Origin of the sequence: Lentibacillus salicampi, from assembly GCF_004565465.1 — a bacterium.
In the GTDB taxonomy this organism is placed as follows: domain Bacteria; phylum Bacillota; class Bacilli; order Bacillales; family Amphibacillaceae; genus Lentibacillus; species Lentibacillus salicampi.
The window spans coordinates 57,672-115,342 of record NZ_SRHY01000006.1; the positions used below are offsets into that span (position 1 = coordinate 57,672).

Consider the following 57,671-nt stretch of genomic DNA (forward strand, 5'->3'; position numbering starts at 1 on the left):
TTTAATAATATACAGGGCATCAGCAAATGGTGTCAACCAACTAATCTTTTCACGTTTTCTTTGCGACTTTTTCACCAAATGGTAAGATATATGTAGGATGATATGAAAGGAACTGTTTCCACATGCAGGACATTTATTACGTGAAGGATCTGGAGCAATTAAAAATATTAAGCGATCCGTTGAGGGTTCAAATTTTATGGGAGCTGGATCATGGCGCCCAAACTGGAAAAATGCTGTCCGTCAAACTGCAATTACCCGCGTCTAAAATGCGTTATCACCTGACAGCTCTGGAAAAAGCTGGCCTGGTTGAAATCGAACGCACGGAAGTCTTGAATGGAATCGTGCAAAAATTTTACCAACCGATTGCCAAGGAAATTTCACTTGAGAACGTTTCGCCACTGATTAACAAGCATGAGAACCCGTTCAGCGGCAATACACGAACGGAAAATGCTATCGAAGGCTTGAGGCGGACCCAGGAGATGTTAAAACGGGATCAAGATACCCTGAATTCGGATGCGCTGACCCAGCAATTTATCACGGCCTCCTTAACAAAAGAGGATGTGAGTACCGTTAATGAAAAACTGACGGAACTTGCTTCATTTATCAAAGCACGCGACCACAAGACAGATGCCGCTCAAACGTATCACGTTAATATCACCGGATTCCCGTCTGAAACCGAGTAACGGATAACTATTCCCGATACCCTAACCATTCACCTGCCGGGACGCTTCCATATAATAGGTTTTTTTTGACGAGTTCATGACCATCACGACCAAAACAAGACTGATGATAAACGTCAAGAGTGAAGCGCTGATAATGGTGTATCTAAGTGGAATTACATCACCCGTGAACCCGATTAACAGAATAAACACAATCTGAAATAAACTTTGGACGGTACCGAAAACACCGTACACCCTGCCGATCATATCCCCAGGGACGTTATTTTGGAAAAATGTCATAAACCCTGAATTGGAAAATGAATTAAAGAAACCGATTATGATGAAGCCGACAGCAACCGACCAGAACGAAAAAGAAAAGGCATAGATCAGATATCCAATGGCTGTAAACAGGAAACCCATACCGATTAGAAATCGTAATGACAGTTTTTTCGACAGAGCTGATAAAATAAAAGCGCCTGCAATGGAGCCGACTCCCGTAATACTGACCAGCAGCCCGTAGTCACTTTCAGACAGCCCCAGCGTCGATTGAATAAACACAACCTCCTGCGCATCCATGCCAATGGAGAGAACCATCAACATATAAACCAATCCAACGATCATGATGATATAAGGGGCATTTTTGCTAAATTGATACACGGTCTTCCAGTCATTTTTAAAGGTTTCAAAATGAAATGCAGACGTCCGTTCCACCGTATAATTTGGCAGAAATACCATAATCCCGGCAGACACGATAAATGAGACAGCCGTCAGCCAAATTACAGCACCTGCCGAAATCATCACCAACAGTGCACCAGCAATCGCCGGCCCGACAACAAAGGCACCTGACATAATCAGACTGGCATACGAGTTATACGCCTTCCGATCCTCCCTTGGAATTAGTTTAGTGATATACGTGACGGAAGCCGGATCAAAAAAAGCCTTTGCCACCGAGAGCAGAAATAAACAGACGTAAATCGCCGTAATGGAAGACATTAGCGGGATGAGTGCCATCAGACAGGCTCTAATCAAAACGGTCAGCATCATGATTTTCTTTTGATTCAGGCGGTCGATTAAAGTCCCAGCCCAAAACTTGGTCAAAAGTGAAGCCAGTGGCCCCATAATCCATAGCCCTGCTACTGCTGCCGCTGAATGTGTCAATTGGAGTATCAAAACATTTATCGCTATCAGGTAGATAAAATTTCCAAGACGTGAGATGCCGACCCCTGCTAAAAGAAACAGCGGCAACTTCCATTTCCCGATGATGGCCTTCCAGGACTGTTGCAATGCGAACACCTCTCCCTATTCATCTTGCTTATATACATATTAATTATTTACTTCGTATTAATTTATTAATATGATTATAGCATTTGATATCCGGCGAGGCAACTTTTTTTGAAAATGTGTTTGACACTCGGTACAAAAATAAGCCTAGGGCGCTTCCCAGGCTCATTGAATGTCTGCTTGTAATTCCATCGCTACGTTACCTTTGACAGCACGAGAGATCATGCAGTCTGATTCAGCTTTTTCAACCAATTTTCGCAGCTTTTTGTAGTCTTTTTCTTCAGCACTGTCCTGTAGTGCTACATAAGGTTTATGAATGATTTTTTCATACGTGAAGACACCGTTTGTCACATCGACAATTCCTTCTGAGTCAAGGGCCATCTCCTTCAGCGGAAGGTCTGCCCGCTCTATCATGGCCGCGAGTGTTATCAGATAACACGTTGCCGCTGCACCCAGTAACATTTCATCCGGATTTGTTCCCATACCGGGCCCGTCCATTTCCGGCGGTATCGAAATTGTTGTCTGCAGATTCCCGGCTTCAATGGTACCACTGCTGTTCCTGCCACCCGGCCAGTCTGCTTTTAAATGAAAATGATGCTGTGTCATTCAATCACCTCGTTTAAAATATCATCTATTCTATCATCAAGAATAACACCAGCATTCTCCAGCACCAAGCCAAAAAACCGACTGCTCCCAATCTAACGTTACTTTAGAGGTGTAAACGAGCCCTTCACAAACAATATCGCAGTGAGAAATCCCCGCTATAATTTCATTGCTATTTCAGGGCTTATCAATATGTCGTTTAAATTTCGCATAGTAAAACACACGCGTTTTCACAGACATAGAAATAAATATTTCTGACTTGCGAATCTATCGCCTTTTCATATGTGAATTATTGTGAAAAACGTAACTGTTTTAATTTCTATGAATTTTTATGTTAAAATATTATTAAACGTAATTCAAAGACCTTAAAGCTTTATACTTAAACTAACGGCCCATTTAACTAAATAATAGTGATCTAATAAAATTGCAAAAACCAAAAAGACCTACTATCCAAATGATAGGAGGTCTATAATAAATTCAAATTATTTTTTCTTATGGTTGATAAATAAACCGAATCGGAGTACTAGATGGTATTACAACAGCTTCTTTAGTTAAACTTCCTGTCGGTTCACCATTAGCGTGTAATATAGCAAAATATATATTTTGGCCATTGTTATATGCTGTTTCAAGCTTGTTATCGCCCATACCACTCAATGTTGCCGCTATGGAGCTTGTAGCACCAGGTATAGCAAAAGGTTTAATAAAAGCTGCTAATCCAGATATAATAGAAAACCAACCTACTGCTTTTTTTCTCTGATCTAGCATTTCTCCAAGCTGATAATTTGTAAGAGAACCAGCTTCAGCAATTGGTTTACCTACGTTAATTATTGTAGCTTGGGGTTGAAAATCTTCTTGTTTTTCTTCATCATTATCATTAGAAGAAGCAAAAGAAACAGGAACAAGCAAAGTGCTAGACATAAGCATTACGGTCAAGATTGACACGATAATCTTTCTTTTCACAATTAGCCTCCTAGTATTTTAGCCTTTTAACCTTATAAGCAAAAGGTGACATAATATAATAAAAAGTCAAATAATTTGAAAGGATGGAAATTGTGAAGCCTTCTATAAAATCATTTAAAAGATATTTAATCGGAAATGTAATACTTGCTACACTGTTAACAATAGTATCCTATCTTAATTATCAAAGTAATGATTACTCAATATTCTCTGTAGTAAATTTTACTCTTGTAATTGGAATTGTTATGTTGATTGCTTCCATAATTTCATATATTTCAATAAAGATATATGAAAAAAAACGAAAAAAACATAATGAAAAAAAAATAGAGATAAAAAAGCGATATATAAAGTTCAACACCCGATCCTGAAGAATCGGCCAGACTTTTAAACAAACAGACGTTTTATTGTTTTGTTTTAGACAACACAATGAAAAGGAGGATATTCAATGCCAGAAAACTACCCCTATTATTACAGAACTTGGTTTGCCGTATTGATGTTAATTTTATTTTTCCCGGCAGGATTTATTCTTATGTGGAAAGGCAATAAGTTTGGAAGATCGTGTCGGATTATTATATCTGCTTTTGGACTACTATCATTGTATCCTTTTTTACTGCGGATTAAGAAATTAATAGCGTCTCAGAAAATTAATAAAAGTTGGAGAAGTCGATGAGGGTATTAGTTGAAGAAAAAAGCTTAGAGGTAAAATTTCTCTAAGCTTTTGGGCTCTTCACCAAAATCTAAGGTTGATATTAATGAATAAATATGATAATAAGACTAGCTAGCGGAGGAAAAACACGGAGACTCCTGCGGGAAAGCGCAGTGGGAAGACCCCGCAGGAAAAAAGCGAACTTATTTTTTCCGAGGAGGCTGAGCTCGGGGCCCGCGGAAAGCGTAGTGTTTTTCCGCAGCGGAAATTATAATCCAGGTTAGTTTGTCAACCATAGATTTTGGTGTTGATCCAGCTTATTTAATGTGATTTATAATACGAAATGTGGTCTGGAGTAAACCCGCCTGCGTCTATTCAGCAGGGTCACCTATCGCTACTGCCTATCCACGATTTCCTTCAGCACTCTGGCCTGGTTATGGTCCTCGTCTTTAGCCGAAAATAATAGTGTCAGTTTTTTATCATGTTCTTTGGTCAATTTTTTCAGCTTCTGCAGTTCTTCCTGCTGGTCGCCTTCCTTAAGCTCTTCTTTATACTTCTGCTTAAATTCATCGTATTTATCGGGATCGTGACCGAACCATTTGCGTAATTCATTGGACGGACCGATTTCCTTGAGCCAATGGTCGAGTTGTGCCTTGTCTTTTGCCATGCCTCTTGGCCATACCCGATCAACCAAAACCCGGACGCCATCATCTTGTTCCGCTTCTTCATAAATCCGCTTCAAATGTACTGGCATCTGTTTACCACTCCCTCAACGTAATCATTTGCCGGTTATCACATGCTTTCATGCTGTGGGGTCTTCTCGGCAACCTTATCGGACGCGAACCAGCCAGTGACGGCAATCGTTACCAGAACAACATAGAAAATAATTTTCCATGTGGTTGAATGTGGGAAGGCATGCGGAATCAGACCGATCTCATCATGGGCAAGCACGATCATCGAAAGCTTCACACCAACCCAGCCGACAATAGCGAATGCCGCAACTTCTAAACCTGGCCGCTTATTTAACAGTTCCACAAAAATGTTGGCAGCAAACCGCATAATAATCAGCCCGATCATCCCACCGGCAAACACAACGGTGAATTGAGCCCCATCAAGGCTCCCGATTGCCGGCCACGCTGTTTCCGGTAACGCCACCGCCAAGGCAACAGCGGCTAAGATCGAGTCCACAGCAAAAGCCAGGTCCGCAAACTCCACTTTCAAAACGGTCATCCAGAAGCCGCTGCCAGCCTTTTTCGGCTTTTGTTTCGCGTCCTCTTCTTTGTTTGAAAATTTGTCGTATAAATTTTTACCCGAAATACCTAACAGATAGAGCGCTCCTAAGGCTTGTACCTGCCAGAAATCGACCAGAAATGAAATGACAAACAACGACCCAAACCGCAAGACAAACGCACCGGCCAATCCATAAAAGAGCGCCTTTTTACGCTTTTCTTCCGGAAGGTGTTTCACCATGATGGCAAGTACCAGTGCATTATCGGCAGCCAGCAGACCCTCAAGACCGATCAGTATGACAAGCACCCACAAATATTCTACTAACAATTGTGCTTCCACAATAATCTCTCCCTCGTGAAAAATGGTCCCACCGACAGGTCAGGACCATGAAAAAAGACCCTTACCAGCAGTGGTAAAGGTCTCGCTAACAACTTCTGTTGCCAATTAAGCCGGAGATTGTCCATCTCGTAATGACGACGTTAATTGTACAGCTACTCCCCTTCAGGAATCGAATTCTTATTAACTTCATTAAACAGCTTATAACGGAAAAAGTCAAGTTAAAGAGGAAAAACCAACTTTAAAAACTAAACAGAGTCAGCACGGCTGATGGCATTTTCCATATCGGTTTTCAATTTACTCAGCTGTTGTCTGCCAGTCTGTTCATCCGGTTCACGAACACCAAAATAACATTTGATCTTCGGTTCGGTGCCTGACGGACGCAGGCAAACCCAGCTGTCATCAGCCAGAATATATTTTACCACATTTTCCTTTGGCAGTCCGATCGGTTCTGTCCGGTCACTGTGAACAGCTTTCCGTTCACCTGCCAGATAATCCTCGACATACGCTACCTGCAGGCCGCCGATCTCTGTTAATGGCTCGTTCCGTGTCCGCGCCATGATGGCAGCAATTTTCTCCGAGCCCTCTTTTCCTTTTAACGTCAGTGATGACATATCTTCCAGGTAATAGCCATACGTTTCATAAAGCAGATGAAGGGCATCAAACAGGGTCTTCCCTTGTTTTTTCCAATAATACGCCATCTCACAGGCAAGGACTGCTGCCTGAACAGCATCTTTATCACGTACGAAATCACTGATCAAATAGCCGTAGCTTTCCTCATAACCAAACACGAATGTTTCATCCGTTGCGTCAAATTGCCGGATTTTTTCACCGATATATTTAAAGCCTGTTAAGGTATCGATCGTTTTAACACCATTGGCATCCGCAATTTTCCGGCCCAATTCGGACGTCACGATGGTTTTTATCATCCGGGCATTCTTCAATAAAACCGGATCGCTATGTGATAAAATATAATCAAGCATCAAGGCGCCCAGCTGATTGCCTGTCAAGACTGCATATTCGCCGGCTGCATCCTGGGCCGCTACCCCGAGCCGATCAGCATCAGGGTCTGTTCCGATTAAAACATCAGCATGTGTCTGTTTACCCAATGCAATCGCCATCGTAAATGCCTGATGCTCTTCCGGATTGGGGGATTCAACTGTGGAAAACTCCGGGTCCGTCACTGCCTGCTCTTCCACCACATCCACCTGATTAAATGTCAGCTGATCCAATCCTTTCAATACCAGATCATGGGCTGTCCCGTGCAGCGGGGTGAACACGATTTGCAGCTCTTTAGCCTTTTGCTGTTCGGCGGCGTCCAGTTTTGATATTCCTGCCAGCTGCTCCAAATAAGCATAATCAACCGTCAGTCCGATCCAGTTGAGCCAGCCCTGTTCTTCGAGTTTGTCCTGTTCCAGATACGGGACCAGCAATTCGTCTTCTGTCTCCCCGATATAGCCAATGATATCACTTGCCTCGTCTGGTGTGATTTGCCCACCATCTTCATTGTATACTTTGAAACCATTGTATTCCGGCGGGTTATGGCTAGCCGTTATCATGACACCAGCAGCCGTTCCCAAATAACGGACAGCAAACGAAAGCAATGGTGTCGGGTGCAATGTCTCAAACACATAAGCTTTAATCCCGTGTGCTCCAAGCACTTTTGCCGTTTCCAGCGCGAATTCTTGTGACATATATCTTGAATCATACGAAATCGCAACACCTCGTTCACCGGCATCCCCGGCGTGAGCCTGCAAATAATTAGCAAGCCCGTCAACAGCCTTCCTGACTGTGTAAATATTCATCCGGTTGGTCCCCGGTCCGAGCACGCCACGCATCCCCCCGGTGCCAAAGGTCAATTCCGTATAAAATGCATCTTCCAGCGTTTTTTTATCAATCATCCCGTCCAGTTCCTGCTTTAATGCGGGATCAAGCTGTTCAAACGAACGCCATTTCTCATAAACCATTTCCCAGTGACTCATGACGACCTCACCCTTCCGACTACAATCTATTACAGGAATTTTATCATACTTTTGATCTGCATTCTATTCTTCTATGTTTACAGGTTTGGCATATAGGAAAAGATAGAAGAATATACTTTCTATTACACGCCGGAGCGGTTAAAATAGATTTAAGCGAATTTCAATAGGAAAGTTGTGATCACACGTGATGCAAAAACGCTGGTTCCAGACGCTGATTGTTCTTATTCTTGTTTTCCTGCTGGTTTTACTCGTATCGGCCACCGACTGGATTTTCGAACCGATCTTTCAATATGTTGGTGCCGTCGCATTTCCGATCATCGGTGCAGGTGTTCTTTTTTACATAACGCGGCCGTTGATGCATTTATTGGAAAAACTGAAAATGCATCGAATCGTTGCCATCCTTGGTGTATTTGTAGTTCTGATAGCCGCTCTGTTCATCATTGCCAGATATATTGTGCCGATTTTGGAAAATCAATTCTCTATGCTGGTCAATAATATACCCGGATGGATTTCAACTGCAGAGAATATTATCGACTACTGGCAGGAAAATCAAAACGTCATCCCGGATGAAGTGAATGAGACCATTAACGAGACTATCAGCAATATTAGAGCCAACGTGCAAACATATATTGAGACGGTCATGTCGTTTATTTTCGGGTTTATTGGCGAATTTATCAGCCTCATGTTTGCACTGATACTGATTCCATTTTTCCTGTTTTTTATGCTGAAAGACGGAGAAAAATTTATCCCGTTCATTACCCAGTTTTTTGAAAAAAAGAAGGCAGACAATATCCGTTCGCTTTTATATAAAATCGATGACAGCCTCACATCCTATATCCAAGGTCAGATGATTGTTGCGCTTTGTATCGGGGTACTTTTGTACATTGGCTATTCGATTATCGGTCTGGACTATGCCATGACACTGGCCATCTTCGGTGCGATCATTTGTGTCATCCCGTTTATCGGACCATATTTAGCTGTCACACCAGCGATTATTGTCGGCTTCTTCCAGGATCCGCTTATGCCGTTGTGGGTCGCGATTGTGATGATTGTGGCTCAGCAGATTGAAGGCAACCTCGTCTCGCCAAACGTAATGGGCAAGGCACTGCACCTGCACCCTTTAACGGTTATTACGATCGTTTTGGCTGCCGGGAGTATCGGCGGTTTTCTAGGTATGTTGTTTGCTATCCCGGTCTATGCGGTGGTCAAAACGATTATCAGCCACTTTTACCACACCTATCAGGATGCACAAAAAGATGAAGAAGATGCGCTGATCTAACAGCGAGCAAAATGGGGCAAGCGGTGATGGCCGGGGTCGTCACCTCTTGTTGTCGGCCAGTTTATATACAACCGATGTGCCAACTTCATAATACCCTATTTTTTTATAAATATTGTTTGAGGTGGGATTGGCCGCATCGGTAAACAGACAGCAAAATTGAAATCCCTCCTGCAGCAATCTTTCCGATAACTTCGCCACAGCAGCGGTCGCGTAGCCTTTCCCTTTGTGTTCATCTGGTGTAAAAACAGCATTGATGGTTGTGCCGTTTTTGGTCTGCCGTGACTGGTTCACCATTGAAACGGCGTTATCATCAACTTTCCAAAGATATAATGACCGTTTTTCAATAAAGACTTCGGCCACATGTCCTGCACGTTCTGCTGACATCGGCTCGTTGGCTTGTTCACCAAATTGCATGAGCCAATTTTTCATTAGTTGATGGTCATTTGGAGTGGCTTCTGTTAAATTCCCCCCTGCATACGAAATAGCATTCACGCGGTCGAGCTGATAAATCAGCTGCTTCATATGTACAGCTGATGTTGAGCCGCGCAGATGCTCCAATTCTTTGATCATAATGTTTGCTTTATCAGGCGGCCCGATAACACCTGGAATATTTTCAGCCTTTTCATGGACGAAGCGTGCTATCTGCCGGATCGCATCATCACCGGTGTTGTCAACATCAGCAAGTATCCAGTTGTTTGGCGGCGTCTGCATGAACGCATAAACAGGTTTATCGTTCAGTTCGACAAGTCCCAGGCAGGCGTTGCTGTGTTTTACAGAATCATCCTGTTCAAGGCGATTCATGATTCCAAGCATCAGATTGTTACATGCCTCTTTTTTAAGCAATAAAGGCTCAACTTTTTGTTTGTAACGGTTAAGCGACGTTTCGAATCTGATTCGCATATGTCTCCCCCTTTATTGATTGCTATTATTTTAACGCATTTGCTTGTTTTGTAAAGGGGCTTTCGGCTACACTGTAATATGGGAGTGATCGTCATGACAAAAGCGCAAATTGAAGCGGAAATAGCTGAGCTGAAATCGGATTATGTACGGATTCAGGGCGACGTGGAAAAAGCCACCTCATTCAGCGTCAATACATCGGCCGGCGAAAAAAAACTGATTGAAATTGAGGAGCGTCTGGCTGAATTGAATAAACAATTGGATGAGATAGAATGACATGGACCGGGTTGCCTGTATGGGCGGCCCTTTTTTTATTGTAATGGGTGTGGAATGATACCTTTGCATTTGGGAACTTATTCTCGTTCTCGCGCTCATGTTTTGTTTTTCTTTGCCCATGTTTTACCATATGGGAACTTACTTTCATCCTCAGACTGATGGTTTCTCTCCGGTTGAAGTTTCCTTTTCCAGGTTGAACTCCACCTACAAAAAAGACTGCCCACACCGGACAGCCCTTTTTTTACGATTTACTTTTCCCATTTCCGTTATTGTTCCGCTGGTTCTCCAGGCGCTGCCGGATTTTTTTCTTTTCTTTAACCGGCGGCGTGAGACTGACAACCGTGTCACCAGGCTCTGGTGTTACCCGCAATTCCTCCGAATAATATTTCATCCTGCCTGATGGCTTCATAATATAGAGCAATACCGTGTCTTCATCTTTCTCATTTAAGTACTGCTTATACGGGTATTGATTGGTAATCGCAGTCTGCCGGAATATATAATGCTCTTTGGTCTTCTGGTTCAGATCGTCAAGGGATAAATCCTGTCTGAAAAGAATCCTCCCGCCGACCTTGTTAACGAGATCACCCATACCATTAAGATCGTGGCGATACGGACTCACTTTAAACACATTTGTCCTGCCATACTCCGGCATGAATGTCGTACAAACAAGGGCATTATAGGAATTATACTCGGTGGCAGCAATCATATATTCATAAGGAATCGTATCCAAATTGTATTCGGTCTGTTCCGATAACATTTCCCCATGATAGAACGGAATCCCTGCTTCACGAGCCTTCCGTAATCTTTCCCAGGATGAATCAACAATAATGACCGGTGCCTTTGCTTTTTGCAGTGATTTTGCCAGATTGACTGTAAAATTATTACTGCCGACAATTAATGTACCTGGTCTTCCTTCCATGGAAAGGTGCAGCTTTTTGGCCAGCCAGCCAATCGAAAATCCGTGGGCAACAACGGTCGTAAATACAAGTGCAAATGTAATCGTTGTGATGATGGTTGCGTCCGCATAGCCGCCTTCACTCAGTATTGAGGCAAAATAACCCGAAACCGTCAGGGCCACAATACCTCTTGGTGCAATCCAGCTGAGCAAAATCTTTTCATTCAGTGCCAAATCTGTTCTGATGGTCGACAAGAAAATAGACAATGGGCGGACGATGAACATCATTAACAGTACATACCCTATGATATTCGGGTCAAATACTTTCAACAGCGTTTCCACTTGCAATGAAGCCGTCAGCATAATGAAAATCGCCGAAATCAATAGAATTGAAATATTTTCTTTAAAATGGCGCATATCCTCAACAGAACTGATGCCCATGTTGGCGAGCGTCATCCCCATGGCAGTTACAGCCAAAAGTCCTGTTTCATGCACGATGACATCTGCAAAGGTAAACGAAGCAATGACAACAATAAACACAGCAGGTGATTTCAGGAAATCCGGAATATGACCTGTTTCAAACATCCAGCCAATGCCCCTGCCACATGCCCATCCCAATATAATCGCGAAAACTGATGCCGCAAAGAAGATGAGCAGTTGTGAACCATCCGGGTTGTTCGACGTCAAAAACGAGATGATTTCAAAAGCAAATACAGCCAGCAGCGCTCCAATCGGATCGACAATGATCCCTTCCCATTTAAGGATTTTTGCGGGGCGCGGTTTCAGTTTGGACTGCCGCAAAAGTGGCATGATCACAGTAGGCCCTGTCACAATAAACAAGCCGCCTATGACAAATGCAGCAGCCCAATTCAAGCCGGCGATATAGTGTGCTGTCAGTGACCCAAGGATCCACGCCAGAAATGCTCCCACTGTTGAAATACGAAAAACCGGACGTCCAAGACCGCGGATTTCCTTGAAACTCAAGTTCAAGCTGCCTTCAAAAAGGATGATAGCAACCGCGACCGATATAATCGGGCTATATAACTCTCCAAAGTCCTCCTCGGGGTTCATAATCCCAAATATTGGCCCAGCAAGCAATCCGGTGATGGACATGACCACTATTGCCGGCATCCGATAGCGCCAGGCAACCCATTGGGAACCAATCCCCAAAAGACCAACCAGCATAACTTCAAACAAAAGAGTTGGAACCATCATCGTCCCCCCTTAAGCGTATATTTTCCTGAAAACCCGATAATAACCGGATTTTCCGCACCAAAGCCTGCACAGGTAAATGCCGCGTGCATACTGTACAGTTCATAAGCTTGGCACAGATGGGAATTCTTTCAGTTAAGATAACGTTATTTTAAATGGCAAGCAGGTTTATGTAAACAATTTTATTTGAAAAAATGACTTCCCATTTCAATAAAACCATCAGAAAACGTCATCAGGCATCCTGAAATTGCGCACACGAGCGGTCATATCAAACAGGCATTAGCCCCCGATTTTGCTTGCCTCAATTGTCGAATATTTTTCAAAAACAGGACCACAGCAGCGTAAATTGCCGGTTATTATTTGGGGATTTTACCAGCTTATTTTCCGCCAAAATATGTTAGGATAGTAAGGGATAAAGGAGAATCGAACCATGTTAGAAAAAGCTGAACAAATCCTGCAGACATATTTTGGCTATGATACCTTTCGTGCTGGTCAAAAACAGACCATTCATAATATTACAGAGAAATATAACACACTAGCCGTGATGCCGACGGGCGGCGGCAAATCACTGTGTTATCAGATTCCCGGCATGGCTTTGGACGGTACCGCGATCATCATTTCACCGCTCATTTCGCTCATGAAAGACCAGGTTGATGCGCTGCATGCTTTGGGAATTCCGGCAACCTACATAAACAGTTCCCTTTCAGCCGGTGAACAACAGGCACGACTGCGGGATATTGAAGCGGGCAGCTACAAATTTGTCTATGTCGCACCAGAGCGCTTCGAGTCGTCCCTATTTATTTCCACGATGCGACACATCCGGATTGCTCTGGTGGCATTTGATGAGGCACACTGTATTTCTCAATGGGGGCACGACTTCAGGCCAAGCTATCGGTCCATTATCCCCAATTTACAACAGCTGCCCAACGTTCCCGTTACAGTCGCATTAACCGCGACAGCTACCGAAGAAGTAATGGCTGACATTCAAACGTTATTACATATTGAAAACCGGCATATTGTTAAGACCGGATTTGAACGGGAAAACCTCGCCTTTCATGTTGTCAAGGGAAAAGATAAGGCGACATACATCCGTTCGTTTATGAACGAACATCAGGATGAATCCGGCATTATTTACACGGCAACGCGAAAACAAGCTGATACCGTACATGAACAATTGACAAAACGTGGCATTTCAGCAGCCAAATACCATGCAGGGCTGTCTGAAAACGAACGCAAAGCGGCTCAGGCGGCGTTTACCCACGATGAAAAAACGGTCATGGTCGCCACAAATGCTTTCGGAATGGGCATCGATAAGTCCAACGTGCGATTTATTATTCACTACGCCATGCCGATGACGATTGAGGCATACTATCAGGAAGCGGGCAGGGCCGGCCGTGACGGGGAACATAGTGATTGCATCCTATTGTTCTCGGCGCAGGATGTTCAGCTGCAGAAATTTTTGATCGAACAGTCGTTGATGGATGAGAATGCCAAACAAAATGAATACCGCAAACTGCAGGCGATGATCAACTATTGCCATACGCACGGCTGCCTGACTTCCTTCATTCTTGATTACTTTAATGATCAGGAATCTGACGGAGGGACTTGCGGAGGCTGCAGCAATTGTCTAAACCGCCGGAACCGTATCGATATCACAGAAGAAGCTCAAATGATCCTGTCGTGCGTCAAACGGATGGGCGAACGCTTCGGAGTAAGCATGACGGCCAAGGTGTTGAAAGGATCGAAGGACAGCCGGCTGCGTCAATTCCAGCTGCATACGGTTTCGACGTATGGCATTCTGTCAGCCTATACGGAAAAACAACTCACGGAGCGGGTTCAATTTTTAGTTGCGGAACAAATGCTGGCAACTCGGGACGGCAAATTCCCGACTTTACAGCTGAATCAAAACTCGGTCGATGTACTGAAAGGCAGGCAAACTGTCTGGATGTACACAGCGCCAATTCCGGCAAATGAACCAACCGATTACCAGGAAGATTTGTTTCAGTCATTACGTGAACTGCGAAAAGAAATGGCCACTGAGCAAGGTGTTCCGCCATATGTCCTGTTCTCCGATGCCACGTTAAAAGAACTCAGCCGCTATGTCCCAGAAACGAAGGAGGACATGCTGGCTGTAAAGGGCGTTGGTAATAAGAAATACGACCAATACGGTGAAGCATTTCTTGCGGTTGTGCGTGACTGGCGCAGCAATCATCCGGATGCGGCAAGACCTGTTAAGATAGCAGGCACTTCCCCTGACCCCAAACGAGAAAAACAGGCAGACGACCGCCCGAGCTACATGATCAGTTATACGATGTTCCGGTCCGGCAAATCGATTCAAGAAATTGCACTCATGCGTGAATTAACCAATCAAACAGTTGAAGGGCATATTTTCAAGGCGTTTAAAGAAGGACATCCACTTGCATGGGAAATCTTTTTTAATCATGACGAAGAATCAGCAGTTTTGGCTGCACGGAGTGAATTGGACGAACCGAAGCTCAAGCCTTTGAAAGAGTCATTGGCGGATGCTTACAGTTATACGACGATTAAGGCTGTGCTGGTGAAAAATGGGTTGATGTGATATCTGTTCAGTCATATAGCAACCTATGAAATAAGTCGATGGAAAGAGTCAGGAAATAAACCTCCCCACTGAGTTGGACGCTCTGGGGAGGTTCAATACCATGTCTGGTTAATTTTGTGGTCATTTATTTAATACCTCCTAATAATTGAACTGCGAAATCCCTGAATAACACTATTTCCGTTTCCATTATATCACATATGATATCTTTATAATAAAGCTATTTATATCCAAACGAGAAATATTCACCCTTTTATGATCAGTTAACGGAAATTTTTTGAACATCCTTTTAAAGCAATGGCGTTGGCTTTCCCCTGCTATTTTTTACAGCATAATCATATAATCGATCCATTCCCATTCGAAAGTCGTTCCAGCTTGGATTTGTTTTCTTTTCATGGCTGGTCAAATAATAGTGAAACTTATATAGGAACCGCATTTCCTTTGAGTCAGCCATTTGCAATTTACTCAAGTAATATATGATTTCATATAGTTTGATCGTGATCAAAGACTCTAAACTGGTTTCCAGGGTGACTGCCTTATCTACTAATCTTAAGGCATTGGAGTCATGGGAGCAAAAGTAGATTAGTTCTTTTACATGAATGTGGGCAAGGGACTTAACCTCGCCGCGGTCGTCTCTATTATCTATTTCCGGTTCATAATTCGTTGAAGCCGCAATTTTTTGCTCAACACCATTACGCAACAAGTGCTCTTCACAAGTCAAGTCGTCGTCTTTCAGCAAAATAAGTACTTGCTGTTGTATTTTTTGTTTAATATAATTTGACAAATTGGGAGTAGTGACAACTTCTTCATAAACAGCCTGATGAATGGCCAAATAGGGAAATGTTTTAAAAAAAGGGTCCAGCCATATCCGTTTATAGAAATTAAAATCAAGACTTGCATTGGGCGTGACTTTAGATCGATCGGATGGAATAAGGAGGTTGGCATCAAGGGGAAGTATTTGACTGAAGTTATCTATCAGTGTGAATAACGCTTCGTTATGATTTTCCAGATCAACCTTCATCTTCTTCCTTCAGCTTCCTCATCAAATCTTCCATGCCACTATCATTTTCGTCTGCCAGCCCAAACTCCCCTATCGTTTTACCAAACAGTGATAAATCTTCTGCTAACTCATCGATTTCAACACCAGAACTCTCGAAATTTTGCAGCATATAATCCAATAAGCGTGCATTGGCTCCTACCTTGTGTGTCTGCTTATTCAGTAACATGAACAAATCTTGATCGAAGCTCATCGCAATTTTATAGTACACACTTGTCTCATTCCTTGCGCTTTGTGACCATAGAGCTTGAAACACAATTTCATCTTTTATGGCACCCACTTCAACCAGGCGGTGAACAATCGCCTTATAAGGCAGTTTATAATCCAGGTGCAGCTTTGCGATAAAGCGTAAAGAAGCGGGTAACTCCCAATTGTCCATGTTTAAGTCATAGTTGTTTTTTATATATATTTCCTCTTTAAGGGACTTGTCAGGCAGCAGGAAAGAGGCGGCAAATTGATTCGCCCTGTGTTCTCTTTTACTTCCTGCGCATTCCATTCTTTGGCATAAGTGTACGTTATCTGTATCCTCAAAATGATGATATAGTTCATGAGCAATCGAGAATAGCTGGGAATCATAATGTTGGGCTGAATTAACGCCGATAAAGAACAGGTTTTGATTCCCTTTCTCTTTTGAAGCCAGGTAAATAGCAGAAAGGGGGTTGTCATCAGTTTTCGGGTCTTTCGGCAAAAAAATGACATTTATATTGAGGTGTTCTGTTAATTGTAAAATGCCATCACCAAGTGGACCCATTCCCAGGTTATACATGTTGCGCTTCTGTTCAACCAACTTTTCCATTTCGTACCGTTCTTTATGATTTAACTGTGAATTCATGATTCATCGCATTCCTTATTCTGACATGTTTTCTTAAACATAGCATCATGGCTGTCATATCTTCAAGCCACTTTTTTTCATTAGGGGTTTCCGCTTTACCCATCATGGCAACAAACACGTTACTTTCTTCCTTCTCGTCAGTAAGGTCATGCAGATTGAAATTCAATACATCCATAAGATTATTCAATTGAGTAATGGATGGAACATGCTTGTTATTTTCAATACGTCCAATTATTTGACGATTGATTTTGGCTTTCTCACCTAGTTGCTCCTGGGTGAATCCTTTCTCCAGACGTTTTTCTTCAACTAAGTTTCCGAGCTTTTCAGCTGATATCTTTTCCATCAGTCATCCCTCCAATTTAATGATACCAAAAGTATCATATAAGTTCAATAAGTTTATATTATGATATGTATAGTAACTTTAATGTCTCTTTTACAGTCAAAACCAGGTCCAAAATTTATAGAATTATTCACCCCTATAATCGTACACTAAATGCAAAAAAGTGGCATGTTTTTTTAAAAAAACATGCCACTTTTTTGCGATAACTTTCGATTATAGATTTGAAGGGGAACCTGTTTAATGGCGAGAGTAGTTCGGTCCCATCCAACACGACTATTCGCCTGTCACGTCCAACGCCCATGTGCCATTCCGAAAAACAGCTTCCGTTGAGCCGTCTTCGAGAACACCGTCAATGTCCAGCTTCTCTGAGCCGATCATGAAGTCAACATGGGTTAAGCTGTCATTCACACCATGCTGATCAAGCGCTTCGTCATCCATTTCCGCGCCACCTTCCAGATTGGTTGGATAGGCCTTTCCTAACGCGATGTGGCACGAGGCATTTTCATCAAACAGCGTGTTGTAAAAAATCAATCCAGACTGGGAGACAGGCGATTCATGGGGCACAAGCGCCACTTCACCTAAACGGGTGGCACCTTCATCCGTTTCCAGCAAATGTTTCAGCGTCTCTTCACCTTGTTTTGCTTTAAAACCCGTCACTTTCCCGTCTTTGAAGGTCAGACTGAAATTGTCGATGACACTGCCGCCGTAGTTGAGTGGTTTGGTACTGGCGACGGTTCCGTTCACATGATATTTATGCGGCAGGGAGAAGACTTCCTCTGTCGGCATGTTCGGGTTGAAGGTCGTGCCCTGTTCCGACACCGCTGAACCGCCTTTCCAAATATGCCCTTCCGGAAGACCAATTTCAAGATCAGTGCCTGGTGCTCTGTAGATCAATTTGGTATACTTTTTTCGATTCAGTATTTTCCGTGCTGTCTTCAATGTTTCATTATGGGCATCCCACGCAGCAATCGGGTCGTCCTTGTCAACACGGACAATTTTCACAATAGCATCCCATAAATGTGCGATCGCATCTTCCCAGGATTTATCGGGAAAAACTTTCTGTGCCCAGTCGCCGGTTGGGATGGAAATGATGGACCAGGTAATTCGGTCATTCATAGTATATTGGCGGAAATTTTTCATGGCTTGTGCGGAAGCCTTATTCGCCATGGCCACCCGGGACGAATCGATATCCTTCAGCAAATCCGGGTTGGTGGAACGTATCGACAGCACTGCCGCTCCGTCTTCCGCATACATATCATGCAACTGAACTTTCCATTCCGGAATATTTCCAATAACCTCGTCCGGTGCGTGTTCATATTTCAATAACGACAATTCATCATCCGACCAATTGATATGTACGTCTTTGGCGCCCATTTCATAAGCTTTCCGTGCAACGATTCTGGTGAAATCAGCCCCTTCAATTGGCGCATTGATCATTAAGGCCTGGTTGTTTTGCAAATTGACCCCTGTCCTTAATGCCAGCTCAGCATATTTTTCCTTTGTTTGTTGATCTATCATACGGTTAACCTCCAACATAGTTTAGTTTCCACCCTTATTATTTCACAAATGAAAAAGATTACCAAACGATACACTGTCCACTAAATGCGGAGTCAAGCGTAATTCCATTTACCTAAAAGAATTAGTGTGTTACAATTGAATCAGGTTACTTTTCGTAATCATATTATCATTAATCAGAGAGAGGTGATGATGATGGCTGATTTATGTCCGCGCTTTGAAGGAGCAATGGGGATCATCAGTAAACGCTGGGTTGGCTTAATACTGTTCGAACTGCTGCATGGTGCCAAACGTTTTACCGAGATGGAAACAGATTTGCCGATAAGTGGACGGTTGCTCTCTGATCGACTGAAAATGCTGGAAAAAGAAGGCATTGTTGAACGCAATATATACTCCGAATTTCCAGTACGAATTGAGTACATCTTATCTGAAAAAGGTAAAGCTTTGGAACCGGTTATTCAGGAGATTCAAAAATGGGCCAATGACTGGGTACCTTCTGAAACGGCTAAAAACACAAATGCATGACAGGAGAGCCTGGCGATTGGGCTCTTTTTTATTGCCTGTGCTTTCGCTTGTTGTCCAATTCGATAACGGATATCCAGTGGGGGCACATCATCCTACTGAATAGCGCATCAACCAATTTTCCATCGCCTCTATATCCCTTGCAAAAATCCTGTCCGCTGAAATGGATGGAACCATCTTCCGGGCATGCTTATAAAGTTCCCGAGTCTGTGAAGCCATTTGATCAACCCCCCGGTGCGTCACCGCCTGCATGGCACAAATCAGTTCAATCGCAACAACACGGCGTGCATTGCCGAGCATCGTGTGTGCATGCCTGGCAGCAATGGTCCCCATGCTGACATGGTCTTCCTGGTTTGCCGATGATGGGATCGAGTCAACGCTTGCCGGGTGTGCCAGTGTTTTATTTTCCGACACGAGTGATGCAGCAGTGTATTGCATGATCATGGCGCCGGACTCCAGACCGGGATTCGGGCTGAGGAAAGGCGGCAAATCGTTCAGCTGCGGGTTCACCAACCGCTCAATTCGACGTTCGGCAATATTGGCCGTCTCCGCAATTCCCAGCTTTAAAAAGTCCATCGCCAATGCAATCGGTTCGCCGTGAAAGTTGCCACCGGAAATCGCTTGATTCGTTTCCGGGAAAATAAGCGGATTGTCTGTGACGGCGTTAATCTCTATCTCCAGTTTCTCCCTTACATAGTTTAACGTCTGCCATGACGCTCCCAACACTTGCGGTATGCATCTTAATGAATAGGCATCCTGCACCCGTTTTTCACCTTGTCTTGTCGTAAGGCGGCTATCTTGTAATAAGCTACGGATACGTGCGGCCACATCGACTTGTTCCTGATGTCCACGCAGCCGATGGACATCAGGAGCAAAAGCGTCAATAATGCCATGCAATCCCTCTAATGTCATAGACGCAATCTGTTCGCTCTGATTCAGGAGTCTTTCCATTTCCAGACACGTGACAACACCGACTGCTGTCATCGCCTGTGTCCCGTTGATCAGTGCCAGTCCTTCCTTTGCTTGCAGTGTGACCGGCTCAATCGATGCATCACGAAGCGCATCCGAGGCTGCTAATGGCTTACCTTGATAAAAGACATCCCCCTCCCCTAAGAGTGGCAGTGCGAGGTGAGCCAGTGGTGCGAGATCCCCGCTGGCCCCCAATGATCCCTGCTGCGGCACAACCGGATGAATTCCCGCGTTGAGTAACGCAAGCATTTGCCTGATCAATATCGGCCGGACACCAGAATGCCCTCTTATAAGTGCATTGGCACGCAGCAGAAGCATCGTCCGGCTGATGGTTTCTGAAAATGGCTCGCCAACACCACACGCATGGGAATGAATCAGATTCAGCTGCAGCGTTTCCAAATCTGCCTCGTCAATGATCACATCACTAAACTTCCCGAATCCTGTATTGATGCCGTACACCGTTTCCTTTTCGCTAACCATAGCTTCCACCGTTTCCCTGCTTTTCGAAACCGTGTTTTCCGTTCCCTTTGACAACTCCGCGGATTCCCTATCCATAACAATCCGCTTCACCTCATCAAGTGTCAGCGTTTCACCCGTTAAAATAACCATACCACACCTCCATATTATTGCGTTACTCGATTAAAGTGCACAAAAAAAGAGGCAATGGCGGTTAAACCATGCCTCTGTTATGGTGACTTTCGGCGGAAAAATCAATCCTCATGTAATCACCTCAAGAAGTATCATACCTTTATCGTAAGCATTTTCCAGCACTAATGCAAGATGGAAAATTCATTTAATCTTCATTTCGTCTCACAGGCAGCTTCAACAGCCCCCGCTCAGACCTGAGGGGCATGTCCCTTAATGCGTACCATTCCAAGGATAATCGGTGCCAAACGTTGCAGCCATCTCTTTGGAATGTCCCCGTCGTTTTTTTCGCTGGGTTGCCCGTTCAGGCGCTGATTCGTGCAATTGCTTCTCCTGATCCGACACAGGATACACCTGCGGAACAGAGGTCGGCTTCCCCTCCTCATCAAGCGCAACAAAGGTTGAAAAAGCTGTCGCGCATATCTTGCGTTCGCCGGTCAACAGGTTCTCGGTCACAGCTTTGACGAAGACTTCCATGGAGGTATGATGAGCCCACGTGACAAACGCCTCAACGCAGATGGAGTCACCTTCTTTGACAGGCTCCAGAAAATCAACCGAATCCGTTGAAGCCGTTACCACCGGCTTTCTGGCATGTCTCACAGCCGCAATAGCCGCAACATCATCAATATGTGCCATCAGCTTGCCCCCGAACAGCGTCCCGTGATTATTGGTATCCGGCGGCAGCACATGGGAGGTTTTAACTACCAGCGAATTTCTGCAAGGTTTCATATCCATATTAGTTCCTCCATTTCATGGTTATACTGGCATTTTCCCCATTATACTCTGTTTTACCCTTTATAGAGGTTATTCAAAAAGTCCGGTAAAAAACGCCTTGAACGTTGACGCGCTAGCGCAGGCGTTGGGGGTGGTGGACCGCCCAATCCTTTTCATGCTCCTTTTTAAACACGAAACAAACTTATAAGATCGGCGAAATCAGTCGTGAAATCGACTCTTTAAAACGCACACCTATCGAACGTTCCCGATATAACTTTTGGGTCATTTGGGTGGAATGGGCAATATCATTTTTAAACGCATCCAATAGCCTTTCCGATAATCTCTGGTTATACATAAATGCATTCACTTCAAAGTTCAGACGAAAACTGCGTACATCAATATTGGCTGTGCCGACTGAAACAATTTTTCCATCGACGATAATGGTTTTCGCATGCAGAAAGCCACGCTGATAAATATAAACCTGTGCCCCTGCTTTCAGCAAATCACCGATATAGGATAACGTTGCCCAGTAGACAAATGGGTGATCTGGCTTATTGGGAATCATAACTTTCACATCGATGCCTGATAACGCAGCAATCCGCAGTGCATCCTGCAGACTGTCGTCCGGGATGAAATAAGGTGTCTGGATGTACACATATTCCTTTGCCGACATGATCATCTTAATATAGCCATTCTTAATCTGCTCCCAGTCGGAATCCGGGCCGCTTGATACAATTTGCACACCGACATCGCCGCATTTCTCATAGGCGTAATACCGTTCATGATACACGATATCGTTCCGTGATGCCTGATTCCAGTCGAGAATAAACCTGGTTTGCATATGGGCCACTGCATCACCGCAAATACGCAAGTGGGTATCACGCCAATACCCAAGCTTTTTATTATAGCCAAGATATTCATCACCTATATTAAAACCGCCGATATAGCCGGTTTTACCGTCAATGATGGCTAACTTCCGATGGTTGCGGTAATTAATCTTGAAATTGACTTTCGGAATCTTTGGTGGAAAAAATGATTCAATTTCAACACCCGCTTTCCGCAGACGATGGAGAAACTTTCTACTAATTTTCCTTGATCCCATATCATCAAATAAAACCCGCACCTCTACACCTTGCCCGGCTTTTCGAATTAAAACGTCTGCCATTCGTTCACCCAGCCGGTCATGGCGGAGGATGTAATATAATAAATGAATATGATCTAACGCTTCTTCCATATCCCGTAAGAGCGCCGTAAACTTTTCCCGCCCGTCTGTGAAAATGTCCACACTGTTGTCCTGCGTCAAAATAGCGTCATCATTGCGCAGATGCAAATAATACAGATCTTTATATTCGGCCAAATCCTTATTTTTATAATGGAATGTATCGTCTTCCAGCGCCCGTAATTGTTCCTGTACAGCAAATTTAACACCCAATTTGGATTTCGTATCCCAGGTAAAAATGTGCTGTCCGCTAATCCGCCTCCCGAAAATTAAGTACAAAATAAACCCAGCCACAGGCAAGAAAAGCAATACCATCAGCCAGGCCCATGTTGCAGAGGCATCTTTCCGCTCCAGAAAAATGATGGTAAATGCCAGCGCAATATTAAATAAAAGAATGAATCCCAAAAGTATTGACCAGAAGCTCACGAACAAAACATCTCCTTACAAGAACATGCCATGTCACTTATCATAGCATACTTTGTTCCTTTGTGCGTTAATTCGTTTTTAGATTGGTTTGCAGAATCAAGCCGGGCATTTGCCTATCAAACGTATGAAAAAGATGGCAGCATCCTGAACCGCATTGATTCGCTTACATTGCAGGATAACACATGGAAGGAGCAGGATGTGCTCTATACAACGTTTCGGCTGCTTCCAATGGCCATTTGGGCGTTTAGAAGCGCTCTATACGACGTTTCAGCTGCTTTCAATGGCTATTCGGGCGTTTAGAAGCGCTCTATACGACGTTTCAGCTGCTTCCAATGGCCATTCGGGCGTTTAGAAGCACTTCCTGTCTGGAAATCGGGAACGGTATTGCATTAACCAAGTGCCCGTTTTCGGAAAAAAGTAAACACACCTGTTCTGGAGAGGAGACAGGTGTGTTGATATTTCATGATGCCAATTAGGGCGGTGTTATCCAGACGGGCAGGCCGGTCAATGCCAAAACAACTGCCGGTAGCCTTAGCTGCATGATCAGCGGCCATGATTAAAGCTGGTCGAGCGCCTGCTCCAAGTCTTGCCAAATATCCTCCCATTCCTCCAGCCCGACCGACAGACGGATGAGCTGATCGGTTATCCCCATCTCCAGCCGGGATGCTTCTGGAACGACCGCATGTGTCATCGTTGCCGGATGCTGAATTAATGTCTCAGCGTCACCCAGGCTGACAGCAATTTTAATGAGCCTGAGATGGTTCAGCATTTTTTGGGCATCCTTTTTTGTTCCGTTTATCTCAAAGGACAGAAGACCACCACCGCGCTTCATTTGCTTTTGACGGATATGATAATCCGGGTGATTACTATCATTCGGGTAAAGAACGCGGGATACGTTCGGATGCTTGCGCAATTGATCGTAAACTTTTTCAGCGTTATCACAGTGACGATCCACTCGCAGCGGCAGTGTTTTCAAACCTCTGATCAGAAGCCACGCATCGAGCGGTGACATGATGCCGCCCATATCTTTCAGCGTCGTCATTTGTACCTCATCCAAAAAATCCTTTTTCCCGACAGCAACCCCGGCAATCACATCCCCGTGTCCGCCAATATATTTGGTCGCACTGTGCACGACGACATCACAGCCGAGTTCTAGTGGACGTTGCAGGTATGGCGAAGCAAACGTGTTATCGACCACGACCGGGATGTCATGTTCATGGGCGACTTCCGCTACCATTTTCAGGTCAATCAGCTTCATTGTCGGGTTGATTGGCGTTTCAACATAAATACATGTAGTTTCCGGTCTGATGAGGGCTCGCACAGACGCTTTTGTTTCCATCGTGGAAAAATCATGATCAATATTGTACTTGTCTTGCATCATATTGATTAAACCGAATGTACAACCATATAAACCTGAGGAACATACGATATGATCGTTTGCTTTCGTCAACGCAACCAGAATAGCTGAAACGGCCGCCATCCCGGATGCAAAGGCAAGCCCCCGCTCACCTTTTTCCAGCGCAGCCATTTTTTCCTCCAGAACCGTGACGGTTGGGTTGCCAAGTCTCGAATACATATAGCCGTTTTCCTCACCGGCAAAACGGCGTTCCCCCTGCTCTGCGGTTTCAAATGTAAACGTGGATGTCTGAAAAAGCGGCGTGGCAAGACTTCCAAGCAGATCTGCCGGATCATAGCCATCATGAATAGCCGAGGTCTCAAACCGTGTATGAGTTTTCATCAGGCTTCATCCCCCTTCTGGATTTTTCACTTATTGCCAATGTTTTTATAAAACTCATATACTACTATCTTATTGCATTTCCCTCACTTTTGAAAGCGTTTTCTATTGAAACTGCTGTGCAGACTGATTGCTTTTTTGTACGTCACATTCTAAACTTGTTTTATTTACACGAGTGGACTATCAATTGGATTTTTACCCCAGGATCAGCATCGATTAAGAATTCAGGACCGGTTATTCAACAGAATTGGCACGCTTTTCTGATTCAATTGTCAGATGCCAAGGTGCGTCAACATTGGATGCTGAATTGTGACAACTTAACCCAAACCCATTGTTCGATCGATTTTACCTGTACTGATAACACACTTGGTCAAAAACCAACAACTGCAAAAGGGAGACTTTTTATGAATCAGGAATACAAAACAGGAATTTTATACGCAGCTGCGGCTTACTTGTTGTGGGGGTTTTTGCCCATTTACTGGAAGTTTCTTAAAGACACGCCACCCGGTGAAATACTTGCACATCGCATTCTTTGGTCGTTCATCTTTATGATCATTATCGTTGTGGCTGTGCGAAAATGGCAGCCGTTTATTGAAGAATGCAAACGAATACTCAAAAACAGGAAGCAATTGATCGGTATAACGCTTGCTTCCATCGTTATCAGCCTAAACTGGCTCACCTTCATTTGGGCTGTCAATCATGACCATGTTATCCAGTCAAGCCTTGGCTATTATATTAATCCGCTTGTTAGTATTCTGCTGGGCATGATCGTGTTAAAGGAAACATTAACCAAACAGCAGCTATTTTCTTTCATTCTGGCTGCTGTCGGCGTCGTCAATCTTACCATCAGTTACGGCGTTTTCCCATGGATCTCACTGGCGCTGGCATTTACCTTTGCCATCTACGGCCTTTTGAAAAAAACTGTGAGCATCAGTCCCATGTTCGGCTTGACTATTGAAACGATGATTGTCACACCCATTGCCCTGATTTATCTGTTTGTCATTCCGGACAGCTCCATCAAAACAGAGGTCATGTTCACCGCATCCGGACCATTACTGGTTGGAGCCGGAGTTGCGACGGCTATCCCACTACTGCTCTTTGCAACCGGGGCTAAGCAGATTCCATTATCAATGGTGGGATTCTTGCAATATATCGCCCCGACCATCATGCTGATTCTTGGTGTGTTTGTCTATGGCGAGACGTTCTCTGCAGCACATCTGCTGTCATTTGGACTGATTTGGATGGCACTTATTATTTACATGACTTCTGCCAACCAAAAGCCAAGACGCCGTCGGGGAAAAAGTCAAAAAACATCTTGACGTACGGACTAAAACGTGTATAATGTTCATTAAATTAATAACAATTGCAACTCTTATCAAGAGCGGTGGAGGGATTAGGCCCTGTGAAGCCCGGCAACCATTGAGGCAGTTCAACTTGCCTTGAAAGGTGCTAAATCCTACAGATCAGGTAGTCTGGAAGATAAGAGGAGGACCGGTTACATAAACAACCCTCTTCTCTTATGAAGAGGGTTTTTATTTTCACCCTTCTCCAGGGCGCTTCGACTCAGAATTCTATCATTCATTTCTTAAAGGAGGAATTTTTCATGACTGATTTTTATTTGCCAAGTCAGGAAACACAATTGCTTCACGGAGGCCAGGAACCGGATCCGACAACAGGATCACGTGCTGTGCCAATCTATCAGACGACTTCCTACGTGTTCCGGGATACCGAACACGCTCAGAATCTGTTCGGGCTGACGGAGCCGGGTAATATTTACTCTCGCATCATGAACCCGACCCTTGATGCCTTTGAGCAACGTATGGCCCTGCTCGAGGATGGTGTTGCAGCTGTTGCCACTGCATCCGGCATGTCGGCCATCACCTTATCCATTTTAAATATTGCCGCGAGCGGCGACGAAATTATTGCCGATAGCAACCTGTACGGCGGCACTTACAACTTATTCGCCAACACGTTGCCTCGATACGGGATTGATGTCAAACTTGTCGACGGTACCGACCTTGAACGTGTCGAAAATGCCATTACGGATAAAACGAAAGCGATATTCGGTGAAGTCATCACCAATCCAAGCTTGAATGTGTTGGATCTGGAGGCACTTGCCGGGATTGCCCATGACCATGATATCCCGCTCATCATTGACAATACGTTTGCAACACCTTATGGCACCAAACCATTAGCCTGGGGAGCTGATATTGTTGTCCACTCAGCCACCAAATGGATCGGTGGCCACGGTACAGCCATTGCAGGCGTCGTTATTGACGGCGGACGCTTCAACTGGGGCAATGGCAAATTCCCAGGGTTTAGCGAACCGGATGAAAGCTATAATGGCCTCAAGTATGTTGATGTGGGACCAGCCGCTTTTGCCACCAAGTTGCGCGTTCAGCTCCTCCGTGATATCGGTGCCTGCTTGAGCCCGCAAAATGCGTTCCTGCTGCTACAAGGACTGGAAACATTACACTTAAGGGTTGAACGCCATAACCAGAACGCTGAAGTGGTCGCAAATTATCTGGAAAACCATCCAGCCGTCGATTGGGTGAACTACCCAGGCTTAAAAGACCACCCTTCCCACGAACTGGCTAATAAATATCTGCAAAGCGGTTACGGCTCCATCATCACATTCGGCATTAAAGGCGGACGTGAAGCGGGACGGCAATTAATTGATAGTATTAGCCTTTGGTCACACGTTGCCAACGTTGGGGATGCGAAGTCACTGATCATTCATCCGGCATCCACCACCCACCAACAGCTGGGGGCCGAAGATCTGAAAAAGAGTGGTGTCACCGAAGAATTGGTCCGGCTGTCCATCGGGCTGGAGTCAACCAAGGACACGCTAGCTGACCTGGACCAGGCCATAGCCAAAGCAACCGGAGAAGCGCCAACGATTGTGCCGACCGAGTACGATGCCATCAATTGGCTGCTCGCTTCGCCATTCGACAGGAAAAATGGCGGTATACGTCAAAAAGCCATCGCCGTGTTTGGATTGGATTCACCGGACAGTCAAATTTATCAAAGTGCTAAAAACTTGCAGAAACTGGGATTTCAAATTGTTCCAATCGGTTCATCTGACCGTGAGATTTTAAACAGCCCGTCGTTTGCTCAATTAACCAGCGTTCCATTGACTATTGATGCCATTTTGACGTATGACAGTATACTGCCTGCGGGAATAACTGAGCAGTTAAACGAAACTGGCACGCGTATAGTATGGGCGGAGAATCCCGAGGAAGCCGACCCAGCACTGCAACACGCACAGGGCGCTGGAATCACGGTTATTTCCGGAAAAGATGCGTATGAGGAAGCTGACCGGATCCGAAGAAATGGCAGCCGTAAGGAATTGGCACATTCATGATCATACATTGACCGCGATAAACGGCTATCGAAAAATTCGTCTTCATTTGAAGGCGAATTTTTCACGTTTAAATATGACGTTTAATGGGGATGAGCCAAGCATCAACATGATATAATGAATATACAGGAAAAGCTTGCACTTGAAGCTAAGCTACTTTATTTATATGATAACTCCTGTCGGCACCATAAGAAAACGACAATAGGTGTGAGAATATGAAGAAACGATACATGCTCATCTTTTTGGGCATACTGCTGATAGGCATAACCATCTTTTTTATTTTCGAACAGCCGGAAAGCCCCTTTGAGAATGCAATCAACAGCACGACAAAGCAAGAGGGAGCGGAGCCTGAAGACACCACCATTGAACAGCAAGACCCCCCTCAGGAGGAAGACCCGTCTTCACCGGAGGCAACCGGAGAATCCGCACTACAACTGCAGGAAATGTTCAATGAAGCTGTCCAGCGAACGGCTGACTTTTTTAACAATCGGGAATCAAACATTACAGCACTTGGCGATTCACTAACCCAGGGAGTCGGGGACCATGTTGTGAAGGGCGGTTATGTTGGCATTTTGGATCAAACGATCAACAAAAACCGGCAGCTGGTGTCATTTGATAATTACGGTAAGCGCGGCCATCGCTCCGCTCAGCTTCTGAAGCGACTCGATAACCCGGAAGTGGCACAGTCCATCGAAAAAGCCGACATGATCCTGATAACGATTGGGGCGAATGATATTATGCAGGTTGTGAAAGAAAACTTTACCAGCCTGAAGATGAACGATTTCACACCGGCAGAAAAAACGTACGAAGATCAGTTAAGGCAAATTTTCGATAAACTAAACGATTTGAATCATAATGCGGATATTTATTTGGTAGGAATCTATAATCCTTTTATTCATTATTTCCCGGACATAAAGGAACTGAGTAAAATTGTAGCGGACTGGAATGAAACGAGCCGGGGTGTGACCCAGCAGTATGATAACGCAACATTTATACCGACAGCGGATCTGTTCGCAGACGGAGAAGAGGAATTATTTGCGGAGGATCATTTTCATCCGAGCCATCGGGGATATCAGCTGTTTGCCAGACGAGTGTTGGATTATTTAACAGATCAGTAGGGGGCAAATGCGATGCCGAGACATAAAATAAAACGAAATAAATGGAAGCGCCTGTTTATCTTCCTCCTCGGTATGAATGTGCTGACCGTCGTATGCATCCTGGCGCTGATCTTCTGGCCGGTATCCGAAACAGAGACGCCTGCACCAACAGAAGAGAATACACAGCGCAGTTCGGAGTTTACGGTCCGGACTACGAAACAAAACGTCAATGAACTGGTCAATGCCTATATTGATAAATTTGCGGCGGGAAGTGACCATCAGTACAGTGTTTCGTTGGATGAGGATGTCAAATTGATCGGGGAACTTCCTGTTTTTTCATCAACGGTGCCGGTATCCGTTCATTTGGAGCCGCTCGTGCAGGAAAACGGGGATGTCGTCCTGAAACAGGAATCCATTTCAATCGGGCAGCTGGCATTGCCGAACAAAAAGATTATGGAATACTTAAAACAATACCTGCCCATGCCGGAATGGGTAACGGTTGACCCGGCAAATGAGGAAATTTATGTAGCCGTCACCGATATGAATATCCGAAGCAACTTCCACGTCAGTGTCAAAAGCTTTGACCTGGAAGCGAACAATCTGTCATTTAATATTGAAGTCCCCTATGAAACATTGGGGATTGAGCTGAGAGACTAAAAGGAAGCAGACTGACTGTACTGATTCCTTTTAGTTTTGAAAACAGTCTGGCCTAATCGTGTGCATACACGTCGTTCATCTGCCGGATTTGCTCTCTAATCCGCTCCACCAGATGCTCCGGTGAGAGTACTTTCGCACGGTTCCCCCATGTCAGAATCCAGTTGATCAGCCCGTCTGACAGCTTTGCTTTCGTTGATAAGACAAAGTGCGCATCGTCCAGCGCCCGGATATCCGCATCCTGTCCAAACCGGTCCAGCACGACATTCACCAGACTATTGTGGAAACGAATTTTAATCCGCATTTCTTCACCGGCAAACATATGGAAACTTTGATTGACATACTCCTGCAAATTGAAGTCTTTCTTTTTGAACGTTTCCTCACTCACAGCAATATCACGGATCCGGTCAAGCCGGTAGTGCCGTATTTCATTCGTATCCTGAAACACGCCAATCAGATAGTAGTAATCATTTTGCCAGATCAGTGCATAGGGTTCCACATGGTAGCGGCTGCCGTCCCGGTGGTAGACAAATTCCTTTTTTACATTAAATTTGCCGTACTGATATGTCAGGACTTTTCCATCTGAAATGGCCCGATGCACACTGTCGATGTTAAGCTTCACGCGTTCATAGTCGATATTGGCAGACTGGCTGAATACAATAGGCTCCGGCAAGGTTTTGGCGATATGGTGGCTCGTCAGATTTTTGACCTTTTTAATCAGCTTTTCTTTTTCATTCGTGGTGATAAAACGTGCGGATAAAATCGCGTCGATAATCAGCCGCAGCTGGTAGGTTTCAAACAGCCGTGCCTGATGGCTGTACAATGTTTTGCCATAGCGCCCCTGGTTGTTGACTATTTCAAAATCCATATCATCAAGTGTCTGCAGGTCCCGCTTGACCGTCCGTTTATCAAATCTCACATCGCCGGCTGCTAAGCGAAGTTTTTCAATTAATTCATTGATTCCGATATCATGATACTCGTCCGTTTCGTTAAATAAGATTTCCTTTAATTGCAACAGGCGGTAATTGCTCCCCCGTTCCATAAAAACCCCCCTTGGCTTTCAGTTCATCTGATGACTAGCCTTTTCACTTTTTCAGTCAGTATATAGACGAATGACCCCTTTGCCCCTTTTGCCGTTGTTCGCTGTTCTTCTCTTGCCGGTTGGTAGTCTTCCAGTCGTCCCTGATAGACGAGTTCCATGCCTTTATGATTGCGGATATCGGCAGGTGTTACGAAACAGACTGGTTTATAAAAGCGGATGGACTTGACATCGCTGAGGACGGTGGCGACAAACTGCGAACAAAATAACGCATCATCACGGTTCAATTCAACCTGAAGCAGGACACCGAACAATCCGAGAAAATTATATTTATAGTTCCGTTTCCGTAGTTCGATTTCCGCAATCCGTTCCTTCACCCGGGCACATTCTTCTTCTGTCAGTTTGAATGTGTAAATGGCACAGTCGGAACTACGAAGAAAATCGCTCCGGATATCTTCTTTGACAAAACCGCCGATAAACGGATTACGCGGCCGCTTCCGGCCAAAACTGCAAACTTCCTTCAGTTCCGGATCAAATCCAATCGAAACATGGTTTAACGGCTGTTTAGTCACAAAGTTAATCAGACGGCTCAAGTATGTACCCGTATCGGTAAAAAGAAAATAGGCGGTCTTCCCTTCCATAATCCTCCCCCTCTGTCATGGCGCCGGCGTTTGTTATGGTCCCCATCATGCTGCACCGCTGAATGAAGTTTCTTTTATTGTTGCATAAATGACTTAAAAAAAATAGTCCTTTTTGAATTTTACCAAATGATTGCCGCCACTGAACCCATTTACGTTGACGAAAAGGTTCAAATCCCTTAAGCTAACGGTGATTCTATTAATTGGAGGACGTTAATGAATGATAACGGTTAATAATGTGAGTTTACGATATGCTGATAAAAAATTATTCGAAGATGTGAACCTCAAATTCACGCCTGGCAATTGTTACGGCGTCATTGGTGCAAATGGTGCCGGCAAATCCACCTTTCTAAAAATCCTGTCAGGTGATGTCGAACCACAGTCCGGCACAATTGCCACATCCCCTGGTGAACGGATGGCTGTATTGAAGCAGGAGCATTTTGCCTTTGAAGATTATAACGTGTTGGAAACCGTCCTGATGGGTCATGAACGTTTATATGCTGTCAAACAGGAAAAAGACGCGATTTATATGAAGCCTGATTTTTCCGAAGAAGATGGCATGCGCGCTGCTGAACTCGAAGGTGAATTTGCTGAAATGAACGGCTGGGAGGCGGAGTCCGACGCAGCCGTTCTACTGAAGGGACTCGGTATTGGCGAATCCCTCCATTCAGCAAAAATGGCGGAATTGCCCGAAGACCAGAAAGTCAAAGTATTGCTTGCACAAGCACTTTTTGGAAACCCGGATATTTTGCTTCTGGACGAACCGACTAATGGTTTGGACATTCACGCCATTCAGTGGCTGGAAGAGTTTCTGATCAATTTTGAAAACACCGTGATCGTTGTTTCTCATGACCGCCACTTTTTAAATAAGGTATGCACACACATTGCCGATGTTGACTACGGCAAAATTGAAATTTATGTCGGTAACTATGACTTCTGGTATGAATCCAGCCAACTGGCAAAGAAAATGGCGCAGGAAGAAAATAAAAAGAAAGAAGAAAAAATTAAGGATCTGAAATCATTCATCGAGCGGTTCAGTGCAAACGCGTCGAAATCCAAGCAGGCCACTTCCCGAAAAAAACTGCTCGACAGCATCACACTGGATGACATCAAACCGTCATCGCGGAAATATCCGTATATTGCCTTTACACCGGACCGGGAAATCGGCAATGACCTGCTGTTTGTGGAAGGGCTGACCAAAACCATCAACGGCGAAAAAGTGCTGGACAATGTCAGCTTCACCATAAACAAGGATGATAAAGTTGCCTTTGTCGGTAAAAGTGAGCTGGCCAAGACGACCTTGTTTGAGATTCTGATGGGCAATATGGAACCGGACGCTGGCACCTATAAGTGGGGTGTCACGACATCGCAATCGTATTTCCCGCGGGATAATGCAGCCTATTTTGACGGGAATGATCTCCCACTCGTTGACTGGCTCCGGCAATATTCACCCGAGGATGAAACAGAAACGTTCCTGCGCGGATTCCTGGGGAGAATGCTGTTCTCAGGCGATCAAGCACTGAAAAAAGCAAACGTCCTGTCCGGTGGCGAACGCGTCCGCTGCATGCTGTCAAAAATGATGCTCTCCGGCGCCAACGTGCTGATCCTGGATGAACCGACCAATCACCTTGATTTGGAATCGATCACATCGCTGAACAATGGACTCAAGCGGTTTAAGGGATCGGTGTTATTCACCTCCCACGACCACGAATTCATCCAGACGATTGCCAACCGGCTGATCGAAATCACACCGCAGGGAATTGTCGATAAAGAAATGAGCTATGATGATTATATTGCGGATAAAAAACTGCAGGAGAAAGTTGAGGCGATGTATGCGGGATAAAGCTAATCGATCGGGTGTATAACTCGATCGATTTTTTGTTGATTCGATTGATTTTTCAGCTGACTGGACCGCAATTGGGTGCAGCTCGCTCGACTTGTGGTGTAGCTCGCTCGATTTCGGGCCGGTGCGGTGTAGCATTTATCTCTTCGGCAATCTATCCAAGGAGATTCCAATGAAATGAGAGGGGGCTGATTAACTTAACCCCCTCCGTGTTATTCCACCCGAAGCTTCCCGAGCATATCCGCCGTCATGCGGTCAATATCATATGCCGCTTCGAAGCCCCATTCTGCTTCCGCTACTGATGAATCGAGGTTATCCGGCCAGCTTTCGGCGATTTGCTGTCGGACGGGGTCAACGTCATAATTCAGCTCAAACGCCGGAATATGTTTGCGAATGGCACGCGCAAAGTCCTCCGGTGCCACCGATATGGCTGAAATATTATACGCGTTGCGGTGCACCAGCCTGCCGGGGTCGGCCTCCATCAGTTTGATAATCGCATTCAGGGCGTCCGGCATGTACATCATGTCCATATATGTCCCTTCAGCAATGTATGACGTATATTGTTTAGCCCTCACCGCCTCATAAAATATCTCCACAGCATAATCAGTCGTCCCCCCGCCCGGTGGTGTCAGATAGGAAATCAGGCCAGGATAGCGGACGCCCCGCGTATCCACGCCATAACGGCTGTAATAATAATCACACAGTAATTCGCCGGCCACTTTATTAACGCCATACATCGTAGTCGGGCGCATAATCGTTTCCTGTGGCGTTTTCTTTTTTGGTGTTGTCGGCCCGAATGCTCCAATCGAACTCGGGGTAAAAAACTGCAAGTCAAGCTCCCTGGCTGTTTCAAGAGCATTCATCAGTCCACCCATGTTCAAGTTCCACGCCAGTTGTGGGGCAGACTCCGCCTTGGCCGATAACAAAGCAGCCAGGTGCATGATGGTATCCACTTGATGCTTTTTAGCTGTCTCGTATATGGCTTTTCCATCGGTCACATCGACGATTTCAAATGGTCCTTCCACTTCTTCTTTTTTCCAGAGATCAGACCCAATAACGTTAGAAGTCCCGTAAGTCTCCCGTAGCTTTCTGACCAGCTCTGAGCCGATTTGTCCCATTGCACCTGTCACCAGAATTTTTTTCATCGTCCATTCCCCCAGCAAATCCATCCATTAAGTATGTCCTTCATGAAGTCGTGATCACCGTCAAATCTAAATAAGGCCCAGTTCCTTGCCGATTTTTTCATAGGCTTTGAGTGCCTCATCCAACATTTCCTTCGTATGGGCTGCTGTCGGCATGTTGCGGACACGGCCTTTGCCTCTTGGTACGGTCGGGAAAACGATCGATTTCGCGTAGACGCCTTCTTCATATAGCCGCTTGCTGAATGCTTGCGTATCTTTTTCATCGCCCAGAATACAAGGGGTGATTGGCGTTTCACTTTCGCCGATATCAAATCCAAGTTTTTTCAGACCGTCTTTCAAATAGTCGCTGTTCTCCCACAGTTTTTCATTCAAGTCCGTCGACGCCATCAACAGCTCGACCGCCTTTGTGCTTGCAACTGCGTCTGCCGGCGAAACCGCTGTTGAGAAAAGAAATGGTCGTGAGCGCACTTTCAGCCAGTCAATCAGTTCAGCTTTCCCGGCAACATAGCCACCGATCACGCCGATGGCTTTGGATAACGTTCCCATCTGGAAGTCTATTCTTTTTTGCAGTCCGAAGTGTTTCACCGTGCCGGCACCTTTGCCAAGCACACCAGAACCATGCGCATCATCAACATAGGTGATCAGGTCAAATTCTTCGGCAATCTCCACAATTCCCGGGAGTTTAGCAATATCCCCGTCCATGGAAAAGACGCCATCCGTAATAACCATCACTTTGTTATAGTCGCCCGATTCCGTTGCTTCCTTCGCTTTTGCCCGCAAGTCATCCATATCCGAGTGATTAAAACGGATAATCTTCGCCCGCGACAAGCGGCAACCGTCGATAATGGACGCATGGTTCAACTCGTCGGAAAGAATCGCATCGTTTTTATCCATTACCGCAGAAATAGCCGCCATATTACAATTAAAGCCGGACTGATAGGAGATGACCGCTTCCGTTCCTTTGAATGCTGCCAGTTTCTTTTCAAGCTCTAGGTGCAAGTCGAGCGTGCCATTAATCGTTCGGACAGCTCCTGCACCGACCCCATGTGAATCAACTGCTTCCTTGGCGACTTCCTTCAGACGGCTGTCCGTTGCAAGTCCCAGATAGTTATTCGACGACAGATTAATCAGCTCTTGACTATCAATGTTAATAACCGGACCATTGGCGCCCTGGACAGGGTCAATTTCGTTATAGAGCCCGCGTGCTTTTAAATCTGAAATATTCTCCCTCAAAAACGATTGCAATACTTTGCTCGTCATGTTATGGCTCCCCCTTCTATGTAAACGCTTCATTTAACTCTTAATTTAAAAAATATCAGGTTCCATTATCGAGTTTAACATATGACATTATGATTTGGTATTTGATTTGTGAGAATCACACGCACTTTTCACAATATAGTAATATTTACCTGTCCAAATCTATGGTATATTCTTCTCTACTTTAATATAATTGACTTAGAAATAGGACAAAAGAGAGGAAGCACAGATGAGGCAAATTTTAATGACACTGTTTATTGTGATGATCGTCAGTTTTGGCATAATTGGTTTTGCTCAGACAAGCATGGATACAGACGATGTTGTTGAAGAAGAAGATAGCCATGACAATTCAATAATTGTACAGTAAAGGGGAGCATCCTAATTGATGCTCCCCCTGTTATTGCTGACTTATTCTATTCAACGATGGTGACGTCAACTGTGCGGACGCCCCATTCATGTGCTTCATCTTCTGAAGGAACATGGACATCGATTTTGTCACCATTAATAGCACCACCGACATCTGCTGCAATTGCACGTCCATAACCTTCAACATAAACTTCTGAACCCAGCGGAATCACATTTGGATCAACCGCAATGACTTTTTTGTCCGGATTGGCATTCAGGTCAATGCCGGTTGACGTAACACCTGAGCAGCCGGCGCAATCAGCGGTATAGGCTGTTGCCGTTACAGTGACGGTTTTGCCTTCCGAATTATCCTGGGATGATTCCTGATTGGTGTTTTCATTGTTATCAGCTGTCGTTTGTGCCGGTTCAGCTGACTGTTCCGAGTCATCGGATTGATTGGATGTTTCTTCAGATGATGTTGTCTCAGTCTCATCCTGGTCAACATTCACCCCTTGAATCTCCAGTTCCTGGCCAATCGAAAGGATGTCCGATTTAAGATTATTCCACTCTTTCAAATCCTCTATCGACACATCATAGTCATTACTGATACCTGTCAATGTATCACCTTTCTGAACTTTGTATATGTCATTTATAAAGAGTGTCTGTTTTGGCTGAATCGTTGTTGTATTCAGATCGTTTATTTCAACGAGTTCATCTACGGTTGTATCATATTCCTTTGCGATGCCCCAAAGGTTGTCCCCTTTTTCGACTTCGTGTTCTGCTGCAGAAGCAGTGGTTATTGTAGCGCCAGCAATCATGACACCAGTAGCAATCGAAGCTACCAATTTCTTCATAGGTAGTCCCCTCCTTTAAATTCTGCATTGCCCATCATATCACAGGCTCATAGGCAGTGCAGTTACAACTCAATTAAGAGTCTGTTACAAGGATTACCAAACTACCGAAGAAATATTACAATTTTAATAGATTTATTTCAAAAGGTAATGTCATGTTGCTTAAATATATCAAAATCCTTAATGCATGACAGAATAATATGATAGCTAATGAGTCACGTACTCAAAATGAAGAGGGCCGCCAAAGCGCCCCTCTTCTATTCCATATGGTTTATTCAGCTGTCACCGGTTCTTCCTGTGTCACGCCAAGTTCATACAGGTACGTATCACCCGTTGACATGTCATCAGCATACAAATCATAATTGACGATACGATTGTTAACCGGAACGATCAATGAACGGTACAAAGTTGGGAATACGGGTACTTCATCAACCATTAATTCCTGCCATTCATTGTAGACTTCCTGGCGTACTTCCTGATCAAATGCTTTTTCAGATACACCTTCTGCCAGAAGTTCATCATTTTCCTCGCTTCCATAGCGGGAGAAATTAAACAGTGCTTCGCGTCCATAAAGTCCAGTTGGGTCAACATCATAGCCGACACTCCATGCACCTTGGTAGATGTCAACTTTCGGGTCATCATTTCCGCTTTGACCAACTTTATCGTAGAATGTGTTAAATTCCAACAAGCGGCCATTTAACAGCTCAACGTTAAGCCCAACTTGTTCCCATGCCTGGATATAATAATTGGCGATTGGCTCAGCCACGTCGCCGCCTGACATCGAGGCAAAGTTAATGGTTAATTCCTCACCGTCCGGGTCTTCACGGATGCCGTCATCATTCGTGTCGACATAGCCTGCTTCATCCAGCAGCTGTTTTGCTTTTTCCGGATCATATTCACGGCCGGGATTGTCTTCATCATGGTAGGCTGGATGTGATGGCGGAATCAAAGTTGTCGCGTTCCAGCGCAGTCCATTATAGAACTTCTCGCCGACGGATTTATTATCTACCGCATGCCACATTGCCTGGCGCAGATTTTTATTGGCCATTTTGGCATCCGGGTCAGGTTTGATTTCCTTGTTTTCCTTATCCCATGTACCTAATTTGAAGCCAATATAGGTATAGGCGAGATCAATCTTTCCAAGATATTCAACGTTTGATAAATCAGCATTATCCGGATACTGGTCTGTCGGGAAACTACTCACAAGATCAACTTTGCCACTTTCCAATGCCTGAACAACCGTATTTGGATTGATGACTTTTATCACAACTTCGTCCAATCTTGGTTCGCCGCGCCAGTAGTCTTCATTTTTCTTCAATACAACAGACTCACCAGGAACAATACTTTCCACTTTATAAGGGCCAAATCCAATCGGGTTCTTTCTAACTGCGTCTGATTCAACCATTTCAGACACCTTCATGTCCCCAAAAATATGCTTTGCCATTGGATAGATCCAAACACCACCGGTTAACAGTGATGGTGTTGCTTTTTTGTATGTGACTTTCAGGGTTTTTTCATCGACAACTTCAATTCCCGATATGGAATCCGCCTCACCATTATGGTAAGCATCCATCCCCTCGATATTTTGGAAACTTGCACTATAACGAGGGCCTTCATAATCCGGGTGTCCAATTACTTCATGTGCAAACGCCCAGTCTTCAGCTGTAACTGGTTCGCCATCATGCCAGTTAACCCCATCTTTAATGGTAAACGTGAATGTCCGGTTGTCATCACTCACTTCATAGGTTGCAGCGCCGTCATTTGTCATCGTATAGTTTTCGTCATACGTTAATAATCCCTCATCGAACCATTTAAGGACTTGTGAATCAGGATCACCATCATAGAAGTTCCAGTTCAATGTTCCTTCAAAAGAAGTATCTGATACAAGGCCATATGTTATTGAACCGCCATCAATAGGTTCGCCCTCATTCGAGGCTGAAGGACTAAAATCTTCAATCGAATACAGTTTGTCTTCTGAGGCCTCCGCCTCTCCACCTTCTTGTTCCTCATCTGTTCCTTCACCAGAATCAGATGAGTCACTTTCACTATCATCCGACCCACCACTGCAAGCTGCCAGTGTCAGCAGCAGCATTAGAAACAGTGCAAATAAACCCTTTGTTAAAAGAGACCTTCTCATCCAATAGACCCTCCCCTTGTAGTTTGTAATTTTTCAGCCTTACGTTTGTATGGCTGACTGTTGGATACTCAACATCAATATCGAATGGCACCATTGATGCAAGTAACAGCATTTACCACGGCTGCATCTATTTATATGAGCCTCACCTCCCTTAAGAATTAACCCCTTCTTTGTCTTGCGTCAGTTGCGCGCTTAAGCGCTTGCCCGACATTGTTGACAGCAAGCATTAATACAAAGATCATGACTGATGCCGGGACCCAGATCCACCATCTATCTTCTAATGTTGTCGGGTTTGTGGCATAACTGACAAGTGTACCCAAACTCGGTGTACTTTCAGGAAAACCAAATCCCAGAAAGGAAAGTCCTGATTCCAGCCCAATATTCGCTGCCAGATTTAATGTCATCGTTACGATAATCAGTGAACTTAAATTAGGCAGAACTTGCTTAAACATGATTTTAATATTAGACGAACCAAGTGTTTTGGAAGCCTGAGCATAATCGAGTTCCCTTTCCTGCAGCGCTTTTGAACGAATCAGTCTGGCAATTCCCATCCACAGAAATGCCGTCATAATCAGTGAAAATGAAACAACACTATATTTAGGTACAATTGAAACAAAGACAATAACAACCATTATAAAAGGTAGTATCAAAAAGAAATCCAAAATCCGCATCATAGCATTATCAACATGTCCGCCATAATAACCGGAAACCAGGCCATAAATCACACCGATTAATCCAGTCATCAATGTAACGAGGAAGGCAACTGAAAGTGAATTTCGCGTCCCAATAATCAATTGTCCGAAAATATCGCGTCCGCCATAATCAGTACCAAGGATAAATTCATCAGATGGCGGTTCATGTATAGCAAATAAATCTACCTTGACGATTTCATCCTTATCCATAATGATTGACGTCCCATATACGATCGCAACGACTACTATTAAAAGGATTAAGGATATTAATGCTACTTTATCCCGTATAAGTTCCCGTCCTAGAATGCTCAGTCCATCCTCGTTTGCTTTAGAAGTCTGCCCGGACTGTTCTGTGTATTCTTGTTCGTTTTTCTTTTCCATTTTCAATCACCTCAAAGTCTGTCGAATTCCTATTTAATTCGAATGCGCGGATCTACGAGACTTAATATAATATCGGATATCAAAGCCCCTAGAATCGAAGCCAGACCAAATAGCAGAACAACCGATGTTACAACGGTGTAATCACGTAATAAAACAGATTGGATAAATAAATCACCCATTCCCGGATAGCCGAAAATTCGCTCGACAAACACCGTTCCGCCAATCAATCCAGTGATTTCAAAACCGAAGAATGCAGCAATCGGCAATAATGAATTCCGGAAAATATGGCGATTATAGACTCTTGATTCAGAAGCACCTTTTGCCCTAGCCGTTATAATGAAGTCTTTCTGCTTCGTATCAATAATTTCACTGCGCAGGTACTGAACTGTGTTGACTGTCGTAATCAGTCCCAAAGAAATTGCAGGAAGCAATAAGTGGTTTATCTTGCTCACAATATATTCAAAAGTTCCGGGATCAGAACCAGGGGCAACACTTCCACTTGTCGGGAACCACCCGAGTTGATAGCCAAAAATCCATAACATAACTAACGCGAATATAAAGATTGGTGTCGCAAATCCGATGTACGTATAACCGGTAATTGAACTATCCAACAAGGAATCGTTAAACCTTCCGCTCGTAATCCCCAATGGAATAGCAAGCAAATATGTAATAATTAATGTCGCCACCCCGAGCCAAAAAGAATTAACCATTCGATTCCAGATCAACTCTGAAGCGGGCATTTTAAACTGGAATGACTGACCAAGATCGCCTCGTACTGCACTGGTAATCCAGTCAGCATATTTTATGTGCCAGGGATCATTAAGCCCCAGTTCTTCCCGTTGTTCCTGCATTTCCTGTGGATCAAGGTCGGGATTTATTTGGCCTGTTAGCGCGTCACCCGGCATGGCCTGTGCCATTAAAAAAACAAGTAAACTCAACAGCAATAATTGTGGGATTATGATTAGCATTCTACGTACCGAAAATTTCCACATATGATTCAACCTTTCTCCGGAAGTGCTACCAGATGTGTTTCAGATATAGGCTTTAAACCGTAAGCCAACCCGTCATCACCAAAATAATCATCGTATGACTGCTCATATTCCTTTTGTACTTCCTGGCGATAATAAATCTGTTCTCTGCGGTTCTCCGGATTAATATCAGGTATTGCCGCTACAAGCCGCTTTGTATAAATATGCTGAGGGTTATCAAAAATATCATCTACAGTACCTTCCTCAACGTATCTGCCTTTATACATGATACCGATATCATCGCACATATGCCTGATAACACCAAGGTCATGACCAATGAAAATATACGTTAGCCCCAACGCTTCCTGGATGTCTTCCATGAAATTCAGAACCTGTGCCTGAACAGATACGTCCAATGCAGACACCGGCTCATCAGCGATAATGAGCTTTGGTTTTAAAGCGATGGCTCTGGCAACCCCTATCCGTTGCCGCTGCCCCCCGGAGAACTGGTGCGGATATTTCGTAATGCTTTCCGAGCTTAATCCGACCAATTCCAATAATTCCAACACACGCTTTTTCTCTTCTTGTTTCGATAATTTTTCATAGTTTCGCAATGGTTCAGCAATAATATCCAACACGCGTTTTTTCGGATTGAGTGAAGAGTATGGATCTTGGAAAATCATTTGAATTTCTTTCCGTACATCCAAATCCGCTTTCTTTAAATTTGTTATGTCATGACCGTTGTAGGTTATCTTTCCCGCGGTAGCCCTGTTCAGCCCGATGATGGCACGGCCTGTAGTTGTTTTGCCGGACCCCGATTCACCAACAAGTCCATACGTTTTACCTTTCTCAAGTGAAAAGGAGACTCCGTCAACAGCTCGGATATGATCGACAGTCCTGCCGAATATCCCACCTTTTACCGGAAAGTGAACTTTGAGGTCCTCCACTTCAAGAAATGCCATGACGCTTATCCTCCTTTTTCTCATCGGGGAAGTAAAAATTTTTATAGCAGGTACAGCGAACGAAATGGTTAGGGCTTATTTCGTGCAATTCAGGGCTCTTTTCGTGTACTGATTCATCAATCCATGGAATTCTGGAACGGAAACGGCAGCCTTCACGCGTCAAATTTTTCAAAGAGGGCACAATCCCCTGGATGACATGAAGCTTTGAGTCAACCGATTCAGCGTTTGGCACAGAGCTCAATAATGATCGGGTATAAGGATGCTGCGGCATGCCGAACAAGGCATGCACATCGGCAACTTCAACGATTTGTCCGGCATACATCACCGCTACCCGATCAGCCATTTCCGCTACTACACCCAAATCGTGCGTAATAAGGATAATTCCAGCGTTCATATTTTCTTTCAATTCATTCAGTAAGTCCAGAATTTGAGACTGTATCGTTGCATCCAGTGCGGTTGTCGGTTCATCAGCTATTAAAACTTCCGGATCGTTTGCTATCGCAATAGCAATGACAACACGCTGTCGCATGCCACCGGATAATTCGTGCGGGAATTGTTCATAGACGTGCTCCGGCCGCGCAATTCCCACTTTATCCAATAAGGAAATAGCCTTTTGTTTGCGATTTAAATTCGAAAACTTTCCTTTATGTAATAATAAGACTTCACCAATCTGATCACCTATTTTCATTAACGGGTTCAGAGCAGTAAGCGGGTCTTGAAAAATCATGCTCATTTCATTACCACGCAGCTTATTAACCTGACCAGCGGAATAATTTGTCACATCATCACCTTTGAATAAAATATCGCCTTCAATTTTCGCCCGATTGTGCAATCTCATTAGTGAAAACGCAAGGGCACTTTTTCCACATCCTGATTCACCTACAATGGCTAGTACTTCATTCTCGTTGACCGTTAGTGATACATCGTCCACCGCCGCATAATACTGATCCTCAATCCGAAAAGATGTTTTTAAATTTTTTATTTCCAGTAACTTTTCATTCACAATGATCACCCTATTGTTGTAGTCTTATCTGATTGTTAAGCAGAACTTCCCTAAAATGACCTAATACTTTATGGGTATAAAAAATAATGGCTCAAATGAAATATTTCTGTAACATTAAGTAATTAGAGTATATATTATTTCCAAATATCTAACAAGGCATTTTATTAAATCTCCTGTGAATTTTTAAATAATTTATAAAAAAAGACCCTATTGGTTTACACCAATTTAGGTCTTTTTTGCTGGATCTACTGGATTATTTAGTCTTCAGCTCTTTCTTATATTCTTCAAATTCCTTCGTTGTGCAGCGCACCCAGTGACCAGGCTTCACTTCCCGGAATTCCGGTTCTTCGTTTGTATCGTGTTCAGCAGGATCATAAGCAACCCGCCTGCGGTTCCGCTCATAATCCGGGTCCGGCAGCGGAATGGCCGACAGCAGTGATTTAGTATATGGATGAAGGGGGTTTTTATATAACTCATCACTTTCTGCCAGTTCGACCATATTCCCGAAATACATGACGCCGATCCGGTCACTGATATACTTGACCATCGACAGGTCGTGTGCAATAAACAGGAATGTCAGGCCGTAATCACGCTGCAGTCTTTTCAGCAGGTTGACAACTTGGGCCTGTATCGATACGTCAAGTGCCGATATGGGCTCATCAGCGATAATGAACTCCGGCTCAACTGCAAGAGCGCGTGCAATGCCGATCCGCTGCCGCTGTCCGCCGCTGAATTCGTGGGGAAAACGGGTCGCGTGCTCTCTGTTCAGCCCAACTGTTTCCAGCAGGTTTTCCACCCGCTGTTTGCGATCTTTTTCATTCTTTGCCAGTTTATGAATATCAATGCCTTCTGCTACAATGTCCATCACGGTCATTTTTGGATTCAGGGATGATGAAGGATCCTGAAAAATCATTTGCATTTTCCGGTTCAGCTTCAACAAGTCCTGTTTCGATTTCTTGCCATGAACATTTTCATGATTGAATATCACTTGGCCGCCAGTAGCCTCATGCAGACGGATAATCGTCCGGCCTGTTGTTGATTTACCACACCCCGATTCGCCGACAAGACCGAATGTTTCACCTTTATTAATATCAAATGAAATATCATCGACCGCTTTAACGGTATTGTTACGACCGAGTTTAAAAAATTTCTGCAGATTTTTCACTTCCAGAACTTTTTCTTTTTCCATTATGCTTCACCATCCTTGCCATCATCCATTGAAGCAAACCCCTGCATGCGCCGCTGCACAGACTCCGGAGGTTCGATCTTCGGTGCATATTCATGAAGCAGCCATGTGGCAGCATAATGCGTGTCAGATACCTGGAACATCGGTGGTTCCATTTGGGTATCGATTTCCAACGCAAACCGATTCCTTGGTGCAAACGCATCGCCCTCAGGCGGATTCAGCATATCCGGCGGGCTGCCCGGGATCGCAAACAACTCTTCCTCATCACTGTCCAACGTTGGCATCGAGCCTAGAAGCCCCCAGGTATAAGGGTGTTTCGGATTATAGAAAATGTCATCCGCTGTACCGACTTCAACAATTTTCCCGGCATACATGACAGCAACACGGTCAGCCACGTTCGCCACGACACCAAGATCGTGTGTGATGAAGATAATTGCACTGTCCATTTCACGCTGAATATCTTTCATCAATTCCAGAATCTGTGCCTGTATCGTTACGTCCAGTGCAGTTGTCGGTTCATCCGCGATCAGAATTTTCGGATTGCAGGCAAGTGCAATTGCCACGACTGCACGCTGGCGCATCCCTCCGGAAAATTGGTGGGGAAATTGGTTCAGACGTTTTTCCGCCTGCGGAATTCCGACAAGTTCCAGCAATTCGATCGTTTTTTCGCGCGCCTGAGCTTTACTCATCTTCCGGTGCTTGATCAGACCTTCCGCAATCTGTTTGCCAACTTTCATCGTCGGATTCAAGGAGGTCATTGGATCCTGAAATACGGTGGAAATATCCCTTCCGCGCAGTTTCTGCATTTGTTTATTGGAATACTTGGTGATATCCTGACCTTCAAACAGGATTTCACCCGTTTTAATATATCCTTGAGGCTCCGGCAACAGTTTGGTGATGGCTTTGGTGGTGACCGATTTCCCTGAACCGGATTCACCCACGATGGCCAATGTCTCACCTTTTTTCAAATCAAAATCTATCCCTCTTACAGCCTGAACTTCACCACTGTAAGTCTTAAATGAGACCCTTAAATCTTTCACTTCCAATAGTTTGCTCATTGTCAGAAACACCTCCCCTTATTATTTGTGCATTCTCGGATCAAACGCATCCCTGAGACCGTCACCGATCAGGTTAAACGCGATCATGATGATTGAAATCAGAACGGCCGGATAGAATACCAGATAAGGATATAACCTGAATACTTTAAAACCGGCGTCAATCAATGCACCGAGTGATGCCTCCGGTGGAACAATACCAAGGCCGATGAAACTGAGGAATGCTTCAAAGAAAATCGCACTCGGAATCGTAAACATTGTGTTAATGATGATAATACCGGCAATATTCGGCATCAGATGTTTCCGTATGATTTTCCCGTTTGTTTGTCCCAATGTTCTGGCCGCAAGTACATATTCCTCATTTTTTTGTTTGAGCACTTCTCCCCTTACGATACGAGCCATGCCTGTCCATCCGGTTATCGTAAGGGCTAAAACAATGGACATAATACCCGGCTGCAAAACAATCAGCAACAGGAATATGACAACGAGGTTTGGAATACCACTCAGTATTTCAATGATCCGCTGCAGAACATCGTCCACTCGACCGCCATAATAACCGGATATGCCCCCATAAGCAACACCGATAAGAAGGTCAATTGCAGCGGCAACAAAGGCAATGATTAATGACACTCTTGTTCCAAGCCAAATTCTAGTCCACTGGTCACGGCCCAGCTGGTCGGTACCAAGCCAGAAATAGTCATCCGTCATTTCTTTTGCTTCATAGATGTTATAGGTTGCTGAAACTTCGGCAGAATCTGTGCTCCCGTCACCTTCAGACAGCACTTCTATATCAACGAAGTCTTCGGCATTGTCATAACGCATGACGGCATTTTCAGTTGCTTCTTCAACGGTGGACCCTTTAAATTCATCTTGCAGTGTCCCATCCATGCCCAGAAACGGGATGTTTTCCGCAACAGGAACACGCGGCGGCATTTTCGCACGTGACAAATCCTGACCATCCATCCCATATTCATTAAAATATGGTCCAATAATACTCATGAGGATAATGATAATCATGAGAATAATACTGACAACAGCCATTTTATTTTTAAAGAATGTTCTCCGTGCGTCCTGGAAAAAGGACCTGCTCGGTTTTGTAATCATTTCAGTTGTATTCTCTTTCCGCTCGTGGGAGACAAACAGTTCCTTTGGTGGTTCATTTTTCTGGTGTTGTCCAGCCATTTAGCGTCCCCCCCCTGTTAGCCGGATTCTTGGATCGATTAATCCATACAAAATATCGATCACAAGTAAAATCACGATAAATAAGACAGAGAACAAAAGGGTTGTCCCCATAATAGTCGGATAATCGAGCACCTCAATGGAGCTGACAAACTGCTCACCAATCCCTGGAACCGCAAAAATCTTTTCAATCACGAGTGTCCCGGTCATGAGTGATACAGCCATCGGACCCATGACGGTAACCAATGGAATCAGTGAGTTCCGCAACCCGTGTTTGAAAATGATACCGGATTCGGTGACACCCTTTGCCCGTGCTGTCGTAATATAGTCTGAGCCAAGGACCTCCAGCATCTCTGTCCGTGTAAAACGGGCAGCTGTTGCCATCGGAAAGATTGCCAGGGCAATCGTCGGCAGAACCGTATGTGCATAGGTTCCCCATAATGCAACAGGAAAGAGCCCCCATTCATTCGCCAAATACCATTGCAATAAACCTGCGAAAACAAAGGAAGGAATGGACGTACCTAAAACAGCAATAACGGTGGAAGTATAATCCAGCCATCCATTATGATAAATAGCGGCAATCAGTCCAAATAAAATACCAGCAATTGTTCCAAAAATGAGCGCCTGTCCGCCGAGTACCATTGACGGTGGCATCCGATTGATTAATATATCCGTTACCGGGGTATTATCAAAGTGGAAGGATATACCTAAATCTCCCCGAACAAGTCCCGTCATATAATTCACGTATTGAACCGGAATCGGGTCGTTCAGCCCGTATTTTTCCAATACGACTTCTCTCTGCGATTCCGACAGCTTGTTTTCGGCAGATAGCGGGCTGCCGGGAAGCAATTTCATAAGGAAAAATGTGACGGTGGCAATAATAAACAGTGTAATAATCATGTAAAATATCCGCCGCAAAATATATCGAAGCATTACCGCACCTCCTAATTTGATGATTGTTCCTGTTGATTAAAAAATTCACTATTATATGATTTTTTCCTATACAGGGTAAAAGAGAGTACATGCCATGAGGTCATATACTCTCTTTACCAGGGTTACAGCATATTTGATTGGGTATGCAGGTTTATTCTTCTGACCCTACACTTGCCCATTTCCATTCGAAAGTTGGACCGAATGAATTGATATAGACATCCTGTATTTTCGGCTGAACCAGTCGTGCTCTTGCTCTTTGATAAAGTGGTGCTACAGCGGCTGTATCTGCCAATATCTGCTCAGCTTCCAGGAAGTTTTGATAACGTGCTTCTTTATCCTGGGCCAGCTCGTCTGTTGTTTCCTGGATCAGCGTGTCATACTCTTCGTTGGAATAACCCATTTGGTTGTTTTGACCGTCTGTCAGCCAGAGGTTCAGGAATGTATACGGGTCAACATAGTCAGGTCCCCATAAGGACGTCTGCAGCTGATAATCCATGTTCGTATCCAAATCAAGACGCTGCTCAAATGGAACGGATTTAAGGGTTACGTCCAATCCTTTTAAATTCGTTGAAAGCTGGTTGGCAATATACTCATCTGAAATTTTCGCTACTTCGCTGTCACCGCCAAGCAACTCCAGCTCAACGGAATCCTTGCCAATTTCTTCCAGACCTTCTTCCCAAAGCTGTGCTGCCTTCTCCGGATCATACGTCACCAGATCACCGTTTGCTTCACGGAAGTCTTGACCGTCAGGCGTCTTCACGAAATCTTTTGGTACAAAGCCAGTTGATGCAATCGAACCGTTATTCAGGATTTCATTAACCATTGCTTCTTTATCAACGGCCATCGAGATGGCTTTACGCATTTTCGTATTGGCCAGTGCATCGCTCTGTGTCTGGTTCATCTTCAGGTAGGCCAACGTTGCTTCAGGAACCGTAACATAGTCCTCGTGTGACTGGTACTGATCGACAAGATCTGATGAAAGTCCTGCACGATCAATTTCCCCGGATTCATATAAGTCCACCTGTGTTTGCGCATCTTTGACAACCTCAAATGTTATTTTGTCAAGTTGTACGGTTTCTGCATCCCAGTAATCTTCGTTTTTCTGAAGTTCCCAGGAGCTTGCTGTGCTTTCCCAGTTCTCCAACGTATATGGACCGTTGAACAACAATGTATCAGTGCTGGTAGCAAATGCATCGCCTTGCTCTTCCACAAATTCCTCATTTAATGGGTAATATGTCGGAAATGCAGCTAACGATTCAAAATATGGTACCGGGTTTTCCAGGTTGACTTCCAGTGTATAATCATCAGGTGCGCTGACACCCAATTCTTCAACCGGAACCTCGCCTTCGTTCACAGCAGTTGCGTTCTTGACGACACCGCCCATCATGTATGGTCCGTACTCAGACCCTGTATCAGGATCCAGGGCACGCTGCCAGGCATAAACAAAGTCATTTGCTGTTACTGGGTCGCCGTTTGACCATGTTGCATCTTCACGAAGGGTGAACGTCCATGTCAGTCCGTCCTCACTTACTTCGTGATCAGTGGCAATTCCTTCAACGATTTCCCCGTCTTTCATACGATACAGACCTTCCATTGAGGCACCAGTAAACTGAATACCATATTCATCCGTTACCATGCCCGGGTCCATTGATGGAATCGTGTCCCCGTTCACAAAATTAAGAACTTGTTCGGTGTTCGAACCGGATTCTTCTGTTCCTTCTTCACCGCCATTATCGCCTGACGACCCGGAGTTGTCTCCACCGGAACATGCCGACAGGAAAAGGCCGAGAAGTAAAGCTAAGGCTAAAAACCATACCTTCTTCATGTTGAAAAATACCCCCTTCATTACCCTAAATTATCTGATAATTTAGCAGAATTAACCGCTTGAAAAGAATTATACTATTTTTCTTACAAGTTTGTAAAGGTCTTTTTTAGGGAAATATCATAAATTAATTGTCAATTATCGCTATAACACGGGATTTGCGACCTGGAAATTTTATTTTATTGGTACCTTATGACTATGATATACTGTTGACACAGAATTATTAAGGTAGGAACAGATAAATGCTAAAAACAAACTTATACATATTGATGGCAAATATAGGGCTCATCATTTCTTTCTTTTACTGGTCAGCTTCGGAATTTACACTGCTGCAATTTCTGAACACCACTTTTTATGTTGTGCTGATTTATATGATCATTTCATTAGTAACGTATACAATCAAGGGCGGTTTCTATGACGGTGTGACATTCGGTTTTCGGCGGTTCCGGAGTGTCATGTCAAAAGACGGGGACCCCTTGGAGGAGTGGCGGGAAAAGCCCGCACCATCAGCAAGGGTCAATTCAACATTTTATAGAATCGTGCGATTTCAATGGGTAGCACTCCTGCTGCTTCTGTTAATTCTTATTCTCATCTATTATAGCTGACGTGCCTCACAGTTTATGGATAGTTTATCGGGTAGCCTATCTTACACGGGGCTATTCAATAGTTAAAGATCTTTAAATCGAAAATAAGACCCGAGTGGTTTAAATCCAAACGAGTCTGCTATAACCTTGACATATTATTGGTAGCCTTTGTGTAACCTCTTTAACTACGCACTGCCTGTCTTGCCTTGTGTTCTTCATTATACTTGTCATTGTATAAATGGCAGGCAACCCAGTGGTCGTTTGAATATTCCTGCCACTCCGGCTCTACTTTCGCACAAACATCCATCGCCAGCGGGCACCTCGTCCGGAATCGGCAGCCGCTTGGCGGGTTGATTGGACTTGGTACGTCCCCTTCAATAATAATCCGTTCTCGTGATCGTTCCTTTCGTGGATCTGAAACCGGAATAGCACTTAGCAGCGCTTGTGTATACGGGTGCAGTGGTTCATGGTACAAATCACGGCTTGTGGCCACTTCTGCCATGTTCCCCAAGTACATAACCCCCACCCGGTCACTAATATGCTTAACCATGGAAAGGTCATGCGCGATAAACAGATAAGTCAGACCACGCTCCTCCTGCAGTTTCTTCAACAAGTTAACGACCTGTGCCTGAATGGAAACGTCCAATGCGGAAATCGCTTCATCAGCAACAATGAAGTCCGGATTGACGGCTAAAGCGCGGGCAATACCAATACGCTGGCGTTGACCGCCGCTGAACTCATGCGGATAACGGTTCCCATGTTCCTGGTTAAGACCGACTGTTTCCAGCAATGTATTCACTTGTTTCAGACGTTGTTTTTTTGATTTTGCTAAACCATGCGTGTCAATACCTTCTGCGATAATATCCTTGACGGTCATTCTTGGGTTCAATGAAGCATAAGGGTCCTGAAAAATCATTTGCATACTGCGGGCGAATGCCTTCAACTCTTTTCCTGATTTCTTCCCATGGACATTTTCACCCTGATAATCTACTTCTCCTTCAGTCGCTTCATAGATTCGCATAATGGTCCGTCCCGCCGTCGACTTGCCACAACCTGACTCTCCGACAAGTCCGAATGTCTCCCCTTTATAAATGTCAAATGTAATGCCATCGACTGCCTTTAGAACCGTTTTACGCCCCATTGAAAAGTGTTTTTTCAAGTCTTTTATCTCAAGTAATTTTTCTCTTTGTTCATTCATTTACGATCGAACCTCCTGCGATTGCAGATTCGGGTGGTTCTACTTTTGGTGCACGCTCATCCAATAACCAGCAGGCTGTTTTTTGGGTACTGGATAGCTCAGTATATTCCGGCATATGATCTTCACAAACTTTCATGGCATACGGGCAACGCGCTGCAAATGGACAGCCCTTTGGCGGATCCAGCAAATCCGGCGGTGAGCCTGGGATGGCATGAAGGTCTACATTGTCGTCTTCAAGTTTCGGCATCGACCCCAGCAGCCCCCATGTATACGGATGGCGTGCGTTATAGAAAATTTCATCTGCGGAACCTGTTTCAACGATTTTCCCGCCATACATGACAGCTACCCGGTCGGCAGCATTTGCTACGACTCCCAAATCATGGGTAATCAGAATAATGGCTGCACCGGTCTGTTCTTTTAAATTACGCATTAAATCAAGTATTTGCGCTTGAATAGTAACATCCAGTGCTGTTGTCGGTTCGTCTGCAATCAGCATTTTCGGATTACAGGCCAGGGCAATCGCAATCATTCCACGTTGACGCATTCCACCCGAATATTGGTGCGGATATTGATTGATTCGTGCTTCCGGATTTGGTATACCAACAAGTTTTAATAATTCAATCCCACGATTATGAGCCTCTTTTTTCGTCATGCCCTGGTGCTTTATTAAGCTTTCAGAGATCTGTCTACCCACTGTCATGGTCGGATTTAACGACGTCATTGGATCCTGGAAAATCATACTAATTTCTTTACCTCGTATATCTTCCATCTGTTTATCCGATTTTAGAACAAGATCTTCACCATCGAATTTGATTGAACCGTCCACAAATTTCCCCGGCGGCATTTCAATCAGCCGCATCAGTGATTGGGCTGTCACACTTTTTCCCGATCCTGATTCACCGACAATGGCAAGTGTTTCCTGTTTACTTAGTTCGAAACTGACATCACGTACAGCTTTCACTTCACCGCCGAACGTATCAAACGAAACGGAAAGATTATCGACTTCCAATACTTTTTTCATGTTATACCCTCCCACTAATTGCGTTCTTTCGGATCAAGCGCATCCCGCATTCCGTCACCAATTACGTTAAAGGCAAGCATGGTCAAAACAATAAAGAATGACGGAAAAAACAGCTGATACGGCTGATATTGCAGGTATGGTAATGCTGCATCTGACATGGTACCCCAGCTTGCAAACGGAGCGGGTACGCCCAGTCCTAAATAACTTAAGAACGCTTCAGTAAAGATGGCGTTCGGAATCGTTAACGTTAACGTCACGAGTATGGGCCCCATCGAATTCGGAATCAAATGCCTGAATAACAATTTGCCTTTTCCGACACCAAGCGATTGGGCAGCCATAACATACTCTTCGGTTCGGAGCTGCATCACCTGCCCCCGAACAATCCTGGCCATATTAATCCAGCCGGTAATGACCATCGCCAGTATCATCGTCCATAACCCTTGTGGCATGACGACCATTAACAAAATGACAACTAATAGATATGGCAAGCCATATAAAATATCAGCAATACGCATCATGTATTCATCAACTTTACCTCCGAAAAATCCTGCAGCAGCACCCCAAATAACACCGATAATCAGGTCAAGAAATGCAGCGGCAAGACCGATGAACAGCGAAATTTTTGCACCATACCATGTTCTTGCAAAAATATCCCTTCCCAGCTGGTCAGTACCAAACCAATGTTCACCGGACGGAGGCTGATTGGAATTAATCAAATCATTGGAATAATAATTGTAACCGGATATCGGCCCGCCAAGAAACGACATGATGCCAAGAAGGATAATGACGGCAACACCAAACAGCGCTAATTTATTCTTTTTGAACCGGCGCCACGCATCTTTCCAAAAGGACGTACTTTCCCTGGCAATTTTCTCTGCTTCAACTTCACTATATTCTATTGGTTCAAAATCAGATTGCTTTAAATTCAATTGCGCCATTACTTACCGCCCCCTTTGCCAGCAACCTTAATTCGAGGGTCAATTAACCCATAAATCAAGTCAACGATTAAAATGGAAATAAGCAGCAGGACACTAAAGAATACCGTTGTTCCCATAATGACGGTATAATCACGGTTTGTTATACTTTCAACAAATTCATTGCCTAACCCCGGGATAGCAAAAATCTTCTCAATCACAAAACTACCCGTTAAAATCGCCACGACTAATGGTCCCAAGTAAGAAATAACCGGCATGATAGCATTTCGCAATGCATGTTTATACGTCACTACCCTATGGGATAACCCTTTTGATTTAGCAGTTTTGATATAATCTGAACTTAGCACTTCCAACATGCTCGATCGCATCAGCCGCGCGATGAAGGCAAGCGGCGTTGTGGCAAGTGCTACGGCCGGAAGTAGCGTATGGGCAAATGAATCAAACCGAGCGACTGGCAATGCGTCCATTTGCATAGCAAATACATACTGCAAAAGTGCTGCCATAATAAAGTTTGGCACCGAAATCCCAAGAACAGCTACGACCATTGCCGTGTAGTCTCCGAATTTATTATGTTTTAAAGCAGCAACTACACCGAGCAATACACCAATTGAAAGTGCGATAAAAATAGCTTCTGCACCCAGTATAAGAGAGTAAGGAACACTCCGGTTAATAATGTCATTGACGGATTGCGCCGGGTATTTAAATGATGGGCCAAAATCCCACACAGCAATATCCTTCAGATAATCAATATACTGAACATGTAGTGGATCATCCAGCCCGTACTGTTCATTCAATTGTTGTTCAATTTCGGGTGGCAGTTGCCGTTCAGACGTAAACGGCCCACCTGGGGCAGCTTGCATTAAAAAAAAGGTAATCGTAACAATAAAGAATAACGATAACAGAATAAAACCGACCCGTTTCACTAGATATTTTGCCAAATCTGAACACCTCCATCTTTGGTTACTTGACGAACATCATTTTCATAAACATGTCCATTATTCACATACAATTGCTTGATTATTGGAATGATAATAGTTTTACGTTTTCTAACAGAAAAATAGGAGTGAATTTAATCACCCCCTTAACAGTTCACTATATCTTCAAACCCATGGTCGTTTGGATAGTGAGCGGTTGATAATCGTAAGCTTTTAGATTCAAAGATTTAAAAGGAGTCTAAATTCGTGTTGTGCAATCATTTTATAAATTGTTTCCCGATATAATGAAAACCTCTACAAGGTATACAGCAACGGTATACCTTGTATTTGGCTTTCAAGCTAAGACCATTTGTCAATTTTTAGTGTTCTGCAATGTAACCCCACTTGTACTGGATATTACCAAGATTTGAAACGGATACATCCTTTACATAATCTTTATGGGCGTAAACGTTTGAATAGAAGTAAACTGGAGCAATCGGCATTTCATCCATAAATAGTTGTTCTGCCTCGCGTAATAGCTCTTTACGTGCAGCTTCATCTGTTTCGGACCTTGATTCCTCAAGCAGGCTGGCATATTCGTCGTTTTCCCAATTTGTGTAGTTGTTTCCACCAACCGTTTCAAAAATTTCCAGGAAGTTAATCGGGTCAAGGAAATCAGCCAGCCATCCCATACGGCCAACTTGGTAGTTGCCCTCACTCATCGAATCAAGGTATACATTCCATTCTTCATTGTTCAGTTCAACCTCTGCACCAAGATTTTCTTTCCACATATCCTGGGCAGCCTGTGCAATGGCAGCGTGTCCTTCGTCCGTGTTATAAGAAAGTTTGATTGTTGGCAATTCGTCAAGTCCCATTTCTTCCAGCCCGGTTTCAAGATACTCCTTCGCTTTTTCAACATCGCCATCGTTAAAGTAACCCTCTGAATTTTCTTCCCAAACAGCAGATGGAACAAGTGCCATTCCGGGCTCTTCTTCACCCTTTGTGATATTTTTTACAATGGCTTCCCGGTTGAGAGACAGTGCAAATGCTTTACGAATATTAGCATTAGTAAACGGTTCTTTCTCCGTATTAAATGAATAGTAGTACGTCCCCGCCATTGGTGATATGTTCAATGTGCCGTCCTGTTTCATTTGCGGGATGGCAGCCAAAGGTACTGAATCCGTTGGGTCCCCGATCCAATCCAGCTCACCCTGGTCGTACATATTTTTAGCCGTGTTTTCATCATCAACCATTTCCATGGTGATCGATTCTAAATTGACGTTGTCTGCATCCCAGTAATCCGGATTTTTCTTTAGGACAATCTGGTTTTTATGTTTCCAGGTTTCCATCAGAAACGGACCATTTGATACATAATCATCTCCAGCTTCTGCAGCCCACTCATCGTTGTTTTCAGCTGTACTCTGGTTAAATGGAAAAAATGTATAGAACGCTGTTAATTCCAGAAAGTACGGCGTTGGGTTTCGGAGTTCGACAACTAAGGTTTGATCGTCTTCTGCTGTAATCCCCACGTCATCCAATGAGCCTTCACCCGTTTTAGCAGCTTCAGCACCTTTTATTGGGTACATCTGGTAAGCATAGTCCGTGTCTGGGCTGTCAGGATTCAGTACCCATTTCCATGAGTCGGCGAAATCCTGTGCTGTAATAGGGTCACCATTTGACCATGTCACCCCATCACGGATGGTAAATGTATACGTCAGCTTGTCATCCGAAACTTCAATATCACTCGCCATGGCAGGCTGTGGCTCACCCTCCTGGTCAACTCTGGTCAGCCCTTCAAACGTTTGGTAAAGTACCGCACCTGACGTTGTGTCCGTTGCTTTACCCGGATGCAATGAAGGCGGCTCCGTCTTAATATTGACGGTCAATGACTGATCTTCAGCCATCGCGGTCTCACCGCTGTCTTCTCCTTCTGAACCTTCAGCTGATTGCTCTGTATCTCCCCCAGTTTCATCCGCTTCACTGCTGCTTTCTTCATCGCCTCCCGAACATGCCGCCAGGAACAAAGCGAGAAAGAGAGCCAAGGCTAAAACCCATGCCTTTTTAATCATCATGCTGAAAATACCCCCTTAGTGGATTCTTTTTTGATACTTAACACATTTGTTACTGATAGCAATTATACTATTTTTCTAATAATTGTAAAGGCTTTTATATAAAAAAGTATTTGATTTCGTTTTTTATCCTATTCGCTATGTTACACCTGCGGGAACTGATAGATCGGCAATGAACCTCCCTCTTCAAGAAGAGTAAACGCCAGTAAAAAATAGACCTCACCTGGCTGCTAAACTTAGGGAGGTCTATTTCTTCTGGTCTATAGTAATTGTCACAACACAAGTTTCCAAGCGATCAATAGAACAGGTTTATAGAAGCAATTAAATTTTCCTGAAATGTTCGAAGCTTATTTGTTCACCTCATCTTTCCCCAGACCTTAGCCAAATATGCTCTTCAGGAAATTGCTTAGCATATTGATCAGGTTGCTGAAAAACCCTTCCACTTTGTTCCAGAACCCTTCATCGTTTACGAGATCCTTCACTTTAGAGGCTATGTCGTCGAGCTGGTTTTTGACTTTATCAAAATCAATATTCAGATTACGCATCCGCTCAAATAAGTCAATCAGCATCTGCCGGTCTTCTTCGCTCAGCGAGATGTCCAGATTATTAAGCTGTTCTTCGACAATCTGTTCAACATCTTCTTTGGTAGCAGGGTTCTGGTCCGCTATCTCCTTTTTGATATCAGCGAGCAGTTCTGTTACTTTCTCCTGATTCAGCCCTTCTTTATCGGCCAGATTGGTTGCGACATCAAGTTCATCATTGGCCAGCTCCATCCGTTCTTTATCTAGTTGCTCCCCTTCTGCATCATAGGCTTTATAGATGCCTGTCAATGCTGAATGGCCGCTGACTTTAACAGGAGAGGCCACATCAACGGTGGCATTTTCCACGCCGGCAGTCAAAAGAGCGTTAGCATACATTTCGTTGGTAACCTGCGTAATATTATCGGGTGTGACAATATTGATCGTTAAGCCAGTGCCTTCCTCTTCACGAGTGATCTTAGCCGAGGAATACATATTTGAATTCGGGTTGCCATCAATATAGTTGGCGATATCCTCCCCTGTAACAGTATAACTCTCGACAGCGTCAGGGTCCGAAACTTCAAGCAACTCGGTGACCTCTTGCTTTTGGGAGTCGGACAAGGTATCACCATAGACAACAATTGGAGCACCCAGTTTTTCATTAATACCATCGTTTGCTGCGTGTACTGGAGCCGTAAAACTGAGCACCAGTGTCGTCAATATCAGGAAAGTGATGATTGAATGTACATAACGTTTCATGTTTGCTACTCCTTTACAGAAAGTTTTTGCTTGTCCACATCTCATCTTATTTATGATTAAGCCTCATTATACCGTTTTATGAATCATTTGAACAGGTTTTTTCCGGTGTTAAACCACCCATTTAAGGGAAAAATGATGGTAAGCATTAAGCTTTAAACTTATTTCGTACTGCTCTATATTTAGGGTAACGAAATAAATTAGAAAGAAGGGACTCATAATCTCTGCGGAAAATGATCATGTTAAGCGAAATTTAATTATCATGTGGTTTGCGAATTTCTTTGTTGGCGGCAGCCTGACGATGGTTCTTCCATTTCTGTCGCTGTATA

Annotated in this window: 52 protein-coding genes and 1 riboswitch (1 of these 53 only partly in view); of the genes, 14 read left to right on the plus strand and 38 right to left on the minus strand. The window is 44.3% G+C overall.

Translation table 11 applies throughout. From position 1 onward, the window contains the following. Nucleotides 1-122 precede the first annotated feature (122 nt). On the plus strand, nt 123-683 hold the full coding sequence (locus tag E4U82_RS07060) for a winged helix-turn-helix domain-containing protein (protein WP_135109501.1): 561 nt from the start codon (nt 123-125) through the stop codon (nt 681-683). 21 nt (nt 684-704) lie between these two features. Here the strand turns inward: E4U82_RS07060 and E4U82_RS07065 are convergent, their stop codons facing one another. The 6 genes from E4U82_RS07065 to E4U82_RS07090 all read right to left on the minus strand — a co-directional run bounded on the left by E4U82_RS07065 (nt 705) and on the right by E4U82_RS07090 (nt 7,694). Beyond that, the gene (locus tag E4U82_RS07065; RefSeq protein WP_245183531.1) at nt 705-1,943 is read right to left on the minus strand and encodes an MFS transporter; all 1,239 of its coding nucleotides are present in this window, start codon (nt 1,941-1,943) and stop codon (nt 705-707) included. Nucleotides 1,944-2,105: 162 nt separating this feature from the next. Further along, nucleotides 2,106-2,546: an OsmC family protein gene (locus E4U82_RS07070; RefSeq protein ID WP_135109502.1), complete on the minus strand. Its 441-nt coding sequence runs from the start codon at nt 2,544-2,546 to the stop codon at nt 2,106-2,108. A 489-nt stretch (nt 2,547-3,035) separates the two neighbouring features. Further along, nucleotides 3,036-3,503, minus strand: a complete 468-nt coding sequence (locus E4U82_RS07075) for a hypothetical protein (RefSeq protein ID WP_135109503.1) — start codon at nt 3,501-3,503, stop codon at nt 3,036-3,038. Between the two features lie 1,037 nt (nt 3,504-4,540). Continuing rightward, nucleotides 4,541-4,900, minus strand: a complete 360-nt coding sequence (locus E4U82_RS07080; protein ID WP_135109504.1) for a DUF488 domain-containing protein — start codon at nt 4,898-4,900, stop codon at nt 4,541-4,543. Between the two features lie 38 nt (nt 4,901-4,938). Continuing rightward, nucleotides 4,939-5,715: a TerC family protein gene (locus tag E4U82_RS07085; protein ID WP_135109505.1), complete on the minus strand. Its 777-nt coding sequence runs from the start codon at nt 5,713-5,715 to the stop codon at nt 4,939-4,941. A 245-nt stretch (nt 5,716-5,960) separates the two neighbouring features. Continuing rightward, nucleotides 5,961-7,694 carry a phospho-sugar mutase gene (locus tag E4U82_RS07090; RefSeq protein WP_135109506.1) on the minus strand — a complete coding sequence of 578 codons (1,734 nt, stop codon included), beginning with the start codon at nt 7,692-7,694 and terminating at the stop codon, nt 5,961-5,963. Nucleotides 7,695-7,881: 187 nt separating this feature from the next. Between E4U82_RS07090 and E4U82_RS07095 the strand changes: the two genes are divergently transcribed. Continuing rightward, nucleotides 7,882-8,973, plus strand: coding sequence for an AI-2E family transporter (locus E4U82_RS07095; protein WP_342447723.1), 1,092 nt, complete (start codon nt 7,882-7,884; stop codon nt 8,971-8,973). Between the two features lie 39 nt (nt 8,974-9,012). Here E4U82_RS07095 and E4U82_RS07100 read toward each other — a convergent pair whose 3' ends face one another. After that, complete coding sequence (locus tag E4U82_RS07100; RefSeq protein WP_135109508.1) at nt 9,013-9,873, minus strand: GNAT family N-acetyltransferase; 861 nt, start codon at nt 9,871-9,873, stop codon at nt 9,013-9,015. Between the two features lie 93 nt (nt 9,874-9,966). Between E4U82_RS07100 and E4U82_RS07105 the strand changes: the two genes are divergently transcribed. Next, complete coding sequence (locus E4U82_RS07105; RefSeq protein ID WP_135109509.1) at nt 9,967-10,146, plus strand: SE1832 family protein; 180 nt, start codon at nt 9,967-9,969, stop codon at nt 10,144-10,146. Between the two features lie 241 nt (nt 10,147-10,387). Here E4U82_RS07105 and E4U82_RS07110 read toward each other — a convergent pair whose 3' ends face one another. Continuing rightward, on the minus strand, nt 10,388-12,253 hold the full coding sequence (locus E4U82_RS07110) for a cation:proton antiporter (protein ID WP_135109510.1): 1,866 nt from the start codon (nt 12,251-12,253) through the stop codon (nt 10,388-10,390). Nucleotides 12,254-12,683: 430 nt separating this feature from the next. Between E4U82_RS07110 and recQ the strand changes: the two genes are divergently transcribed. Beyond that, nucleotides 12,684-14,831 (plus strand): DNA helicase RecQ, encoded by a 2,148-nt coding sequence (gene recQ, locus E4U82_RS07115; protein ID WP_135109511.1) that lies wholly within the window; start codon nt 12,684-12,686, stop codon nt 14,829-14,831. 286 nt (nt 14,832-15,117) lie between these two features. Here the strand turns inward: recQ and E4U82_RS07120 are convergent, their stop codons facing one another. The 4 genes from E4U82_RS07120 to E4U82_RS07135 form a co-directional block, all read right to left on the minus strand. Then, entirely contained in the window at nt 15,118-15,849 is a 732-nt protein-coding gene (locus E4U82_RS07120) for a hypothetical protein (RefSeq protein ID WP_135109512.1), read from the minus strand. Next, nucleotides 15,839-16,717 (minus strand): ImmA/IrrE family metallo-endopeptidase, encoded by an 879-nt coding sequence (locus E4U82_RS07125; protein ID WP_135109513.1) that lies wholly within the window; start codon nt 16,715-16,717, stop codon nt 15,839-15,841. Before E4U82_RS07125 ends, E4U82_RS07120 begins: the two co-directional genes overlap by 11 nt. Continuing rightward, on the minus strand, nt 16,695-17,060 hold the full coding sequence (locus E4U82_RS07130) for a helix-turn-helix transcriptional regulator (protein WP_135109514.1): 366 nt from the start codon (nt 17,058-17,060) through the stop codon (nt 16,695-16,697). Before E4U82_RS07130 ends, E4U82_RS07125 begins: the two co-directional genes overlap by 23 nt. A gap of 270 nt (nt 17,061-17,330) precedes the next feature. Continuing rightward, entirely contained in the window at nt 17,331-18,575 is a 1,245-nt protein-coding gene (locus E4U82_RS07135; RefSeq protein ID WP_135109515.1) for an aminopeptidase, read from the minus strand. A gap of 192 nt (nt 18,576-18,767) precedes the next feature. Between E4U82_RS07135 and E4U82_RS07140 the strand changes: the two genes are divergently transcribed. Then, complete coding sequence (locus tag E4U82_RS07140) at nt 18,768-19,097, plus strand: winged helix-turn-helix transcriptional regulator (protein WP_135109516.1); 330 nt, start codon at nt 18,768-18,770, stop codon at nt 19,095-19,097. 87 nt (nt 19,098-19,184) lie between these two features. Here E4U82_RS07140 and hutH read toward each other — a convergent pair whose 3' ends face one another. The 3 genes from hutH to cls all read right to left on the minus strand — a co-directional run bounded on the left by hutH (nt 19,185) and on the right by cls (nt 23,067). After that, complete coding sequence (gene hutH / locus E4U82_RS07145) at nt 19,185-20,672, minus strand: histidine ammonia-lyase (RefSeq protein WP_135109517.1); 1,488 nt, start codon at nt 20,670-20,672, stop codon at nt 19,185-19,187. Nucleotides 20,673-20,921: 249 nt separating this feature from the next. Continuing rightward, nucleotides 20,922-21,443 carry an acyl-CoA thioesterase gene (locus E4U82_RS07150; RefSeq protein WP_135109518.1) on the minus strand — a complete coding sequence of 174 codons (522 nt, stop codon included), beginning with the start codon at nt 21,441-21,443 and terminating at the stop codon, nt 20,922-20,924. 181 nt (nt 21,444-21,624) lie between these two features. Next, nucleotides 21,625-23,067: a cardiolipin synthase gene (cls, locus tag E4U82_RS07155; RefSeq protein WP_135109519.1), complete on the minus strand. Its 1,443-nt coding sequence runs from the start codon at nt 23,065-23,067 to the stop codon at nt 21,625-21,627. Nucleotides 23,068-23,097: 30 nt separating this feature from the next. Between cls and E4U82_RS07160 the strand changes: the two genes are divergently transcribed. Continuing rightward, nucleotides 23,098-23,367 (plus strand): hypothetical protein, encoded by a 270-nt coding sequence (locus tag E4U82_RS07160; RefSeq protein WP_135109520.1) that lies wholly within the window; start codon nt 23,098-23,100, stop codon nt 23,365-23,367. A gap of 89 nt (nt 23,368-23,456) precedes the next feature. Here the strand turns inward: E4U82_RS07160 and E4U82_RS07165 are convergent, their stop codons facing one another. Continuing rightward, nucleotides 23,457-23,660, minus strand: coding sequence for a hypothetical protein (locus E4U82_RS07165; protein ID WP_135109521.1), 204 nt, complete (start codon nt 23,658-23,660; stop codon nt 23,457-23,459). Continuing rightward, nucleotides 23,624-24,805 (minus strand): methionine gamma-lyase, encoded by a 1,182-nt coding sequence (gene megL / locus E4U82_RS07170; protein ID WP_425339508.1) that lies wholly within the window; start codon nt 24,803-24,805, stop codon nt 23,624-23,626. The genes E4U82_RS07165 and megL overlap by 37 nt, the downstream gene beginning before the upstream one ends. A 401-nt stretch (nt 24,806-25,206) precedes the next feature. Between megL and rarD the strand changes: the two genes are divergently transcribed. The 4 genes from rarD (at nt 25,207) to E4U82_RS07190 (ending at nt 29,917) form a co-directional block, all read left to right on the plus strand. After that, nucleotides 25,207-26,121 carry an EamA family transporter RarD gene (rarD, locus tag E4U82_RS07175; protein ID WP_135109523.1) on the plus strand — a complete coding sequence of 305 codons (915 nt, stop codon included), beginning with the start codon at nt 25,207-25,209 and terminating at the stop codon, nt 26,119-26,121. Nucleotides 26,122-26,171: 50 nt separating this feature from the next. Continuing rightward, nucleotides 26,172-26,288: riboswitch (SAM riboswitch) on the plus strand. Nucleotides 26,289-26,405: 117 nt separating this feature from the next. Continuing rightward, on the plus strand, nt 26,406-28,166 hold the full coding sequence (locus E4U82_RS07180) for a PLP-dependent aspartate aminotransferase family protein (protein WP_135109524.1): 1,761 nt from the start codon (nt 26,406-26,408) through the stop codon (nt 28,164-28,166). 212 nt (nt 28,167-28,378) lie between these two features. Then, the gene (locus tag E4U82_RS07185) at nt 28,379-29,281 is read left to right on the plus strand and encodes an SGNH/GDSL hydrolase family protein (protein WP_135109525.1); all 903 of its coding nucleotides are present in this window, start codon (nt 28,379-28,381) and stop codon (nt 29,279-29,281) included. A 12-nt stretch (nt 29,282-29,293) separates the two neighbouring features. Continuing rightward, on the plus strand, nt 29,294-29,917 hold the full coding sequence (locus tag E4U82_RS07190; RefSeq protein ID WP_135109526.1) for a YpmS family protein: 624 nt from the start codon (nt 29,294-29,296) through the stop codon (nt 29,915-29,917). 52 nt (nt 29,918-29,969) lie between these two features. On the opposite strand, the gene E4U82_RS07195 is transcribed toward E4U82_RS07190, so the two are convergent. Together E4U82_RS07195 and E4U82_RS07200 are read right to left on the minus strand one after the other, a co-directional pair. Beyond that, nucleotides 29,970-30,956, minus strand: coding sequence for a helix-turn-helix transcriptional regulator (locus E4U82_RS07195; RefSeq protein WP_135109527.1), 987 nt, complete (start codon nt 30,954-30,956; stop codon nt 29,970-29,972). A 23-nt stretch (nt 30,957-30,979) separates the two neighbouring features. Continuing rightward, nucleotides 30,980-31,594, minus strand: a complete 615-nt coding sequence (locus E4U82_RS07200) for a hypothetical protein (RefSeq protein WP_135109528.1) — start codon at nt 31,592-31,594, stop codon at nt 30,980-30,982. A gap of 217 nt (nt 31,595-31,811) precedes the next feature. Here E4U82_RS07200 and E4U82_RS07205 point away from each other — a divergent pair, with 217 nt between their 5' ends. Then, on the plus strand, nt 31,812-33,434 hold the full coding sequence (locus E4U82_RS07205; RefSeq protein WP_135109529.1) for an ABC-F family ATP-binding cassette domain-containing protein: 1,623 nt from the start codon (nt 31,812-31,814) through the stop codon (nt 33,432-33,434). Between the two features lie 212 nt (nt 33,435-33,646). On the opposite strand, the gene E4U82_RS07210 is transcribed toward E4U82_RS07205, so the two are convergent. Then, nucleotides 33,647-34,579: an L-threonine 3-dehydrogenase gene (locus tag E4U82_RS07210; RefSeq protein WP_135109530.1), complete on the minus strand. Its 933-nt coding sequence runs from the start codon at nt 34,577-34,579 to the stop codon at nt 33,647-33,649. Nucleotides 34,580-34,645: 66 nt separating this feature from the next. Continuing rightward, nucleotides 34,646-35,836, minus strand: a complete 1,191-nt coding sequence (locus E4U82_RS07215) for a glycine C-acetyltransferase (RefSeq protein ID WP_135109531.1) — start codon at nt 35,834-35,836, stop codon at nt 34,646-34,648. 226 nt (nt 35,837-36,062) lie between these two features. On the opposite strand from E4U82_RS07215, the gene E4U82_RS19830 reads away from it, so the two are divergent. Further along, nucleotides 36,063-36,200, plus strand: a complete 138-nt coding sequence (locus E4U82_RS19830; protein ID WP_167751353.1) for a hypothetical protein — start codon at nt 36,063-36,065, stop codon at nt 36,198-36,200. Nucleotides 36,201-36,246: 46 nt separating this feature from the next. Here E4U82_RS19830 and E4U82_RS07220 read toward each other — a convergent pair whose 3' ends face one another. The 11 genes from E4U82_RS07220 to E4U82_RS07270 form a co-directional block, all read right to left on the minus strand. Continuing rightward, entirely contained in the window at nt 36,247-37,032 is a 786-nt protein-coding gene (locus E4U82_RS07220; RefSeq protein ID WP_135109532.1) for a 3D domain-containing protein, read from the minus strand. Nucleotides 37,033-37,300: 268 nt separating this feature from the next. Next, a complete protein-coding gene (opp4A, locus tag E4U82_RS07225; protein WP_135109533.1) occupies nt 37,301-39,166 on the minus strand; it encodes an oligopeptide ABC transporter substrate-binding protein in 1,866 nt (621 codons plus the stop codon). A 158-nt stretch (nt 39,167-39,324) separates the two neighbouring features. Continuing rightward, on the minus strand, nt 39,325-40,239 hold the full coding sequence (locus E4U82_RS07230) for an ABC transporter permease (RefSeq protein WP_135109534.1): 915 nt from the start codon (nt 40,237-40,239) through the stop codon (nt 39,325-39,327). A 29-nt stretch (nt 40,240-40,268) separates the two neighbouring features. Then, on the minus strand, nt 40,269-41,231 hold the full coding sequence (opp4B, locus tag E4U82_RS07235) for an oligopeptide ABC transporter permease (RefSeq protein ID WP_135109535.1): 963 nt from the start codon (nt 41,229-41,231) through the stop codon (nt 40,269-40,271). A 5-nt stretch (nt 41,232-41,236) separates the two neighbouring features. Next, nucleotides 41,237-42,169 (minus strand): ABC transporter ATP-binding protein, encoded by a 933-nt coding sequence (locus E4U82_RS07240; RefSeq protein WP_135109536.1) that lies wholly within the window; start codon nt 42,167-42,169, stop codon nt 41,237-41,239. After that, nucleotides 42,156-43,172, minus strand: a complete 1,017-nt coding sequence (locus E4U82_RS07245; protein ID WP_135109537.1) for an ABC transporter ATP-binding protein — start codon at nt 43,170-43,172, stop codon at nt 42,156-42,158. The genes E4U82_RS07240 and E4U82_RS07245 overlap by 14 nt, the downstream gene beginning before the upstream one ends. Before the next feature lie 253 nt (nt 43,173-43,425). Then, the gene (locus E4U82_RS07250) at nt 43,426-44,361 is read right to left on the minus strand and encodes an ABC transporter ATP-binding protein (RefSeq protein WP_135109538.1); all 936 of its coding nucleotides are present in this window, start codon (nt 44,359-44,361) and stop codon (nt 43,426-43,428) included. Beyond that, nucleotides 44,361-45,416, minus strand: coding sequence for an ABC transporter ATP-binding protein (locus tag E4U82_RS07255; RefSeq protein WP_135109539.1), 1,056 nt, complete (start codon nt 45,414-45,416; stop codon nt 44,361-44,363). Before E4U82_RS07255 ends, E4U82_RS07250 begins: the two co-directional genes overlap by 1 nt. 21 nt (nt 45,417-45,437) lie before the next feature. Beyond that, nucleotides 45,438-46,595, minus strand: a complete 1,158-nt coding sequence (gene opp3C / locus E4U82_RS07260) for an oligopeptide ABC transporter permease (RefSeq protein ID WP_135109540.1) — start codon at nt 46,593-46,595, stop codon at nt 45,438-45,440. After that, complete coding sequence (gene opp3b, locus E4U82_RS07265) at nt 46,596-47,525, minus strand: oligopeptide ABC transporter permease (RefSeq protein WP_135109541.1); 930 nt, start codon at nt 47,523-47,525, stop codon at nt 46,596-46,598. Between the two features lie 151 nt (nt 47,526-47,676). Beyond that, a complete protein-coding gene (locus tag E4U82_RS07270; protein ID WP_135109542.1) occupies nt 47,677-49,350 on the minus strand; it encodes a peptide ABC transporter substrate-binding protein in 1,674 nt (557 codons plus the stop codon). Nucleotides 49,351-49,589: 239 nt separating this feature from the next. Between E4U82_RS07270 and E4U82_RS07275 the strand changes: the two genes are divergently transcribed. Next, nucleotides 49,590-49,952 (plus strand): DUF3899 domain-containing protein, encoded by a 363-nt coding sequence (locus E4U82_RS07275; RefSeq protein ID WP_135109543.1) that lies wholly within the window; start codon nt 49,590-49,592, stop codon nt 49,950-49,952. A gap of 160 nt (nt 49,953-50,112) precedes the next feature. On the opposite strand, the gene E4U82_RS07280 is transcribed toward E4U82_RS07275, so the two are convergent. The 6 genes from E4U82_RS07280 to E4U82_RS07305 form a co-directional block, all read right to left on the minus strand. Beyond that, nucleotides 50,113-51,129: an ABC transporter ATP-binding protein gene (locus E4U82_RS07280; RefSeq protein WP_135109544.1), complete on the minus strand. Its 1,017-nt coding sequence runs from the start codon at nt 51,127-51,129 to the stop codon at nt 50,113-50,115. Continuing rightward, entirely contained in the window at nt 51,122-52,150 is a 1,029-nt protein-coding gene (locus E4U82_RS07285) for an ABC transporter ATP-binding protein (RefSeq protein ID WP_135109545.1), read from the minus strand. The genes E4U82_RS07280 and E4U82_RS07285 overlap by 8 nt, the downstream gene beginning before the upstream one ends. Nucleotides 52,151-52,164: 14 nt before the next feature. Next, a complete protein-coding gene (locus tag E4U82_RS07290) occupies nt 52,165-53,088 on the minus strand; it encodes an ABC transporter permease (RefSeq protein WP_135109546.1) in 924 nt (307 codons plus the stop codon). Further along, nucleotides 53,088-54,023 (minus strand): ABC transporter permease, encoded by a 936-nt coding sequence (locus tag E4U82_RS07295; RefSeq protein WP_135109547.1) that lies wholly within the window; start codon nt 54,021-54,023, stop codon nt 53,088-53,090. Before E4U82_RS07295 ends, E4U82_RS07290 begins: the two co-directional genes overlap by 1 nt. 356 nt (nt 54,024-54,379) lie before the next feature. After that, entirely contained in the window at nt 54,380-56,071 is a 1,692-nt protein-coding gene (locus E4U82_RS07300) for a peptide ABC transporter substrate-binding protein (protein ID WP_425339509.1), read from the minus strand. A gap of 374 nt (nt 56,072-56,445) precedes the next feature. Continuing rightward, the gene (locus E4U82_RS07305) at nt 56,446-57,345 is read right to left on the minus strand and encodes a DUF1002 domain-containing protein (protein ID WP_135109548.1); all 900 of its coding nucleotides are present in this window, start codon (nt 57,343-57,345) and stop codon (nt 56,446-56,448) included. Nucleotides 57,346-57,604: 259 nt separating this feature from the next. On the opposite strand from E4U82_RS07305, the gene E4U82_RS07310 reads away from it, so the two are divergent. Then, nucleotides 57,605-57,671 carry the 5' portion of an MFS transporter gene (locus E4U82_RS07310; RefSeq protein WP_135109549.1) on the plus strand. Its footprint extends 1,142 nt past the window's final position, so 67 of the gene's 1,209 nt are visible here — the first part of the coding sequence; the start codon lies at nt 57,605-57,607; its stop codon lies off the right edge, out of view.

What these genes read in the sequence shown, in the direction of transcription:
- E4U82_RS07060 (WP_135109501.1), top strand. Translation starts at nt 123, where the DNA reads ATGCAGGACATTTATTACGTGAAGGATCTGGAGCAATTAAAAATATTA.
- E4U82_RS07070 (WP_135109502.1), bottom strand. Translation starts at nt 2,546, where the DNA reads ATGACACAGCATCATTTTCATTTAAAAGCAGACTGGCCGGGTGGCAGG.
- E4U82_RS07080 (WP_135109504.1), bottom strand. Translation starts at nt 4,900, where the DNA reads ATGCCAGTACATTTGAAGCGGATTTATGAAGAAGCGGAACAAGATGAT.
- E4U82_RS07090 (WP_135109506.1), bottom strand. Translation starts at nt 7,694, where the DNA reads ATGAGTCACTGGGAAATGGTTTATGAGAAATGGCGTTCGTTTGAACAG.
- E4U82_RS07095 (WP_342447723.1), top strand. Translation starts at nt 7,882, where the DNA reads ATGCAAAAACGCTGGTTCCAGACGCTGATTGTTCTTATTCTTGTTTTC.
- E4U82_RS07100 (WP_135109508.1), bottom strand. Translation starts at nt 9,873, where the DNA reads ATGCGAATCAGATTCGAAACGTCGCTTAACCGTTACAAACAAAAAGTT.
- E4U82_RS07105 (WP_135109509.1), top strand. Translation starts at nt 9,967, where the DNA reads ATGACAAAAGCGCAAATTGAAGCGGAAATAGCTGAGCTGAAATCGGAT.
- E4U82_RS07110 (WP_135109510.1), bottom strand. Translation starts at nt 12,253, where the DNA reads ATGGTTCCAACTCTTTTGTTTGAAGTTATGCTGGTTGGTCTTTTGGGG.
- recQ (WP_135109511.1), top strand. Translation starts at nt 12,684, where the DNA reads ATGTTAGAAAAAGCTGAACAAATCCTGCAGACATATTTTGGCTATGAT.
- E4U82_RS07120 (WP_135109512.1), bottom strand. Translation starts at nt 15,849, where the DNA reads ATGAAGGTTGATCTGGAAAATCATAACGAAGCGTTATTCACACTGATA.
- E4U82_RS07125 (WP_135109513.1), bottom strand. Translation starts at nt 16,717, where the DNA reads ATGAATTCACAGTTAAATCATAAAGAACGGTACGAAATGGAAAAGTTG.
- E4U82_RS07130 (WP_135109514.1), bottom strand. Translation starts at nt 17,060, where the DNA reads ATGGAAAAGATATCAGCTGAAAAGCTCGGAAACTTAGTTGAAGAAAAA.
- E4U82_RS07135 (WP_135109515.1), bottom strand. Translation starts at nt 18,575, where the DNA reads ATGATAGATCAACAAACAAAGGAAAAATATGCTGAGCTGGCATTAAGG.
- E4U82_RS07140 (WP_135109516.1), top strand. Translation starts at nt 18,768, where the DNA reads ATGGCTGATTTATGTCCGCGCTTTGAAGGAGCAATGGGGATCATCAGT.
- hutH (WP_135109517.1), bottom strand. Translation starts at nt 20,672, where the DNA reads ATGGTTATTTTAACGGGTGAAACGCTGACACTTGATGAGGTGAAGCGG.
- E4U82_RS07150 (WP_135109518.1), bottom strand. Translation starts at nt 21,443, where the DNA reads ATGGATATGAAACCTTGCAGAAATTCGCTGGTAGTTAAAACCTCCCAT.
- E4U82_RS07160 (WP_135109520.1), top strand. Translation starts at nt 23,098, where the DNA reads ATGTCACTTATCATAGCATACTTTGTTCCTTTGTGCGTTAATTCGTTT.
- megL (WP_425339508.1), bottom strand. Translation starts at nt 24,805, where the DNA reads ATGAAAACTCATACACGGTTTGAGACCTCGGCTATTCATGATGGCTAT.
- rarD (WP_135109523.1), top strand. Translation starts at nt 25,207, where the DNA reads ATGAATCAGGAATACAAAACAGGAATTTTATACGCAGCTGCGGCTTAC.
- E4U82_RS07180 (WP_135109524.1), top strand. Translation starts at nt 26,406, where the DNA reads ATGACTGATTTTTATTTGCCAAGTCAGGAAACACAATTGCTTCACGGA.
- E4U82_RS07185 (WP_135109525.1), top strand. Translation starts at nt 28,379, where the DNA reads ATGAAGAAACGATACATGCTCATCTTTTTGGGCATACTGCTGATAGGC.
- E4U82_RS07190 (WP_135109526.1), top strand. Translation starts at nt 29,294, where the DNA reads ATGCCGAGACATAAAATAAAACGAAATAAATGGAAGCGCCTGTTTATC.
- E4U82_RS07195 (WP_135109527.1), bottom strand. Translation starts at nt 30,956, where the DNA reads ATGGAACGGGGGAGCAATTACCGCCTGTTGCAATTAAAGGAAATCTTA.
- E4U82_RS07200 (WP_135109528.1), bottom strand. Translation starts at nt 31,594, where the DNA reads ATGGAAGGGAAGACCGCCTATTTTCTTTTTACCGATACGGGTACATAC.
- E4U82_RS07205 (WP_135109529.1), top strand. Translation starts at nt 31,812, where the DNA reads ATGATAACGGTTAATAATGTGAGTTTACGATATGCTGATAAAAAATTA.
- E4U82_RS07210 (WP_135109530.1), bottom strand. Translation starts at nt 34,579, where the DNA reads ATGAAAAAAATTCTGGTGACAGGTGCAATGGGACAAATCGGCTCAGAG.
- E4U82_RS07215 (WP_135109531.1), bottom strand. Translation starts at nt 35,836, where the DNA reads ATGACGAGCAAAGTATTGCAATCGTTTTTGAGGGAGAATATTTCAGAT.
- E4U82_RS19830 (WP_167751353.1), top strand. Translation starts at nt 36,063, where the DNA reads ATGAGGCAAATTTTAATGACACTGTTTATTGTGATGATCGTCAGTTTT.
- E4U82_RS07220 (WP_135109532.1), bottom strand. Translation starts at nt 37,032, where the DNA reads ATGAAGAAATTGGTAGCTTCGATTGCTACTGGTGTCATGATTGCTGGC.
- opp4A (WP_135109533.1), bottom strand. Translation starts at nt 39,166, where the DNA reads ATGAGAAGGTCTCTTTTAACAAAGGGTTTATTTGCACTGTTTCTAATG.
- E4U82_RS07230 (WP_135109534.1), bottom strand. Translation starts at nt 40,239, where the DNA reads ATGGAAAAGAAAAACGAACAAGAATACACAGAACAGTCCGGGCAGACT.
- opp4B (WP_135109535.1), bottom strand. Translation starts at nt 41,231, where the DNA reads ATGTGGAAATTTTCGGTACGTAGAATGCTAATCATAATCCCACAATTA.
- E4U82_RS07240 (WP_135109536.1), bottom strand. Translation starts at nt 42,169, where the DNA reads ATGGCATTTCTTGAAGTGGAGGACCTCAAAGTTCACTTTCCGGTAAAA.
- E4U82_RS07250 (WP_135109538.1), bottom strand. Translation starts at nt 44,361, where the DNA reads ATGGAAAAAGAAAAAGTTCTGGAAGTGAAAAATCTGCAGAAATTTTTT.
- E4U82_RS07255 (WP_135109539.1), bottom strand. Translation starts at nt 45,416, where the DNA reads ATGAGCAAACTATTGGAAGTGAAAGATTTAAGGGTCTCATTTAAGACT.
- opp3C (WP_135109540.1), bottom strand. Translation starts at nt 46,595, where the DNA reads ATGGCTGGACAACACCAGAAAAATGAACCACCAAAGGAACTGTTTGTC.
- opp3b (WP_135109541.1), bottom strand. Translation starts at nt 47,525, where the DNA reads ATGCTTCGATATATTTTGCGGCGGATATTTTACATGATTATTACACTG.
- E4U82_RS07270 (WP_135109542.1), bottom strand. Translation starts at nt 49,350, where the DNA reads ATGAAGAAGGTATGGTTTTTAGCCTTAGCTTTACTTCTCGGCCTTTTC.
- E4U82_RS07275 (WP_135109543.1), top strand. Translation starts at nt 49,590, where the DNA reads ATGCTAAAAACAAACTTATACATATTGATGGCAAATATAGGGCTCATC.
- E4U82_RS07280 (WP_135109544.1), bottom strand. Translation starts at nt 51,129, where the DNA reads ATGAATGAACAAAGAGAAAAATTACTTGAGATAAAAGACTTGAAAAAA.
- E4U82_RS07285 (WP_135109545.1), bottom strand. Translation starts at nt 52,150, where the DNA reads ATGAAAAAAGTATTGGAAGTCGATAATCTTTCCGTTTCGTTTGATACG.
- E4U82_RS07290 (WP_135109546.1), bottom strand. Translation starts at nt 53,088, where the DNA reads ATGGCGCAATTGAATTTAAAGCAATCTGATTTTGAACCAATAGAATAT.
- E4U82_RS07300 (WP_425339509.1), bottom strand. Translation starts at nt 56,071, where the DNA reads ATGATGATTAAAAAGGCATGGGTTTTAGCCTTGGCTCTCTTTCTCGCT.
- E4U82_RS07305 (WP_135109548.1), bottom strand. Translation starts at nt 57,345, where the DNA reads ATGAAACGTTATGTACATTCAATCATCACTTTCCTGATATTGACGACA.